This is a genomic window from Paenibacillus alvei DSM 29 (assembly GCF_000293805.1).
Classification (GTDB): domain Bacteria; phylum Bacillota; class Bacilli; order Paenibacillales; family Paenibacillaceae; genus Paenibacillus_B; species Paenibacillus_B alvei.
Genome location: NZ_AMBZ01000013.1, coordinates 1 through 52,539 on the forward strand (window position 1 = coordinate 1; position 52,539 = coordinate 52,539).

A 52,539-nucleotide genomic window follows, 5' to 3' on the forward strand; every position below is an offset into this window, starting at 1 on the left:
CTGATCCGAATGAGTGATAAGAAAGCTGTAGTGTATTGCCGTACAGCAACGACTGAACAAGATATTAAAGCTCAACTGGAACTCTGTAAAAAGTATGCCACTGAACACGGCTACAAAGTCGAAGAAGTTTTCTTAGACCATGGATTCAGTGCTAATTCTGAGCGACCGGAATTTGAGAATGTAAGAAAATTCATGGATGAAAATCCAAATGGGACGCTGATCGTTAGCTCATACGATAGATTGGAACGGGACTCGATGAAAATGTATGAGTTCTGTCAATACATCAAAGAAGTAAATTATAACGTGGTATCGGCTAGTGACAATGATAGGAGCTTGATGGAGTTAGAACTTAACTACGGCATTGACAAAATAAGCAAAGAACAGAAAGCCTCGGAATAATTCGGGGCTTCCGTTTTGCAAACCAATTCTCTTGACAGTTCCTCTTTGCAACTGACTTACCTAAATTCCTCGATTTCTGCAACCATATCTGTTTGTCAAAATCATTGTAAAATATTCCGCAAACTATTCCATGGACGGGTATCTCCGAGTGCATTTGTTATGTAATAATGTATCTATTACATATACGAGGTGATAACTTGACAACTGTAGAAGCAATTACACAAAAGATGAGAGAAAACTATAAGGACAACCCAGTCTTATTAATGGTTCACACTCTGGGTTTGATTGATGGGATTGTAGCGGGTTCAGAAGAAGGAAAAGAAGCAAAAGCGATTGAAACGATTAAAGCGGTTTATGATGCGTATCATATTGTTGCTTCTGAGTTCTCGTCTGGAGCAGATAAGATATTGAATTAATCTATATGCGAAAAGCCTCGGTGCTCACGCTCACGCCGGGGCTTTTTTTGTTTGTATAACCGCATTAATAAAAGGGAATACAGCATCTATAGGGGGGTGTTGTATGAAGTTCCTGGTAACAATAGATCCGGTCGGTGATAAGGGGATTACATCGGTATCAGTAAAGAACGGTTTGTTCCTTGAATACGATAAGAGTGTGAATAAAGTGGTAGTTCATACCAAATATAATCACTATTACATGCTTCCACCAACGAAGTATTGGGTCAATGGATTAAATAATGGTGGTTTTTTTATCGTTTTGTCGAAAGAAGCAATGCCGTAAATATACAAAATATATCATCTATCGACAAAAAGCAGAGAATAATTGAATTTAAAGGAACAACGAAAACATGCACTATATCAAGGCGTTTGCTCAAAAAAATACTAGATGAGTTTCCCTACTTAAAATAAATGTAAAAACATGTCGAAAAATGCATATGAAAATGACCGTTCGGCTGTCAAACGGTTGTTTACTTTTTAGAGCAAGCGTTGTTTAATGAGGTTTAGCAGCGCTGTGAGTACAAAAAACAAACCAGAGCACAACCCAGTTATGAATAAATGATCAGACATTCATAATTAAAATAGATCACGTAGTCGGATACTTGGATATTAAATAAAGAGGGATCGTAGATGTAAACATTAGAATAGGAATGGGATGATGAGTGGATTAGGACATGGGTGTTTACCTGAGCTAAACAACAACTGTGAGGGTAGCAGCGTAGCTGCTAGTCAACTCGGAATTTATAAATGTCTTCAGGTCGGCATTTTAGGATATGGCAAGCGAGGAAAAGCTTATCAACTGACATGAGATTTTTCCCTGAGATCCAGTGGGTTACTGAAGAACGACTAACGCCCATTCTTTCTGAAAAAACGATTTTTGACATGCCGCGTGACTTCAAGACATATTCGAGATGACACCCCTCATAGATGAGTTGCATAGCAACCTCCATCATACTGGGTGGTGATGTGATTTTATCATATATATTACGCTTGGGCTACATAGATAACTTTATGAGGGAGACGAAACACATGGGCAGGGAAACTCAAATGTATTTCCAAGTAGAAGATAATAGCTTGGCTCTCGAAGGCATCATGAAAGGTGATGTAATAGTTGTGGATCGAACAATCAAATACCCTAAAGAAGGTGATTTAGTACTGGCTTATACTGATTCGATTACTTTATTAGCTCATACCAAGATTGCAGAAAAACAATACATACTTAATAACCCTGAACACGGAGTATTTAATGATGCAATCATTTTAGGTGTAGCTATCAAGAATATCATAATGTACAACTAAAGAAGCGCTCACATCAGCTGATGCAAGCGCAACTAATTTTGTGTCTAAGTATACAATTGGTGATCCGATCGCAGATTTGTACGAGGATATTGCAGCGGAAGAGAAGGCGCGCGCCACATACCAATGGCTGATCGACATGACGGACGATGTTGACTTGCAGGATGGACTGAAGTTTTTGCGCGAGCGTGAAGTCGTGCATTCTTTGCGTTTCAGGGAAGCTGTTGAAATACTAAAGGAAGAGCGGAGTATGAGAAAAGTGTTTTGATGACCAGGTCGGAAAAGACGATAACATGCGAAAGGGACACCCTTGCAGAGTGCAAGAAGTGTCCCTTCTGTTATGGAGGCGGTTAAGCCTCTAAGGATCCTGCCGGTCCAAAGTATTCATAGTGGATGTGGTCAGGCGAAGCTCCAAGCTGTTTTGTTGCGCGATATACCGCCTTCATGAAAGGCTCAGGGCCGCAGAAGTAAACGTCGGCTTTCTTCCAAACGGAGGACGGTATGATGGAGCTAAGCCACTGCGCATCGACGAAGCCGATGTGATCACAGGACTCTGTCCCGCTGCTTTTCTCATAGCATAGGAAGGTGTGAAGATGGCTGTTGCTGTGCTGAGCAGCTAATTCATTCACTTCCTGGCTGAAGGCGTGTGCTGCGTGATTGCGTGAGGCATGAATGTAATAGACATCTCGCTTGGAGTCCTCGGCCGCTAGTGAATGCAGCATGCTTAGAAGCGGTGTTTGCCCAACGCCGCCGCCAATCAGCACCACCGGTGCAGCGCTTGGCTTTAAGGTAAAGTCGCCTGCAGGTGCTGTCGCTTCGATAACATCCCCTTCTTGCACCATATCGTGCATGTAGCAGGAGACAACACCAGCAGGAGAGTTCGCATCGCCGCCTTCGCGCTTCACACTGATGCGGTATACATCGGAATGAGGAGCCTGAGACAGGCTGTAATGGCGATAATGCGTATTGACTTGGCCTTCCGGCTGAACCCGAATCGTAATATATTGACCGGGCAGGAAGGAGGCAAGCGGCTGATCGTCTTCTGGCTTCAAGTAGAAGGAGGTGATTACGTCGCTTTCTTTTACTTTACGGGCAATGATGAAGCGGCGCACATCTGACCAGCCGCCGTCCTGCTGCTCGGCTTCTTTATACATATCCGCCTCAACCTGAATGAATACATCAGCAATAACGCCATAGGCTTCTGCCCAAGCTTGAATGATGTCATCGGTAGCGGCGTCGCCGAGTACATCCTTGATTGCGAGCAGCAGATGCTCGCCGACAATCGGATAATGTTCAGGCTTAACATTGAGTGCCCGGTGCTTCTGGGCAATTTGCTGTACGACAGGCAAGATGGTCTCTAATTGATCAATGTTCGCTGCAGCCGCGTAGACCGCGTTTGCAAGGGCCATGGACTGTTTGCCTTGACGCTGATTGGCGTGGTTGAATACATTGAGCAGCTCGGGATGATTGCTGAACATGAGCTGGTAGAATCGTGCTGTAATTTGTGGGCCGTGCTCTGCCAGCACAGGAACTGTAGATTTCACAATTTCAATCGTACGAGGTTGTAACATAAGGGATTCCTCCTTTAGCGTAACGATCATATAAGGATGCGCAGCAGAGAAAGAGCGAGAGTAATCACGTGCGGCATCCGAATGCTTCTGCTGCTATTGTATAGTTGTGATATTAGTCACAATGTGATCCTGCGCACACAAAATATGATAGCTTTATGAACATCAACTGAAGAAAGCAAATGAAAAGCTAACTGCACAACGAAAGATGGATCTGAAATTCAAACATAAATGTAAAAGTGTCCAAATTGTGAGGATTTCAGAGGAAAATAGGGAGGATATCGACTTTATCTGGGGCTGTACCAAGCTTGGAGCGATTCATTGCAGATAAATCCGAACGACAGCGTTATTTACAGAATGAGACGTGTTTAGAGGGCATATACATTGTGGTATAATACAATTACTAAAGGCAATACAAAAGACAAAACAAGAAAGGATCAGGATACCAATGCGTCCCCGAAGGATGAAACCCCAAAGGACAGTCTGGAAACGTTATGATCTTTCTTACATCTAGCTTCTTCTCGTAGATTTGTCAATGGTCGCTAAGACGGAGACTAATACGAGAAGGATGAGTGAATTATGATGGTTCGAAGGATAAGGATCCCTATCCGTCTCTTCTCGGTTAGTCGAAGGGCTACATTACGAAACGAGAGGTTACGAAGATGGGGAACGAACAATTACGTAAGATTTTTTGGATGATGGTAGGATCGATGTTGTTGGCTTTCAGTTATTATCACATTAATTTTCAGAATCATCTGGCTGAAGGCGGATTTGTTGGTTTAGCGCTGATTGGTAAGTACACATTTAATTGGTCGCCGGCGCTGACCGTGTTGTGCATGGATGTTCCCGTATTTATCGCTGCTTGGTTTTTCAAAGGGCGGACATTCATTATGAATACGGCAATTGCAACAGGAGTGTTCTCGTTAACGTACGAGATGTGCGAGCGCTTTTCGCCATGGAATATGAATCTTGGCGGCAATATGGTGCTTGCGGCTGTTCTATCAGGATTGTTGACAGGGCTTGGAGCCGGCCTCGTGCTGCGCCATGGAGGCGCATCAGGCGGTGATGACATTCTGGCATTATTTTTAAGCCGTATTACGAAATTAAGCATAGGTACAGTATTTATTATATTTGATATAGTGGTATTGCTGCTGTCCTTGTTTTTCCTGCCGCTTGTCGACACGCTGTACACGATACTGGCGGTCAGCATAGCAGGTAAGGTCATTACATGGACGGTACAGGTTGGCACGACACGCGATCGTTCCATTCCAGTACGGCCTGCAGTTCAGCATCAACACGGATAATTGAAGATACGACAATAAGAAGAACCGTTCAATTGCTTCTCGATAGGAAGCAATTGAACGGTTCTTTGTCATTTGCAGAGTATGCTTCTTGTTATGGCTGACCAAGCAACAGGACTCCAAAGAGGATATAATTCCATAGCTCCGGGTACTGTTCCCCGTATAGAGGCACTTCGATCGCGCAAACGTGTTCCAGCGGCCAATGACATTCAACGATGCCATAGTTAGGGGTATGATTCACAAGAAGAATATGAAATTGATGTTTCACAATTGCCCGTAGCTCGGTCTGGAGTTCAAGAGCTTCCTCGTATGTTCCACCTAAGCGTAGAAAGAAGATGCGCTGACTGGTCTCCATTTTTTCGAAAAAGCGTTTGATGCGTCGGTCAAGCGTCTCCTTAAAAGCAGGGTAGCTTGGCCAATTATCGATTTGGTTGCTCGCAACGGGGAAATCGTGAGCCGACATAATGTCGTACTCGTTATCTCGGATTAGAGCCAGTTGAGTCCGCCTGCGTGAGTGCCTAAGACGGACATGTTGGAAAGTTCCATGAATCCGGCGCCTCGGTTGCAAAGCGAATCAACTTGTTAACCCAGACAATGAAGGAGATACCATCCAATCCATGATTCCGCTATATGCCTTAGCTGATAAGTACAAGCTTAAAGGCAGAATAGCAGGAGTGTCCAAGACTGAATCCCAGCATCGTAAGTGACTCGTATGTGTGATAGTTCCATTTTCTAAAAAGTAACTTGTAATATCGTATGCATATTCGACGAGGAGAGCTGGTTTAAAGACACCTGGAATATATGCAATTTTATCATGAAAAAAGAAAAATAAAAGAAGTGCAGAATGCATGTTCGCTCATTCTCAGTCATATTCTTAATCCAAGGACAGGGAAGAGAGGCGAGGGTGAGATGGAAGCAATTATTAAGGCGATGCTTGACAAGCTGCCGGCATGGTCATACCAGCTCTTTGCGGTTGTGATTGCAGCAGGATTAATATTTTATTTTATAAAGACACTCTACATTAATAAAAAATTTACCGAGGTCATACATGAGGTGCTCAATCGGGAAGATCGCATGCAGCGGCTGCAGGACAAAGTGGATGATCTGCAAGTGACAGGAGTCCTCACGGAGCATGCGTCTCAGCAAATGCTGTCCGCGCTGCGCAATATGAAGCCTTTTGCAGATGCGCTCAATGGACTGAGGGGGATGGCAGACCCATATGCTGTTCTGCATGAATCGAACTTCCTGCTACAGCGGATGTTGGATATGCTGGCCGTGGATATGAAATGCGCCCCAGGCGGGCATCACCGCTGCGGCATTTGGAAGTATGAGGAGCCGATACTAACGCTGCAGCTTGCCTCGGTAGGCTTTCCAAACCACTATGTTGGGCAGCGCTATCTTCATATTGATCGCTCAGTAGCAGGTCGCTCTTTCCGGAAGCAGGTAACGATTCAGTGCGCCGATGTGCTGAAGGACGAGGATTGGGAACGCAATCAGGAATCGAAGAGCCCCTACCGATCGCTGATTTGCATTTCACTTGGCTCCTACGGTGTATTAACGATGGATGGCTTAGAGCCATTTAATGAATCGAGCGCTGTGATTGGGGAATTGTATGCAGCGATTATGACCGGTGTTCTTGCAGAGCAGCGTGCAGTGTTAGAGCTGGGTGAACCGATTCAGCTTGCGGCAGATGAGGCAGGAATATATAAGGCGTGATAGAGCTACAGACTATGGAGTTGCTCCCAATGTCGGGATGAGGCAACTACAGGCCTATGGTATAATCGAAGAAAGAGCTAAAAGCAAGTCGGAAACACGCTTCAAGTTAGTCAGAAAGGGATATGCGCATGAAAAAATGGATGTGGATCACCATAACTGTACTCGCACTTGTTTTCGGAACCGCTGCATTTACGATCGGCTTCGTAAATTCCACGATGATGAATCCGGGCAGGGCCGCTGTAGTAGAACGGGAATATGAAGGCAGCGTCAAGCAGTTGGAGGCAGAGCGGATTGTTATTCAGACAGGTGATGGCATGGAGGAGGCCTTCCGATTGACAGGCTCTACCGATCTTCAAGGCGAGGAATTTCGAAATGTGAAGACGGGAGTAACTGTGCGAGTCGGAGTAAATGCAGACCGGAACATTGTATGGCTGCGAATCGTGCCGTAAGGCGGAATCAGGAAAACGGAAAAATAACACGCTTTTAAAAAGGAAGCGTTCGTACAGGACTTCCTAAGACCGAAATTCCCAATGGGACGCCAGAGGATGCAGCTCGTTTAGTGTAACTGGCGAGTGAAGAAGCGGAATGGATTACAGGACAAATTATTCACTCAGATGGCGGTTTCCGCAATTAGTGAAGTGAATAAAAATGGGAAAAGTGAAACGTTTCCATGGAAGCTACGTAGTACCTAGTAACCGTCAACTATGCATTTGGGGAGGATGCCATGCTTTATTTCGCCGTCATGATCGGCATGTTTAGTCTATTTCTGATGATGATCGTGGGATTAGTTGGTTACAAGCGTTTTGTAAAGCGGGAGCATGTCGAGGTTCATTATACGCTCTTCGATTATATTACAGCACAAACGGGTGTAGAATTTCATGATGAGAAAGAAGCGGACGATGAACAGGATGATCGTAGGAATAATAAGGATGGCGACAATCATCCGATGCGATCGTGTCTGCAACGTGAAGATTAACGGCCGAGCATAGCGGGATCGCAAGCATCCAGAGAATGGATGTTCGTTTTTTCTTGATTGATGCGGATCTGCATGATAATCTTATTTTAAATTTAAGAAAATTTACAATTAACTAATAAACTACAGGAGGTGCGATATGACAAGATTAGGTGTGCCATGCAAGAGAAACAGCATACTTGGTGTTGTATGTATTGCCTTCCTGATTTTATGTACGGTATTTTCCCCGTTTATCGTTGAAGAAGAGCGCGTCATTTGGAACAATCCATCCAAGCTGACGAAGTCTTTTCATGAGCAGCAATTTACTGCCGTTTCACGGCATACCTCTACCATGAAGCATCTTCTCGTGAAGAAGATCGTATTCATGTTTATTCTTTTTTCCAGCATTTCATCTTTAGCATGCCACTTGTTATAAAGTATCTCCACAGTAGTTTCTTCGTAATGCGGAAACGTTTATTTCTGATGCCTATCAAATTCACCTCTACGTTCGTAGTGTAATTCTCTACATTCATTCACACGGTTGTGCTTGAAAAATGGAATAAGGAACAGCGGGGACGACGCATAATTGCTGATGGATATGTGTTCTCTGATCGTGTAGGGAATCGTCCAATCATAGTAGATGTCTGCTTGCGTGCATAGTTTTGTCTATGGCATTTAACTGTAATCGACATAGATTGTTTGTGCTGGACGAAAAGTATGGTCGACACTCCTATAAAGTTCTTTATTTCACAATGTGAGAAAAATAAACCTATATGTACGGTTGGAGGGATTTCCATTGAATATAAAGGAAACAGAATTGCCAGGAATCGGTCGTAAGTATCAGCTGGAAGCGCGTAATGGTGATCAATTGGTCATCATTGTACATGATGATGGACGCCGTGAAATGTACCACTTTGATCAGCAAGATCAAGAAGAGAGCATTTCGATGGTTACATTGGATGATGATGAGGCGCGAGCGGTTGCTGCTATCGTTGGTGGGCTTATTTACAAGCCTAAGGCGCTGGAGACAGTCAATGTTGCCTTAGATGACCTCATGATTGAATGGTACAAAGTAGAGCCTCATGCGGCCTGCGTTGGCAAGAGCATCGGCGAGATTAAAGTACGTGAGACGACAGGAGCAACAATTATAGCGATCCTTGAGAAGGATAAGAAAATAATTAATCCAGGACCTGATGTCGTGTTATCTGCTCATACAACGCTTGTCGTTGCAGGAGAAAGACAACATATTAAGCTGCTTAAGCCGTGGTTGTTAAGTGGAAGCGAATAAGCAGGAAACGGGGTGAACTATGGATACAATTATTTTTGAGGTTGGTTTGGCTATTGCGTTGATTGGTCTAGTGGGCGTCATTGCAACGAAGCTTCGCTTCTCTGTCATACCATTTTATATTCTTGTAGGGATGGCAGTAGGGCCGCATGCGCCGCACTTTTGGATATTTGATTTCCGCTTTATTGAAAGTTCTGTATTTATTGATTTTATGGGCCGTATTGGGGTACTGTTCCTATTGTTCTATTTAGGACTGGAGTTTTCCGTCGGTCGCTTGCTTAAATCAGGGAAATCCATCGTTGTGGGGGGGATTTCCTATATTGCGATTAACTTTGTCTCCGGCCTGCTAATCGGTTGGCTGATGGGATTGCCTGTTGCGGAGACACTCGTTATTTGCGGTATTATGACAAGTTCATCTACTGCGATTGTAGCTAAGGTGTTAGTTGATTTAAAGCGGACGGCAAATCCGGAAACCGAAGTGATTATGGGCATGATTATGTTTGACGATTTGTTCATCGCCATTCATATGTCCATTCTGTCAGGACTTGTACTTAGTGGAGGCGCATCTCTCGGGGCTGTATTGCTGACGACAGGATCTGCGCTTGCTTTCATCTTGTTATTCATTATTTTGGGCCGCAAGGCGATGCCGTTCATTGACCGGGTCTTGAACGGAAAATCCTCGGAGCTGTTCCTCATACTTGTGATGGCAACCTTATTCCTCGTAGCAGGATTTTCGGAAACACTGCACGTGGCGGAAGCGATTGGGGCTCTATTGGTGGGACTTGTACTTGCAGACTCCCAACATGTAAAGCGGATTGAACACTATGTGATAAACTTTCGGGATTTCTTTGGAGCCGTGTTCTTCTTCAGCTTCGGCTTAACGATTGATCCGATGACATTAGGCGGGGCAGTTGGAATGGCGCTTGCAGCTGTCGTGTTGACCATTATCGGCAATGTCGTCGCAGGGATGTTGGCAGGACGCGCAGCAGGCTTATCGAACCGCTCTTCTATCAATATCGGCTTCACCTTGGCCTCGAGAGGAGAGTTCTCCATAATTATGGCGAATATCGGCAAGGCTGGAGGTCTGCTTCCGGTTGTCCAATCCTTTGCTGTATTATATGTATTGCTGCTTGCCATATTAGGACCGCTCTTAACGAAGGAGTCGAAGCGAATATACAACCTGATCGATAAAGGAATTCTAGCGAGTAGAGCGCTTTTTGGAAAGAAACGGGTTGGCAGCAAGGAGCAAAATGCGAATTCGGAGTAAGTTTAATAGTGGCAGAAAAAAGGCAATTTTTAGAAAATGCGTACGTTTTGAAAAAAATAGGTTATATTATATATTGTAAGGCATACCCATTCAAGGGAGGGATAGCGTAATGAATATCACTATCGATCTCGCGCAGATTGGGAGCGCTTATGAGCACAAGGATTGGAAAAGGGTGGATTCTATTTATAGACACGCAAGGGAACGCATGATGGCGGGGGATACCGTAATCTTGCAGCGAGACGTGCCCAATCGGGCTCCAATTGCGATACGAACCTTCGAACAGCTGGATGAGCTGGAGGAATGGATTCGCAACATGGAGGACGAGTATTGTCTAGCTGAACCCTATGCGTAATGGAGCATTCATCCAGTGATGGTTACGAATTTGAGCCGCTGAGGATTCAGCGGCTTTTTTGTTGCTCCTGTGCAGGGAAACATGTGAATCCTTGGGGGGTCCGCTTTTTGTGTTGTAATGGTCAGCCAATAGAAAGGAACGAGCACGAATAGCGCCATTCTTGTATTCTAGCAATTGATTTTTATTATTTCCATCTATCATCTAAGGCAAAAGAAGCAGCAGGGAGGCTTGCCTTTGTCGGGCTGAGTGCAAGCTGCATAAAATATATCAAGCTTCTGAGAGTGCTTCGTCCACATTCTAGCAGAAGCGAGGCAGAGTAATAGATAACTTGACCGAAATGTGTGCGACAGCAGAGGAGGGCGAACATGGAGCGATTCGATCTTCTACTCAAAACGGGAGTTGCAGCTATTGGAGGGACGTTTTCGTTTGTATTTGGAGGATGGCCTGCGCTAGTGCAGGTGCTGCTGACGATGGTCATAATAGATTATGTAACAGGTGTAATCGCTTCGGGTGCGGAAGGCAAATTGTTGAGTCGTGTAGGACTTGTGGGGATCGCACGCAAAGTGTTTATTTTTCTAATTATTGCGCTTGCCCATCAGATCGATATCGCCTTTGAAGTAAAAATCTAATAAGAGACGCGACAACTTATTTTTATATGGCGAATGAGGTATTGTCGATTGTAGAAAATGGAGGCCGACTCGGTGTGCCAGTCCCGAATGTGCTCAGAAAAGCAATTATGGTGCTGAAGGATAAAGGTAGCGATGGAGATGACAGTCAGAAGAGGGATAAGCGAGACAATCAGCAAGAGAAAGACGACAATTCCCCTCAGAACTAAGCCGTTGTTCGAAGAGGACGAGCCTTGACATGATGTCACGGTGGAAGGAAGGAGTGGCCCGGATAGCTAGTATGCTTGATACTGGGATGATAGGCACTCCTTTTTCTGTCCGTGAACGGGAGCAATCTTGAAGGAAGGCCGTCTTTATAGAAAACATGTTGTTTATACATAAAATTTCAGGCAAGGCTAGTCAACGACCGATGATGTTTATAAAGTTGCTTGATTTCCGGCCATATATTGCGAGGGATACGATGGTAAAGGACTATTCCTTAAGCGTGTCAGCCGAATTTGATTATTGAATGTACGTATGCCCTGAACAGATTAGAAGTACATGAATATCATAAATATTATGAATAGGAGCACAATATTTTTGGTTAAGGGGCAGGTGGTTATGATGAACGGAGATAATATGTTTCGCATAACGTCCAAACCGTGGAGTAATAAGCAGAAATTCGAATATGCCCAGGGGAGTGGGCTAATGTCCAGAAGCATATGTCCTCCCCCCGGATGCGCGCTTATATTTCCTGCTCCGCCGATACCGCCAACTCCTCCGGAGACGGGCAAGGTGCTAAAGGTTGAAACATTCCAATTCATTACAAGAAGCGACGGGATGAAATCAACATATATGAACGAGGATGCGCTGCCGCAATACGGAAGTTCGAACATATTGGATCCGGCAAATGTATCCTACACCAACTTGTTCATCAACGGCATTCTTCAGCCGCTTATTGCATACAAGGTGTCGGCTGGGGCATTAACTATTGATGAAGTACCAGCAGATGGCGTTCCTATTACACTTCAGTTCATTCGAATTTTTCATGCGGAAATTGGGTGACCCGGAGGCGGAGCTAATAGGATACATAGATTGTGCCCTTGAGTCGGAAAAGCTCCTTAACCAAAGAAGGCACCCTTTCTTCAAGATTGTTAGCAGGAGGGGGGCTTTTTGCTATTTCATTTCGCCACAGTACGTTCTCTATATGACCTGTACAAAAAAACAGGAATTTTGCGCTGATTAGATGCAGCGTGACATTTGCACAATCAGTTCTGGGGAAGGTTAGCATTAAATAAAGCATCCTAAAATTGGGAGTGACATGAATGGCCATTATTAAACCGTTTCTGGCAGGCAGGAAATTTAGTTCAACTATTGGGGCAGGCACGGGAACCGGTGCCGCGTTTACGATTGCAGTAACCTCATTTACAAATGATACTGGTGCTGCAGCTACGTCATTTCCAGCCTCATTCGCCTACTATGACCTTCATATCAATGGGGTTCTCCAAATGGGAGATACGTCTACAGTTACCACAACAGCAATAACGATTCCTGGCGGTGATGCTCTTGATCCTGCCACGCCGCTTGTGATTGAGTTTGTTGTGACTTAATTAAGACATATGCTCATAATGGACTGTTCTGGTTATATTCCAGAACAGTCTTTTTAATGGGCTTTTTAAAATGTATCTTTTCTTTATGTCAATTGTAGGGTTCATTACTTGTCCAACTTGCATCTAATAAAGTATTCCTTAAGAAAAGGAGGAGAAAAATGCCTATTTCTCAACCATTTATAGCAAGTCGGAAATTTGCAGCTACGACTGGCGCCGGGACTGGTACAGGCGCTACATTTGCGGTTGCTGCAACAGCCTTTACTAATGACGCTGGTGCTGCAGCAACAGCATTCCCAAGTTTATTCGCTTATTATGTTCTCTATATTAATGGCGTCATCCAAACGGCAGATACGTCGACAGTAACGACAACAACAATAACGATCCCTGGAGGAGATGCTCTCGATCCTGCTACTCCAATCGTTGTCGAATTTGTTGTAACGTAATGACAATATATAGATAATATATTTAAAAAGTTGATCCAAGGCGCCTTGGATCAACTTTTTTATTTTCCCGGACGTATAATGATTTTGGTTTTAAGGGGGGCAAATTAAAACGGGCGCCCTATTGCTAGGACGCCCTCATGGGAGAGGTGGAAATTAATAATCGATATTAAACGGTTATGATTGATAAACCTATATGGAAAGCGGATTATGGACGCTTGATAGTATATTAAAAAAGGTGAAAAAATGTGAAGATTAATGTAATTAGTCCCCAAGTAGTCCCCAATTTACGAACTTAGTCCCCATGATCTGTGAATAATACGTTATCAAAAATAGATGCTGTCTTCCGATCAACTGATTCGATGATGTGCCCATAGACGTCCATAGTAGTTCCAATTTTAGAATGACCTAACCGATTAGATATCGTTTTGGCATGGGCTCCCTCTCCAATCAGTATGGAAGCCGATGTATGGCGAAAATCGTGAAATCGTATGAATTTCAAATCAGGTATTGTATTGTTGAAATCACGCCATTTTTCGGTAAGTGTTTTAGGGTGAAAGGGGAAGCCCATATTATTGCAAAATAAAAGGTCACCATAAGTACCTTCCCATATGTCAGCGTTATCGTTTTTCATATTGTTCCATTCGTTTTTATATATCTCTAATTGTTGTACAACATAACTACTAATCGCAATATTTCTTTTGGATCCTTTAGTCTTAGGATCTTTAATCACTGGCTGCCCATCTTTGAATGCAGGAATAGACTGTCTAATGCTAATAATTCCTTCTTTTAAGTTAATGTATTTCCAGTCTAAACCAAGTATCTCAGCTCTACGCATTCCTGTTGTTACAGCAAGTAATATAACGATTTGAAACCACATTTCTGTATTTTTAAGAGCGGCAAAAAGAAGCATTAATTCTTTATCGTCGTATACATTCAAATCAATATTACGTTCAGGTTCTTTGGGTTTAGTGACTCCATCCATAGGATTTATTGAAATCACTTTCCATTCAGTCGCCTTTGAAAAAATACTGTTTAAAACTCGGTATACATATGCCTGCGTAGCACTTCCGACAGGTTTGCTTTGATCGTTAAGTTTTTTGAGATTATGCAAGAAGTCAATAATCTGCATAGTTTTTATTGTAGATATTTTCTTGCTTCCGAAGTGAGGGAGAATGCGTTTTTCTAAATGGTGAAGGTAATTTTCTTGTGATTTATATTCTAAATGCTTTAAGACAAATTTCTCTTTCCATTCATCAGTAAATTGGGTGAAGTTCATTTTCTCTGGAGCAATATATGTCCCACATTCCACTTCTGCTTGGAATTTAGCAATCTCCATATATAAGTATTCTTTCAGTTTTCGGGGAGCTTTTTGTAATGACTCATCTACCTTGATTGATTTTCTGAATCTTTCCCTTGTTCCATCAGGGAGGTAACCACCTTCAATGGTCAGCCTGTACGAGTTTTTGCCACGTTTCTCGTATGTCGCCACAGAATAAACCTCCTTCAGTTTTTCTTATTCTGTTTTTTGGCATCCCAAAATAAAACATCTAATACTTGTTTTACTTTTTCTTTGTCTTCTGCTGTCATTGGAACGCCGTCAAATAAAATTTCATTTTCCTCAGTGAGCATTTTTTTATGTCTGGGGCGCATTGCTTTGTCATCCAATAAGGAGCTTCATTTGACTCCTCGGATTCTTCTCTTCCCAATAAGTAATCCGTGGTCGTCCCTAAAATATCAGCAATTTTATCTATGTCATCGCTCGAGGGGTTTTACTCTGTCATTTTCTATATGACCGAAATTTGATCGGCCCATTCCAAGGTATTGGGCCATATCGTATTGTGTCTTGCCTTTCTTCATTCTTAATTCTCTGATTCGTTGCCCTAAACTCATTATCATAACTCCTGACATAAAAATATTTCGAGGGAATGGTAATTAAAATACTTCAAAGTGCTTGACGGTAATTACAATACCCTTTATAATGAACCTAAATCGACGGAGGGTGGTGAAAGAAAGTGGTGCAAAATGTAATGTCAAAAAAACGAATCACATTAACACAGAAACGCAATCATTACGGCTATACCAGGGAAACATTCGCTAATGAAATTCAAATGTCAAAGGAATCCGTTAAAAGTCTTGAATATGGCAGAATGAATCCTAGTGCGAAGACCATGCTTATAATCTGCAAAGTATTGGACTCAACACCAGAAGAACTTTTTCCAGACATAAGCAATACCTAGTTTTACCATAAAGGGTATTATTAATACCTATAGATAATATAATTCAATAAAAAGGTAATGTCAATACCTTTATTTAGTGTTGCCTTTTTTTAAAGGTTGGAGGGTATTTAAATTACCATACGAGAGGAAGGGCAGTATGAGTACAGATGATTTCTTGGAAGAGATTAAAGAGCGGGTCTACAAAGAAATGGTTGATAAGTTCAAAAAAGATGTTGAAGAACTCTACACGATACGCATACAGCGGGCTACTCTAAATTCAGATCAAGCGGCGGATTACTTGGGAATTTGTAAAGAGACTCTATATACGTTGTTGAAAGAAAAACAAATTGCGGCAATCCCAATGGGATCAGCGAAGTCAAGAAAACCAAATTATAGATTCAGGCTATCTTCATTAGATAAATACTTGGACGAGCAAGAGCGGAAATTCATTAATGGTGAATCAGCCTGAAGAAATATGGGAGGCAAACCATGAGTCAAAGCAAGATTACGAAAACAGCGCTTGTTAACGTTGCGGAACGAGTTGGAGCATCAATAGAGTTCAACTCAAACAATGCAGTTTGGGCAAGAGAATGTGGCGATTTGAAATGGTGTAAATGGCGAACATTGTATCAAAGATTAAATTCAAGATTACGTTACAAAAGAAAGAAAGGAGATAAAACAGCATGAACCAGATGATTACGATTCAAGGGGTACGAGGATTTATTGATGAAGATGGTACTGCTCGATTGAATTTGGAGGATGTTGCACGAGGGCTTGGATTTACAGACAACTCCAAAGGATCTGAATATGTCAGATGGAACACAGTGAGAGCTTATTTACAGAGTTTCGGGTTTTCGCAGGAAGTTGCGAAAGATACGTGCATTCCTGAAAACATGTTCTATCGACTGGCGATGAAAGCTAAAAACGAAGCTGCTGAATTCTTTCAGACGAAAGTAGCGGATGAAATTCTGCCGGCTATTCGTAAAACAGGAACATACAGTGTTCCAACACTCACTCCTAATGAAGCGATCGCATTATCGTTGAAGCAAACTGCCGAGATGATGACAAAGGTACCGGTGTTGGAAAGTCGTATCGATCAAGTGGAGCAAAAGGTTGATGAACAGATCACGCTTGCAAGCGGTGAGCAACGGAGATTGCAGAAGGCAATCAATTCGAAGGTCTACAGTCTTACACAAGACAAAGAAGAACGAAGTGAGTATTTCAGGCAGCTCCACCGAGAAATTAAGAACCGCTGCCAAGTAACAAGTTACAAAGATGTACTGCGTACCGATTTGCAAAAGGTATTGAAATACGTAGAAGGTTGGGTACCAATGCCAACCAAATAAAGGGAGGACGTAACAATGAAAAGCACAGGTATTGTTCGTAAGATCGATGAATTAGGACGTGTAGTTATTCCAGCGGAGCTTCGCCGCACGATGGGAATCGAAGAAAAGGCCTCGTTGGAGATATTCACGGACGGCAGCCGCATTGTTTTTCAAAAGTATGAACCAGGCTGTACGTTCTGTGGTTGTTCCGATGCCTTGGAAGCATTTAGGGACAAGCATGTTTGCAAGCGGTGCATTCAAGAGTTAGCCAATTAAGAAAGGGGATATGAACATGGAACAACGGATTGCAGACCTTGAAAAGAAAGTGGAAGAGCTTGAAGCAGCATTGAACGAATCGAAGGAAGCTACGGTTCAAGCCCTAACACTTATCAGCAATCAGATGGAACAACAATTGAACAGTCTTATTGATGACTACAAGAATGGGTTCAAAGAAGCGGCGTTGCAATTGTTAAATGAGAACCTTAAAAACAACAATTAATAAAAGATTTACCGTATTCTGTTACATCCCATACACCCTCTTTAAGTACTATCTCGTAAGGATATATTTCTTTACAGTACTCAGTAAGTGAATGTTCATGTAACGATTGATACAACAGTTTATTTAGATAATTCCTTTGAAAATCAATATTAATAAGTCCTAATCGCATTAGGTTAGTTATTGATGATGCATACAGTTCTGAATTTGTTCTGTTTAATTCTGGGAAAGGGAAAAAGTTAGGGTAAATTTGTTGCTCTGATTTCTTTTCATCCAAGATCATGCAAATAGTGGCTACGCCAACTTTTGTATCATGAGCATAATGCTCAGATAAATATTTGAAATTATTGGCGTCCAAAGGCGATAGCTGCTTGATAATTTCAACAAATGATGGATGCGAAGAAGATATCCTCGAAGTGTCCATTGAAGAAGCTATAAGTCTTGCGAACATCAAACGGAGCACTTCATTCTCAATGTAATACTTAGAGGCTTCAAGGGCAGGGCCAACAATGTTTAAAGGTGGTTCAGTTAACTGATCACTAGGTATCTTTGAAATTTCTCTCCCTATCTCTTCCTTGAACTTTTCAATTCTAGGCTCTAAGTAATTTCGTGCGAAGTGAACAGGCGCAAAAGCTAACCAGAATAGATTACCAACGCCTTCACCTAATTCTTTTGTTGGTTTTTCTAAAAGGTTGGTAGACAACTGATCTACTGGAATTTTTAGCGCAGTAGCGAACTCTTTTAATGATTTGAAATCCAACATGTTCAACTCCCTTCATAGTGTCTGGACAACTCTATTGTATAGGGGATTGGAACCATATTAAAGGAATAAATAGGAAGGATGGTCGGCGAATGAAAAACGAAGCGTAGGCACGAAGACAGTCGTTAACCTGCTTGGGATGCCGCTGACGGAGCTTGTAAGTTGCTCGGTATATCTGGTGCAGGTAAAGGAATCTGCTGCCGATCAATGGCACAAAGTCACTGGAAGAATGGACAAGCTGCTGACAGTAGGACATAGAAAACGCGGAGATGTGGGGGTGCTGGCATGACAGAGATTGCAATGAAAAGAGTCGAATCAATCCGTCATTTGAATCAATTGAAAATGATGCGGAACGCGCCAGGACTCCTTGAAGCAGCATACGATTGGCTGTCGATGGAGATTGCACAGATGGAACGTGAAATCTTCGGGAGAGAGTTGTCATGAGGCCAACTTGTGGATGCGGGAAGCCGGCAGAATACCTTTGCTACGAAGATGAACAGCCGCATTGCGAGGCATGCATGAAAGAAGCAATAGAATGTTCGGTTTATATCATGGTTCGTAAACCAATGGATTGGGGGCGAGAGCTTGGAAGAAATCAGGAAGGCACTAGACAAGCTAGAGAAGTTACAAGATGAAACCACAGGTGTTTCAACACCTGCAGCATTGGCAGATATCGCTGTGTTCTTACGACATGACTTACCGGATATCATTGCTCTTTTGCAGCAGATAGAAAGCGAAATGGCCGCGGTGGGGGCCGCGACCAATTCAACACAGTAATAAAAATAGTTACGTGCATTATATCACAAATTCGGGAGGTTGCAACATGGGTTTGAAAAGAAGCGAAAGCATTACTAACTTGGCAGCGGCCTTGGTCAAATTCCAAAAGGAAGTTGTTAGCCCTAAGAACAACGCTAATAACCCTTACTTTTCATCGAAGTATGCACCGTTACATGAGGTAATTAACGTAATCAGAGAGCCGCTGGCTAAGTATGGACTGTCGTACATCCAATCAACATCTACAGACGAACAAAACGTAACTGTAACAACGTTGCTCATGCATGAATCCGGCGAATTTGTAGAGTCAGAGCCGTTGAGTTTGCCAGGTCTGCAGGTGTTGAAAGGTGGCGGCAAAGATTTCACTCCACAAGGGATTGGTTCAGCAATCACTTACGGGCGCAGATATAGCCTTACAGCTATTTTGGGCATCGCTTCAGAGGATGACACAGATGGGAACGAAGGTACACCGGATCCAAGGAATAATCCGAGTAAGGGAAAGAACCAAGGAACAGGCGCACAAACTGGCACAGGCGGAGTGAAGAAAACGATAGAGGCCAAATACAAGCTTCTACATGATAACAGTTTAGATGGGCTTACAGACTTCATAAAAGAGCATGGAGCCAACGCTGAACAGGTATTGACTCAAATGCTTATGGATCGATAGGGGGCGTAACAATTGCTAAACCGAGTGATTTTGATAGGACGACTTACAAGGGATCCGGAATTACGTTACACACCAGGCGGAGCTGCAACAACTCAATTTACACTTGCGGTAGATAGACCATTTACCAACCAAAGCGGTGAACGCGAGGCGGACTTCATTCCAGTCGTTACTTGGCGGCAGCTGGCGGAGACATGCGCCAACTACCTACGCAAAGGACGTCTCACAGCGGTGGAAGGCCGTATGCAAGTGCGCAGCTATGATAACAACGAAGGAAAGCGCGTCTACGTGACTGAGATAATCGCGGACAATGTTAGATTTCTAGAGCGGTCTACTAATGACGGGGAAGCTCCTTCCTACGGTGAACATCCGCCAACTGGTTACGAAGATAAAGACTTGCCATTCTAGGAGGGCTAATGGAACTTACACGTATCACAGGCGAAATACATGGCGCCTCTCAGCGCCTTAGTAGGTCAGCTGACGCGCTGTTCGACTTGGGTAGGGAAAAGGCTGAGAGCGAAAGAGATTACCGCTCAGCACTTGCTCAAGAGATTCTAAGGCTTAAAGCCGATGGGATGCCTGTATCAATCATTACGGACATAGCAAAAGGCAATGTATCTAAACAGCTTTTTCAGCGCGATTTAGCCGAGGCGAGGTTTAAAGCAGGCATAGAAGCAGCGGACGCGATAAAGGTACAAGTTTCGGCCTTACAAACGATTCTAAAATATCAAACGGATGTGTGATTCATGACACTACCATTTAATCCGGTACCGAAACCGGGCAAGAGTAAGCGAATGAAGCTAACGCAAAAGCAGATGGGCGATATAAGCCCGTCTGTGGATGCGGAGCTAAAGGAACGGAGCAATGGCATATGTGAGATGTGTGGCAAGGCGCGGGCGGTTGAAAGAGCACACCTTACTGGCCGCAAGCAATTAGACTGGAAGACAAAAGTCACGGATCTATTACATCTTTGCATGAAATGTCACGACTGGTTGGATGAAACACCAGAGGGGATAAGATTCCGAAAATTGATAGCACGAGTGATAAATACAGCGCTTTCCACCGAATACCGTAACATTCCGGGAAATTCCGGGAACATCTCAGAAACTACTAGAAGTGAAAGGAGTGTTGACGATGGCTGAAAAGCGCATGCTTTCGAAAGTCATATCTATTTCGGAAAAAGTGAATGAGCTGCCCGACGTATTCGACATGCTGCTTTTCACATGGATGATTCCTCATACAGATGACTTTGGGCGTATGGTTGGTTCTCCAGCCAAGGTGAAAGCACTTGTAGTTCCTTTACAAAGCAAGGATATCAGTGAAATAAAGGCGTCATTAAGCCGTTTACACGATGCCGAATTGATTGCGTGGTATGAGGTTGACGGGGAAAGATTCATTCAGATTTTGAACTTTGATAAGCATCAACAAGGTCTTCATAAGCGAACAAAATCAAAATTTCCTGAGTACATTCCAGACAATTCCGGGAAATTCCCAGGGATTCCCTCTGAACAGAACAGAACTGAACAGAAGAGAACTGAAGAGAACAGAACTGAAGAGAACAGAACTGAACTAGAACAGATTTTTGATAGTCGTAGTCCTGAAAATATTCAAGACAACCCATTCAGATTATTTGAGTCTGAAGGATTCGGTATGTTGAGTTCATTCCTTTCAGAACGAATCAAAGATATGGAGGATGTATACGGCAGCCGTTGGGTATGTGAGGCCATGAAGAAAGCAGTTGTGAAGGGAAAGCGGAATCTTGGATACGTGGAAGGCATTTTAAAGAACTGGAAAGCAAACGGAATAGATGAACCTTGGAAGGAGGAGCATCATGCAGAAGGCAATCAAAGCGCTGGATCTGGAAGAGCTAAAACGACGAGCAGCAGCAGCGAGAGCGAATTCGCGTTCCTCGATAAGCCGGGTAGAAGCTAAATATGAATGCCCTAAGTGTAAAGACTTACGAGGATTTTTCAAAAAGGTACCTCAACGGCACGGCGATATAGAATACTTTGTTGATCTTTGGGTTGATTGTGAATGCGAGAAGAGGCGAAACCTTGAACGGCTATTCAAAGCCTCTGCTATTACCGAGGAGTTCCGTAAGAAGACATTTGATAGCTTTGATCTGAACGTATCGGAAATCGTAAGAGAGGCATATGCAGTTGCTTGTGAGTATGTAAGGGACTTCGACAACATCAAAGACCAACGGCAAAACAGCATAGCACTCCTAGGGCGTCCGGGCAGTGGCAAGACGACACTTCTTATGGCAGCAGCGAACGAGCTCCTACAACGAGGTATAGAGGTTCTCTACTTCCCGTGGGTGGAAGGGTTCAACGAGTTAAAGAACGATTTAGGGGCACTAGATGAGCGTATAGGGCGACTTCAGCGAGCAAAGGTGTTATTCCTTGACGATGTTTTCAAGGGACGAACTGAGCCTACACCGTTTCAACTGGAACAGCTTTTCGCCATTGTGAACTATAGGTATCTTGAAAATCTGCCACTCATGATTAGCTCAGAACGTAGCTTTGCACAGATGTGCGGAATTGATGAGGCAATCGGCAGCCGACTACGAGAAATGGCAAAGGGACATACGGTGACACTGGCAGGAGGAATGGAACTCAACTACAGATTGAGGGGATAGCGATGTGTGAAGTATGCGAAGGAACCGGAGTAATGTATTGGTTAGTTAAAGGCGGTATAAAAACTGGTCCATGTCCATGCTGCAACAATCCAGAAGTGGACGACCATCCGGGGGCGAGATAAATGGAAGACGCAGTTCGAAAGCCTAGTGAAGTTACAAAACGGCAGATGACCGATGAAGAACGGGCAAGGATGGAAAAGATCGGGCCCTATCGGAACTACTTCGGAAAAACAAGTAAATTCGTCATTCCAGGAGCAAGGGAGATGAGGGGATGAACTTTACAGCAGCTACAACATTGCAATTATGTGGAGTTGTAATGGACGAGAATGCGGGCGAGGAAGATAAACAGCAAGCAGTACAAGAGTTATGGAACCGCATCGGAAAAGAAAAGAACGGACAAGAGCAGCATGGGTAAAGAAACACAGCTTCAGGAGATTTGGGAGAGCTGGGACTATCACCTTCGAGAAGCGTTCGAAAGGACCGACAGCATAGCGCGCAAGATGTTTGCGGAAGCTTCCCTGTTCAGCGTTCCAAGGGAAAAAGCAAGAAGCTTTCTTCAAAGCGAAGACGGCGGAACTGTTGGCAGATATAGCGCGTCAGACGAACGGAACATAGGTAGATTTCGATCAGCAGGAATTATTAGGGTGTTTGGTCGTCTGAAAAAATAGAACCTCTTAAAATCAAAAATAGAAGGGGATAGCCAAAATGAGAATTGTAGGAATTGACCCGTCCACTAAGACAGGTATTTGCATCATGGATCAGTTCGGAAACTTGATTGACGCTTTCGAAGTCACTGGGGAAGGTAAAGACCCTAAACGCATGTCTGACATCATTGGGACAACGTCAGAAACACTCGAAGACGGCGATCTGGTAGGTATAGAGGGATTCGGATTCTCATCACAATCAGGATTCATACTGGGGGGTATTGGCTGGGGAATCCGAATGGAAATGTACTTGAGGGGGATTAAGTACATGGAGATAGCCCCTTCTCAACTCAAGAAATTCGCTACAGGCAAAGGAAACGCGAAAAAGGATGAGCTTGCAGTTCACATATTCAAGCATTGGGGATTTGAACACCATAGCGACAACGTAAGAGATGCGTATGTGTTAGCTCAAGTAATGCGAGCCATACGGATGGGAAGTGCAACTACGAAATATCAACGAGAAGTCATAGACGCAATCTTAGCACCGAAACCGGAGAAAAAGAAAAAACGGGCATAAACCAGTATGAGCATTACTGGCGCGGAACTTCGTATGCCATAAACCGAACATATGTACGTGAAAAGGTGGTTTTATGACCAATAAAGAGGTCAAAACAGCAATAGAACAAGTCTTTATCAGATACCGAAAATTCAACATTTTAAACAAGCTCAATCTACCAGAAGTACCAGCAGAAGCACTGATATGCCTCTCGATAGATGACATTGTTTCTGGATTGGATCCAATTGAAAAACAAATCATTCAAGAACGGTACATGAAGCAAGACAGGATATCAGATATGCAAGTTTACACATTCAAGCTTGATCCGCCAGTTAGTGCGGTGACATATGCAAAGATTCGGAGTTCAGCATTTGAAAAACTACTTCTAGCCTTTTCAGAGCTAGGACTATACCAGGGAGGAACTAACCAATGAAAACAATTAACGAATTAGTCAAGGAATCACACATGAACGCAGTATCAAAGGGCTGGTGGGAAGAAGAACGGAGCTTCGGTGAAATTATCGCATTGATTCATTCGGAAGCGTCTGAGGCGCTGGAGGATTACCGGAACAGAAAGAAACCAACTGAGGCATGGTACGAGAAGGAAGTAGACGGCGAAAAGATCGTTGCGGATCGCCAAAGAACACCAGAGTGGAAGCCTTGCGGTATACCATCGGAATTCGCGGACGTTGTTATTAGGGTCTTTGATGCTTGCGGACGGTACGGCATCGACTTGGAACGAGCAATAGCAGAAAAGATGGCATACAACGCAACACGGCCACAGCGTCACGGCGGGAAAGTACTGTGAGGGAGGGAACGGACATGTCAATAAATACAAAGAAGCTATGTCAATTAATCAAATATGCAGCAAGTAGAACCTTGATATGGAGCAAGATTGAAGAAGGTCACACGATAACCGATCGGCATTTCATGGTTACGTTCACAGAAGTCCCTCGGGATGTGATGTCTGTGTTACTCGGGATATTTTTGAGGATACCAGAAGACGGGCAATCGTTGAAAATAATGGGCGGAGAACTACAAGATGATTTCTCGCTACTGAATCATGAAGGTTTAGCAAAGTACAAGGATGCAAATGTTGAGGGGCAAGTAACTCCTTACTTAAAAGACATTGATGGTGTGAAGGCAAGGGTACTGCAAATTGGCGATAGATTTGCATTAGTAAACGACCGATTCATGGGGCTTACGACAGATAAAGTCGTGAGAGGATATGAGTCACCTTTCATGCCAATTTATCTGTCTGGCGGCGCTATTCTCGTCCTTCCGTTCAGATTTTCCACAGGGGAAGCAACGCAAAGCGAATTACTTAAAATCACTACTCATTTTGAATACAGCATCCTAAGGGAGGGAATAGAGTGAACAAGCTGAGCCTATTCTCAGGTATTGGAGGAATAGACCTTGCGGCGGAATGGGCAGGCATGAACACAGTCGCATTTTGCGAAAGGGAGCCGTTCCCGCAGCGAGTGTTACGCAAACACTGGCCTAATGTCCCAATATATGACGATGTGTGTGAACTCACTAGGGAGGTTTTAGAACGGGATGGAATCATCACAAACGATAGAGCAATTGACATTATTTCAGCCGGATACCCTTGCCAGCCTTTCAGTAATGCCGGGAAGCGAAGAGGCACGGAAGATGACCGCCACCTCTGGCCAGAAGTTGCTAGACTCCTATCGGAGATCAGACCCCGTTGGTTCCTTGGTGAAAATGTTGCTGGGCACATCACTTTGGGGCTCGACGATGTGCTTTCTGACTTGGAAAGCCTCGGTTACGCAGCGCAAGCAATTGTTATTCCGGCTTGTGCCGTCGGCGCCCCGCACAGAAGAGATAGAGTCTTCATTCTGGGCTACACCGACAGCATCGGAGACTACAGCAAGGGAAAATATCGAACTGACCGAAACGGGAAGAAGAAAGTGTTCGAACGGAAGCAGTCACAGTTTGAATCTAGCAACAATGGTGAAGATGTGGCCAACTCCACAAGCGAGAGATTTTCGAAGCGGAGACAACCCGGATTCACCTCGTCAAGAACGGAAACAGAATCAAGGATGGAGTCAGAACCTCAACGATGCAGTGAAACTTTGGCCGACACCGACTGCAAGCCAAGACTGGAAACCGATCAGACCTCTAGCTCCATCCGAAGCGAACGGGACACATGGAACAATGTTAGTCGGAGCTGTGGGGAATCAACACCCGGAAAAAGTAGGTGGTCAACTGAACCCGGACTGGGTGGAATGCCTTATGAATTTTCCAATTGGTTGGACGGACGTGGATTTAACCCATTAGATGCACTGGTGAAATGGATGGAAGAGTATCCACAGCCTGCGCCTATGGGACAGCCGCAACACGACTGGGAGCCGCCCCGAGTAGCAACCGGTGTCAAGGATCGAGTAGGGCGGTTGAAGGCGCTGGGGAATGCGGTTGATCCGGCACAGATATTCCCTGTTTTGTACGCAATCAAAGCAATAGATGACTATATGGGCAAAGCCCAAGGGGAGAGAACATGAACCAAATAACGTTACTGGAAAGAAGGTTGGCAGCGGCAGAACGGAAAACGGAACAGGCAGCGGAAGCACGGCGGAATCTTGGGCTAGGTGCTTCCCGTGCAAGGGTAACAACGGCTAACGCTAGATGGTCAGCGGCTGCCGAGGAACGGGATAGAGTTATGGAGCAGTTACAAAAGGCGAGGGAGAGTGTAGAACGATGATCAAACAAGCTTTGCAAGAGTGGAGAGAGGAAGCAAAACAACGCTTCGGTGAAGATGGGAGCAAGTGGAGGTTTAAATGCTCATCGTGCGGACATGTACAGTGCGGACAAGACTTTATAGACAAGTGTGGGATGGAACTAGCAAAAGCAAAAAGCTCAGTTTACCAGGAGTGTATTGGACGGCATGCAGATGGTGCTGGTTGTAATTGGGCAGCATACGGATTCTTGGGGACGGCTGGAAAAGGACGTGTTGTCATTACGCCAAATGGTGATGAAGTAGAAGTTTTCGACTTTGCAGATTAAGGGCCTTCGGGCCCTCTATGGGAGGTAAAGGGATGAATACAGGGTTGATAAACATAACGGCGATGATAAAAGACGGAGGCCACCGGAACCTAATGATTAAACCGGACATGCTCGGAAAGTTGGCAGAATCTATTCACAACAAAGGATTCGAATATGTTCAACTCCTTGCTGAAGATATTGTGGTGGTCGGATTCATGGTGACCGGTTCACAGACAGGCGAACGGATAATCATACTTGGGGATGGTGAACAGAATGAATAAGCTAACGGATGAAGCCAGAAGAGAATGGGGAAAGAATCTCATTTTGCTGCAATCTACTTGTGGAAATGTTGAAGTTTCCGTTGATTCAGATGATTTATGTGATCTTATTGAATCCGAAAAGGCAGGATGGGAGGAAGCCGACAAATGGCTCGCGGAAGCTATAGCAATGCCCAACACCAGATGCATATGACGCAGCGTGTAAGGCGCTACGGAAGCATAGAGAGGACAATGTAAAGCTTCGGGAAGAAGTAGAACGGCTGAAAGAAGAGTACGCAGCAGAAAGAGCTTCGCATAACGAACATGTGGCGGAGTTACTAAAAGTCGAAGGGCAGCTCCAAGACGCTCTCACTGTCATATCTAATGCTCTTACGGACGTTATGGATATATTAGCTGTCTCAGAAATGGAACGCCGAAACATGGAGTTGTGCCCACAATGCAATATGTTGAGCTTGCACGATGAGTTGCAAGCAGCTATTGACCGCATACAGGAGGGGAGAACGGAATGAGTGACTATTATTTGAGTGGAGAAGTTGAAAAATGTTCGTCATGCAATGGAAGAGGATACACATCTTCGGAGAACCATCCTGATTGTCCAGTGTGCAGCGGCGCAGGTTATGTTGAGGTCAAGGAGGGGAAGCAATCATGAGAATAGATGAACATGGAACGGTTTGTACAAGTGGAGACGAGATGGAAGAGTTCATGGAATGGGCTAATGAACAACCGGATTTTGGTGAAATGACCTTCAAGGAAGCAGTTAAACGGTACATTTCTTACCAATCAGAGGAGGAAAAAACGGTGGTCAACCTTAGATTTTGTTTCTGGATAAGTCCGGAAGCTGAAATGGCTCATGATGAAGACGGGAATCCAGCAGAATGTTATTCACAGATAAAGCTTGGAGGTTGCAAAAATCCTCCTGATGACATGAGAGCAGAACATAAACGGCTTGCAGTATCATTGGCAAAACAGCTTCGCATCGATCCTGAATGGGTGATTCCGATCACTGAAGAAGAATACGATCATGAGAATGGGGAGGAAACAGAGTCATGACATATCAGGTGGGTGACAGCATCGATTTAATCAGAGCCTTAATACAATTCGAAGGTAATTACACGTTTGCTATGACCACAAGAAACTATGACCGATTAGGGGGAGTTTGCTTTAGTGGCAATCATAACGTAACTCGAAACAGTGTGAATTTTGTATTGGATAAAGAAATGGTCGAATCGTTAAAAGCGGCAAAATCCATCGAAGAAGTGATTGAAATTTACAGGGAGATAGGTTTCTTCGCTGAGTCAGGAGGTACAGGGGATGAGTAGACAATGGTATGACAATGAATTTACGAGAAACTTCGTTGACTTGGTATTCAAAAAGTCCCCGGAGGCATTCATCAATAGCAGCCATGAATTAATTATCGAGCCAGAATACAACATTTACTTGGGATTAAATCGGATTGAATCTGAGCTTGATTTGAAGATGAAGGTTTTATCATGGTTATCAAGACCAAGCTGCAAAGGCGTAAGTAAGAAGGTTAAGTTGCTAATACGTGGAGTGGTAAATGACTCTTTGTGTACTGACTTTTCAGAGGATGAGATGAGAGAAATATACACGTATCTAGGTAATGACTGTAATCGAAACATGAGTATCAAGTTCATCGAATCAGGCTTTGACATTTCAGTTCTGGGGAGGGCATAGGGGATGAGTAGACCAACTAAGTTCCAAGCATATGACACTGAATTGAATGTAATGATCACATGGGAAGAAATCATTGAATTAGATGACTTAGGTCACAAGCCGTTTGTGGCAATGTTAAGTGAACCAGATAAATACAAGGTACGCCAATTCACAGGCCTCCACGACCGCAACGGGCAGGAGATATATGAAGGTGACATAATAGAGTATTATTACGTTCTGCCGAAATATAAGGAATACTTTATAGATAACAAACGTCACCGCGAATTTATAGGAAGAGAATTGAAGCGTATTGCCAAAGTAGTGATCTATAAATTAGGAATGTTTTGTGTTGATAGCGGAGATTCTTTTTTACATCCTACACCTTTGGATCTACTCGTTAATAAGCATTTTTATGATAGTGATGAAGCTAGGGATTACATCTTCGATTGTGTTCAAGATGGAGTTTCGTCGCGATCTGAATTGGAGTGGATATTAAAGGGTGTAAAAATATAGGTAACAAATACGAGAATCCAGAGCTGCTGAAAGGAGATAGTAAGGATGCCTGAAACAACACAGCAGCCGACAAGAGACTGGGAAGATGATTGGAATATATGCAAGCAAGCTTCAGAAGGGCCGTGGAAATGGGAAGACGGGAACAAAGAGTATAGCGAGTATGGAAAGATAACAGATTCTGATGGGTTCAGTGTGTGCTGGTTTGGAAACTACACGACTTATTATCCTATTGCGGGAGAAGAACCGGAAGAAAAAGATATACAATTCATGACCAACTCCCGTGTAGCACTCCCTTATTGGCTACAGCAGTACCAGAAGAAAGATGAAATGTACAAAGAGCTGGCGAGGTTCATAGCAAAGAAAAATTGTGATTACTATTCACTCAAGTTCAAATTTCTGCGGATGCGCAAAGAGTGTGAGGCTGAAAAGCAAAGAGCAGATGAAGCCTAAAAGCGCTTATCCGTACTCAAGAAATCAATTAGTTCTTGGCGAGAGACATATATTGCTGACGGACACAAAGCAGAATTAGAACTTACAAATGACATTCTGAAGATCATCGAGATGCTAGAAGTAATCGGGGTGGAGTGATGAAAGTAACCGCTAAGACACATTGGGTATGGACAGAACGGGCGGCAGAAACATGGGACAACCGGTATAAAGGGCAGCAGCGAATTGCAGGGAAACCGATCAAAGGCGAGGCGGAAGAGTCCACAGAAGTAGAACCTGCTTGGCTGCTACGTGGTTATGTCATAGATGCATCGGAATATGTACAGGAAGGCCAACTATCTCTATTTGAGATTTGTGGTGATCACCAATGGAGGATTTGATACCAGAATACAAGGATACACGCAAGGCGCTGCAGCGGAAACGCGAGGAATTGAAACGGCTGCGGGATTCCAAGAAGGAAGAACGGACAAAGCTCATGGCAAAAGTGACTTTGCCGACTACCTTCCAAGCAGAACGGGATGACTTAGAGGCAGCTATCGTGGCTCTTGAATCTGAAATGAAGACATATGGAGAAATGATATCAGATTCCGAGTTCATTCTAGAATGGCTGGAGACGGGACGCAGACCTGGTAATAAGCGAGGTATTGAGCGCAGGGCAGCATATCAACGCGAGAAACCCATTGATCCTGTTCATCTCCAAGCATATATAGCTAAGACATCATCTGGAGGAGCCGTGCAAGTAGATCGGTTAAGCGAAAGGGAAAGAGAACGAATAGAATTTGCTTTAGGCGAGCTTTCTCTGAGGGAAAGGGAATGTTATGAGATGGTCATTGGTGGAGGCTTATCCTACGGTGAAACGGCGGAGATTACTGGATTAAGCAAGAGTTCTATTCAGTGGTTTGTGGACGAGGCTAAAAAGAAACTCCATCATCATAGTAGGCAGGTAGATTTATTTGATCTTATCACTTAAGACGGGGATGCCCGTCTTTTTTTGTATGCCATTCGAACTAGATATTGTGTATAATTATGGATATTCATATAATAAAACGGGGGTACTGACATGGATTGGAGACACAGAGACTGGCTGTGGGTGATGGTATGTATTTCATTAACATTTGGAGCTGCACATGCTAATGATATTCAAGTAATGAATTTAATATCCTATGGCGCAACCTTCGTATCGATATCACTAGCATTTGTAGCGATATACATATCAGTCAGAGAAGCGACGAAGGCAGATAATTTGAAAGGCGATCTAAGTATGATATTAGGCGAACTTAAAGAAAAAGTTGGACAAGTTGACAACAAACTTAGTTTCATAGATCCTGACACGGTTGCCGCAACCATAGTAAAGAGGCCTCTTGACGAGTTCCATGAAGATCTGATAGAAAAAATAGAATCTGTAACATCAGTCTCGCGTGAAGAAACTGTAAGAATAGCTGAAGAAGAGACCAAAAAGTTATACAAAAAACTAAAAGACGATTTAGTGCAAGAAATAATCAAAGCTAATAACAAACCGCTATTCAAAAGCACGGAAGCGCCTTTTAACAGGATTATTAGCGACCGCGATCCGTTGCAAATAGCGTATCGAAATTCTGCATTAGATGCATTAGATGATATACGGATAGATCGTAGGGAAGATCGTAGAATAATTGTTTCAAGTAGTGAAAAAAATAACCCCATACGAAAGCCACCTATATATAAGACGATAAAAAGCGCGGTTAACAACTCCGGGTACGGACGCAAATAAGCGATATACCGTACACTTCCGGTGGAAACCGCGCAGCGTCTACTTAACTTGTTATTTATAACCTTCCTCCATAGCCGCTCCTTAGGGGGCGGTACTTTTATTAAGATTAATAGAAAAAGAGATACATCTTAAGTTAAATAATGGTATTATATAGGAGAGAGTTGGAAAATAACTCTACTACATATGAAGGTGGGATACTATGAAAAAGTTTGTATCAACGCTTCTAGTATTCGCATTAATGTCGGTGTTCTCGATGAGTGCATTTGCTATGCCGGGTATGGGGGATACAATGGAAAAGGCTATTAAAATTGAGCCTGGTATCAAATTTAATGGTGTAATCCAAGATTCTACGGATTATGATTGGTTCGAATGGGAAAATAATACATCAAAGAATAGATTCTTCTCTTTTGAAATTAAGTCACCATCAGCAGAAAATAATCTGCAGTTAGGAGTGCAATTTTATCACCGATCCGGACACGGACGACTATCTAGTCCGTTGTTTGCAGAAAAGGTGGGACGTCTCCATCGGATAGTTAATATTTTCGTTCCTGCATATTATGGGAAGATATACCTATTTGTAAAATCGACTGGAAATAAACCTGAACCTTACGAAATAAACCAATTTGCAATAGGATATGAAAGACCAGGTGATGAAAAATAGAATCGAAATGAGTCGCTGAAAGTCAGCGGCTTTTTTTCATAGGAGGAAATACCTTCATTAGAGTCGAAGTATGACAACAATAGATTATAATCGAATTATAAGTCTATAGGAGGTGGGTGTATGGGTAAGTTAACGGATCTAGATAAAGCAATATTTAATTACAAGCGCGAATACAGAAGAGAACCGGAAAAAGTTAATGTAAGTATTAAATGCTTCAATGAAATGATGAGAGAACCGGAAGCACGCCAAGCAGTGAAATTATCACATGATGGAAGCTTAACAATAATGGGTATACCAAGTGAAAAGAAACCAAAACAAACAGAAGATTACATATTCGAATAGTCGCCCACATGGGTGGCTTTTTTATTTTATATAAAGGAGATGATACACATGGCATTGACACCGAAACAAGAAACATTTGTGGCAGAATATCTAATCGATCTCAATGCCACACAAGCAGCGATTAGGGCAGGATACAGCGCCCGTACAGCTCGTAAGATAGGACAAGAGAACCTAACAAAACCAGACATACAGAAGGCCATACAGGATGCTATGGACGCGCGTTCCCAACGGACTAAGATAACAGCCGACCGTGTGTTAGAAGAGTATGCAAAGATAGGTTTCGCGGACATTAAGGATTATCTATCATTCAGGACAGAAAAGACGGTTGTAGGATATCATGAAGGACAACCAGTGATCGATTACGCGGATGTCATAGAAATGAAGCCCAGTGACGAAATAGATGGAGCTGCAGTGGCTGAGATAAGGCACACAAAGGAAGGCATAGCATTCAAGTTACATGACAAAAAAATCGCGTTAGACTCAATAGCTCGCCACCTTGGCATGTTTAATAAGGATGCATTGACCGTAAATGGGACAATGAGCCATGAGCATAAGCACGACTTGAAGAAACTCAGCAAAGAGGAGTTGGCGAACCTTGAGCACATCATTACAAAAGCTGCCGACACTGACTGAGGTAAGACAAGCGCGGGCATATGTTGATTTCTCATATTTTATCGATTATGACAGTGAGTTCAGAGATCGAGAAGGAAAGCATCTGGACGTGTTGGACGATGCATTAATGAAAGTGTCATCTGGAGAGCTAAAACGCCTTATAGTTACAATGCCGCCACGACACGGGAAATCGGAGCGTGTATCAAAGAAGTTTCCATCCTGGCATGTAGGAAGAAATCCAAATGATGAAATCATAGTAGCCTCTTACTCTTTAGACCTGAGTAGGGGCTTTTCTCGTATTGCAAGGGATACGCTTTCTAGCCATGAAGAAGTGTTTGGCGTTCAAATAGATCCTAAGAATCAATCATCTGAATCGTGGACAATTGACGGCTGCCGTGGCGGTGTAAATGCCGCTGGTGTCGGCGGTGCGATTACAGGTAAGGGCGCTAGAATAGCAATAATCGATGACCCTGTTAAAAATGCGGAGGAAGCAAATTCAGAGGTTATCAGGGCTAAGATATGGGACTGGTATACATCCACTCTCTATACCCGGTTAACGCCAGATGGCCGTATTATTGTCGTTATGACACGTTGGCATGAGGATGACTTGGTTGGGCGGCTGCTCAAGAAAGAGGCGGAAGAGATAAAGGCAGGTACCCATGAAGGTGAGACGTGGACGGTAATCAACTTTCCTGCTATTGCCGAGGATAACGACTATTTGGGTAGAAAGGTAGGAGAGCCATTGTGGCCAGAATACGGATTTGATTTAAAACGGATGATGCAGATTAAATCAGATGTAGGCTCATATGTGTTCAATGCCTTGTACCAGCAAAGACCGAGCGCAGCTAAAGGTACTATCTTTAAACGTGAACACTTCAACTATTACCGTGAAGAGATTATCCATAATGCCCAATACTTCGTGCTTGGTAATGGCAAGAGATACGCAAAGCAAGATTGTTGGTGCTTCCAAACGGTGGATACAGCGAATAGTGTTAAAACGATTAATGACTATTTTGTTGTAACAACAATATGGGTTACGCCTGAACATGATTTGCTTGTTGATGACGTATTCCGGACACATATTGAAGGTCCAGAGCAAAAGAAATTGCTCAAACAAATGGAACAGCGCTATAGAGTTAAGTTCCAAGCAATAGAGGACAAGACATTCGGTACCAACCTTATACAAGAGTGTAAGCGCGACGGCATGACAATCCTTCCTGTGAAGGTAGACAAGGATAAGGTAACGAGGGCATTGCCGATGGCTGCGCGGTATGAAGTGGGAAAGGTATTCCATCGAGAAGGCACGCTATGGTTGGATGATTTCGAAGCAGAGTTAATGTCATTCCCGCGTGGTAGTAATGACGACCAAGTAGATACCTTGAGTATGGCAGGTGAGATTGTCCACACAATCAGCTTAGGACAAGAAGAAGCATGGTCAGCTACGCCAGAAGCATTGCCTGATAGACGGCGTGACTTTGAAGACGATGACGATGACGATATACCAAGTGTACAAGGATTCTGGTGAGGTGAGATATGGGAACGCTCGTAAGGTTTAAAACAGATCAGGATCATGTTGTAGAGGCATTGGAAGACTTATTGCAGCGTGCAAGAGATGGGCAGATAAAAGGATTTGTATTTGCTGCCGATCTTGATGATGGGAACGTAGCGACAGCGTGGTCAAACAGGGAATTAATGCAGCGCGCTTATCTAGTGACACATTTGCAGGCTGACATAACATATGGAGTCATAGAAGCAAATATAGACCGCTTGATTGAATACGTGTGAGGTGAGGACAATGGAATATGCACTAATAGCGGTGATCGCATTATTGATGGTCATCGTTTTTTTGTGTCTTCGTATAAAGGCGCAGGATGCAATGATAAATGATTTGACCAATAAGCTTATGGCGCGAAACTATACAGATTACGTGACAGGTACAAGTGCTCGCGATGCTCCTACAGAGGAAATACACGTTAGGAAGCCATTAAGCTGGTACGATGATCCGAATATGCCGGACGGTGATAAAACGTGAAGTTGATAGACAAGTTTAAGGGTATATTCTCGGATGGGTCTGGTGAGAAGCAAGACAGCACCAATCCCAATACACCGGAACAGCAGAAGCTATGGGAAATGGTTAATCAGGATTACCAGGTGTTCAAGTCCGCGCGTCAACCAATGGAGAGCATATGGCAGCAAGAACAACGCTTCTATATGGGTGACCATTGGCGCGGATTGAGAACAGAAGCTGTATCAAAGTTACGGCCTGACGCGGTGGAGAATGTAGCCTTCTCGCAGATAGAATCTATCGTTGGTAAGCTGACGGGGTGGATGCCATACCCTGATTATACCGCGATAGAGCCAAGCGACGAGGAAAAGGCTCGTGACCTGAATGACTTCATGCCATATGAGCTGCGCCAAATTAAATTCAGGCACAAGCATACACGGGCAGTACGGCGCTGTGTTATTCACGGGCCACTTATCTACAAGACAATATTTGATCCAACCATAGAGGGCGGACGTGGCATGCACCGGTGGCAGGGTAGGAACGATATCCTTCCAGTTGATTTGGGGAGCTTCTTCCCTGATCCGCGTGTTACGGACTTCATACACCTTCAAGACATGTCAGCTATCGTAATCCATACACGGCGACCGCTGGAATACTTCAAGAAACGTTGGTCAAAGCAAGGTGGTAAGGTACTGCCTGATAACGTATCAACTGATGTCGAGATATTCAACACGGACGATTATGACGCAACCGGTGGAGAATCATCGACAAATACAACAGTAGGTGATAAGACATCGGGCCTTATCGAATACTGGTATCGCGGACTACCTAAGTTGGTGAGTGATGAGGACAAAGAGTTGTTCAAAGAACAAGCCGAGGAGAAGCTTGCACAAGGCATTGATCCATCTGAGATGATGGCAAAGGCTTCAGGAAGCATGGAAGGTGTACATTGCATCTACATTTCCACGTCCGGTGTGTTCCTTGAGCATAAGGCGTATGTATACGATCATGGGCAATATCCATTCACGGCACGCACACTCTACCCCGAAGAAGGAAACATCTGGGGTAAGGGCTTCATGCGTGACATGATAAAGCCTCAGATATTCAAGAACAAGTACGCTGAAATTGCCATTGAAACGATGGCGAAGATGGGTAATGGCAGTATCATGTACGAGGAAGGTGCTATTGCCAAGCCGAGAGTATGGCAAGAACATCGCGCCATACCGGGTGCTATGCTTCCAGTTGCCCATGGACGTATGAATGGCGTAAAAGAGTTGGATGGTGTAAACGTCCCGAGTACCGTTTTCAATATGCTCAACTACTATGATGAGATGATGCAAAAGATCCCTGGACAGTTTGATAGCTCCAACGGTCAAGCCGATTCCCGCATTACGTCAGGCGAACAGGCAAAGGCGCTTATGGCTGCTGCTGGAACGAGGTTGAATACTGTATCCGATCTAATTAGCGAGGCGCTTGCGGATGTATTTACCCAGTACGTCGAATTGATTGCCCAGTTTTACACAAATGAGCGCATAGCGCGTGTAACAGGGCGCAACGTGTCTATCAGTCGTGACTCTCTCGTTAGTACAGTTGATGCTGAGTTTGACACAGGAGAGCAGTTGCAAGATCCTGAAACGGGTGAAATGATGTCTGATGTACGTCCGGTACAAGAGGAATTTGTCCCAGAATTCGACATCAACGTGCACATTGGCGTAGATAAGCCGCAGGATAGAGAGTATTGGCTACAGTTGGCTATGAATTTGCTCAATGCCAAAGACCCTATTTCAGGCTTACCGATGATTGACGCTGAGGCAGTTCGATTTGTTATCCAGACAGGCCGTATGGAGCCTATGGACGTGATCCAGCGGCGTATTGAGGAGCAGGCAGGCATACAACAACAGTTTGTGCAGGCACAGCAGCAGGCGCAGCAGTTGGCGCAAGAGAACGCATCTTTACAACAGGCTTTAGGTCAGTTTACAGATCAGCGTATGCAGCAAGAACAGGCTGACAAACAATTCAACCAATCAATGCAGCAACAGAAGATGGATATGGAAAAGATCAAACTGATTAATGACATGTCCAACCAAATGAATACAGGGCAGCAACCTATGTTGCCTTAGTAGGGCTATCACAGTGCAGTGGTAGCCCTTTTTATATCAGCTCCCACCCATAGGAGATTAGGAGGTATACGAATGTCAGAAGTAGACCACGGCGCCACCCATAGCGCAGGAGTCGAAGAGCAAGGCCAGACAGTCCACCCACAGGCAGACGAGCACCAACAGTCCATGAAAGAAGCATTCGCATCGTTTGGACTGGACTATCAGCAAGAAGAACTGGCAGCAGAGTCAGAAGGTGAACATCCTCCCATAGATCGTGAACCAGAAGATGAGCAGCCAGAACGTAAGGGGATCACGGTCAAGCACAACAAGGAAGAAGTGTTTATTGACGAGGACAAGATCCCGGAATATGCCCGGAAAGGACTCAATTACGAAAAGATTGAGGGAAGGGCAAAACAGTATGAAAGCGCGCTTGATCGAATTGCAAGACAGCAGGGATTCAAAGACCATTCAGAATTGGTTGCGAACCTTGACCGCATTGAGCAAGAAGCTATCCAGCGCCAACATGATCAATTTGAGCAGTACAAGAAGCAGATGCGTGAAGAGGCCGAGAATGCCGGTCTTGATCCTGAAGCAGTTGAACAGTATCTCGAAAATCATCCGATGCTTAACCAAGCAAAAGAGGTATTGGAACGCGAGTCACAGGCACAGGCTATCCGCAAGCAAGAGGAAGAACAACAACGGCTTTTGCAGGGGTGGGAAGATCTATTCCGCAAATATCCGCAGCTAGCAGAGCAAACGGGTGAAGATGGTAAGGCTGATTGGATGACACCAGAAATGGAACGACGTATCAAACGTGGATATGATCCGATCGACGCGTATGAGCTGGTACATCGAGATAGCATCATAGCAGACGAGCGGAAACGCGCTGAACAGTCGACGTTAAAGCAGCAACGGCTTAACAAGCGAGTGCAGGTTGAAGGAGCAGGTGGTACTGATTTAGAACCACAAGCACCGCCTGAATTGGCTGCGGCATTCGCAATGTTTGATATCGATCCAAAGAAAGCGCAGAAGTATGCAAAGAATTTTGAATAGGAGGAAATTTCATTATGGCTAAAGGGTTTGTTTATGTTTACAACGATTACGGGAAAGATCCTACACGCATAACACAACATTTAATGACTGACGATGAAGCAGGGTTTGCAGGTGAAGCAATCAAGATTTCAAATGGTAGAGTAACAAAGGCCGGGCCAACAGATGCTGTTGCAGGATTCCTCACGGCGAATGTGAAGCCGGGCAAGAATGTACAGACGGAATATATACTTGCCCGTGAAGGTGATTGGTATGATGCACCATTCACTGGTACACCTGCTGCTGGGTTTGTATCAGGTGCTGCTGCTGTGGCTGTGGCAGTAGACGGGTTGGCTGCTGATGCTGCTGTTGTTGCGGATGGATCACTGTCTATTTTTGAAGTTAACAATAATAACAAGACGTGCCGCGTGAAGGTTAAAAAGCGGCAGTTCTCGTAAGGGGGATAAAAATATATGCAAACAGCACTACGATGGGATCCACGAGTTTTAGAGCCAATTTTCAAAGAACTTTATTCGATGGAGACAAAAACAAAAAGGACTTCATTCCATTACTCTACAATGCAACAACATCTACAAAAGCAATGGAGAGTTACGAAGGTGTCGGCGGTGAAGGCTTGATGGAAGAATGGAAACATTCGAATAACCAAGTTTTCTATGAAGACATCGACGAATTATGGCAGAAAATCATCAAGAACCGCAAGTTCTCTGATGGTCGCGTTATCGAACGCGACTTTGTTGACGATCTTGAACTTACCGAAATTAAACGCCGCATAACATCTCTGGCAGACGCAGTATACAAAACACAACAGTTGCAATGCGTAGAGTTCTTGAACAACGCTTTTGTTGGTACAGGGCCAAACTGGCGTGGCCGAAACGACAATTACTTGGGGCCTGATGGCAAACCGTTGTGCGCGGCCGATCATCCTTATAGCCCGACTAATGACAAAGACGTTCAGTCCAATCTTGGCAATAAGGCACTTACTATTGACTCTTGGGATGAAACAGCAGTTGCTATGCAGGAATGGAAAGACGACCGCGGTAATCCGTTGGCAGTAATCCCGGATACGCTCATTGTTGCGCCATATAACGCACGAGCAGCGTTTAAAATCGCAGGATTGCCGGATTCTGAATTGCCCAAGTATGAGCCTGGTTCCAATAACTTTGACGCGAATATGTACATGGGTAATATCAAAGTCATCGTTAATCCATTTATCAATCCTACTCAACGTAAAAACTGGTGGGCTGCCGATTCTGCACGTTTGAAGCAATTTAACATCTGGCAGTGGAGACGTAAGGTGGAGAACGGAACGATGACTGACTTCGACACCGAGGCTGCCAAATATAAAGCAATCGGTCGTTGGGCATACGGTTTCACTAACTATTCCTTCATTTTCGGTCACAAAGTACAATAGGGGGCTTCGGCTCCCTTATTTCTTTATGGAGGTGCTTTATGTATCGGGATGAATTAGACGCCTTAAATGGAATCTATGAGCAGCAGAAACGAATAATTGAGCTTCTGGATCAACTGGTGAAGAAGGGCGGTGAGCCAGAGGATGCTTCTAAAGGACGTAGTGGAAGAAATACAGGAAAAGGCACCAAACAACTTCCTGTCACCCAAGTCGATAGTAAGGAAGGTAACTCAGGTACGTGATAGGCTCATACGCACGTATGGTTCCGCGCAACAGCAATCGGAAGTAGTAACCACTGCAATTGATTTGTGGAAGGGACAAAGCCTGTATATCCCTCCTTGCCCACCGGGAAATGTGACAGACGTAGATATCTATGACACTGCATATGGCGGCGCAGGACGATGGCGGCGAATACAACAGAAGCAATTCAATCTGCCAAGTCCAAAAGAGCCATACTACTATTTCGTGGCTGGAAAGATAGGGATCTACCCTGTGCCAACGACGAACGCTGAACAAGGTATCAAGATACACCATGTACCAGTGATACCGCCTTTGACGCTCAATGACATGGATAAACCAACGGGATTTGACCCCGATTTTGATATGGTTCTGGTATATGGTGTGCTACGGGAAATCACAGATAACAATGACTATGACATTCGCTATCAGCAATTATTGATCGAGTATCAAACGGCAAATAGCGGATATGAAGTACATGTAATACAGGAAAGGTGGTAATGCCATGAGCCGTTATCCATGGCGGAATACAAGCGAGGACATATCTAGCCAAACGCCGTCACAGTGGGAAACTCCAGGAGGGGCACAGAAAAAGGCAGACCAAGCTGAACAAAACGCCAAAACGTACACAGATCAGCAGATGGACGCTCATGTTGGCAAGGGCGGAACGGCTCATGCCAATGCTGTACCTAACGGATTAGCTGGCTTTATGACGGGGGAGGACAAAGCGAAGTTGGACGGGGTGCAGGTGGGGGCAAACAACTATGTTCACCCTACAACGCATCCGCCTTCAATTATCGCACAGGACGCAAATAATCGGTTTGTTTCGGATGCGGAGAAGGCAACATGGAATGCGAAAGCAACAACCGATGAAGCAACACAGGCATCAAAAGGACTAATGTCGGCTGCGGACAAAACTAAATTGGATGGTGTACAGACGGGGGCAGAAGTAAACCAAAACACATTTTCCAAAGTGAATGATGTGGCTGCTAAAAATAAAACAGACTCACTCAAAATTAAAGGTGGTATTGGAATCACTATAACCACATCCCCTGCTAACAATGAAGTCACAGTGACAGCTACTGGGAATGCTACTCCAGGTCCACACGCAGAAACACATTTACCAGGTGGGACAGATGTAATCCCTTTTGCTACAGATACAACAGGCGGATTAATGAGTGATAAGGATAAGAAAGATCTAACTGCTACTGTGACTCAGCTTGGGCAAACTACATCAACTCTTAACGCTCATGTTGACGATACTACTAAACATATTACTGCGAGTGAACGAAACACATGGAATGCGAAAGAAACACCGGACGGCGCACAGGCTAAAGCAAACCAAGCTGAGACGAATGCAAAGAATTACGCAGCGCCAAAGGAACATGCTCATGATGCGTCTGCTATCATATCTGGAACTTTTGTAGCTGCGAGATTACCAATATTGGATTCTGTTAATAGCACTTCAACACAACACGCAGCTACAGCGAACGCAGTAAAAGCTGCATATGATCGAGCTGAACAGGCTTTTACGTCAGCCAGTGACGGGAAAAACCAAGTCGCTGCCGCTATCACTGGCAAGGGCGTGCCCGCATCAGGCAGCGATACATTTCCGGTATTGGCACAGAAAATATGGCAGATCACGACTGGTGTGCCAAGCGCCAAAATTACAGTACCGGCATCAACGTCTACAATCACATTTAAAGAGGCTGGCGCAGCAGGAGGAAGATCCGAATACTATGTTGTGGTGACAGGGCTTGGGTTCCGAGCCAGATACATCATGATCCAACAGTGGCCCGGAACATATGCTCCGAGGTTTAGATCAGAGTACGTCGCCGATAAAGGTAGCCTTGTATACACCGATACGTCAGATTACACCCATTTCGAGGCTGTTCAAGCAGATTCAATACCTAGTATTGGGTCGTGGAATAATCCTACAATAACACCGGATGGATTTCTGATGCCTGTGGGACAGGATTCATCACATGCTGGACAAGACGTGTTTATAGTAGCTATGGGATAGGAGGTCAGTAGTATGGAAATAGGACGTAGAATCTATTACGATTTAGCATCCGGTGAGGTAATTGTAGATACTGGCGAGCGTTCAGGGGGCTTAGTAATTAAAAAACTATAGAAGATGACATCAAAGTTTTTAAATCATTGTTCGAGCGAAACCGGGAGTCGTTTGATTACATTGAACTTGATTACGGGCAATATGCTGAGGACTTTGCTACACGCTCGGGGTACAAAGTCAATGTCAAGACGAAAAAATTAGAGTTCACATATCCTAATCAACCGGAGCCAGAGCAGCCGAGCAGGAAGCCTCTGACGGAAGAAGTGGATGAGTTGAAGAGTAACCATGAGAACTTAGTCAAACAACTATCGGATAAGGGTGTAATATGAACCTGCAGCAAATAATAACTGAAGCTGACATCCTAGTTCCAAATGAGGTGTCGACAGCGGACAAGGTTGTATGGCTGAATGCTATCAATCAAGACTTTTTCAATGTGGTTAAGATACCAAAGATGGCATGGTTCGATTCTATCGCTGGGCAGAATGTGTATGAACTGGCTGCCGATGTTCGAATGAAGAATACAGATATGTGCATGGTAGGAATGATCCAATATCGTAGTATACAAAACGATAACGTTTCACCATTGCAAAACAGCTACATGATTGACGACGAGACACATACTCTTGTACTCACCCCTGCACCGTACCAGTCGGACATGCAGGGGCTTGTTCGTTATCGGCGTATTGCTATAACAACATTCACTACAAGCAACTTGAATGCCACACCGGACGCACCGGAGGAATACCACTGGACGTTCATTCCTGCACTGGCCGCGTATATCGCGAATACGCAGGATGACGGCGTGAAGGCAGGAAACTATGAGAGCCAATATAAAGCAGCTTGGAATGTGGCTGCACAAAACTATCAAGTGGGTGATTCCATTTGAAGCCTATTCAATATACATCACCAAAATATCAACCATTACCCGGTATATTGCCGCCGATACCAATCAGAGAATGGCGCGGCGTGAGCACGTATGATGCCTTATCTCTCGACGATGGATTTTTCACAGACATGCAGAATATGACCACTGATGATTACCCGGCTGTATCTACGAGGCCGGGTTATTCCGTTATCGGTCAAGCTGGCTGCAAGGTTCTTGGTTTGGGTGTCTGGAAAAACCGCGAACTGCATGCAGTGTTCAATGATGGTACATGGAGACGTTGGAACGGGAACGAATGGAGTCAACTTGCTAGTGGCCTTAATACCTCTGCTGATTGGTCATTTACAAGTTTCGAAGGGAACCTAGATGACATTAATCTTATCGGAAGTAATGGTGCCGATCCTATTAAACGATATGACGGCTCTAGCGTTCGAGATTTGAGCGGAGCGCCTGCCAAGGGGAATTACATTACCACTTATCAGAATCGCTTGTGGTGTGGCGTAGGGAAGGAATTGCATTCATGTGCTCTGGATAGACCAACAGAGTGGCAGAAGTTCCAAGGGCTTGAAGATGACAGCTATGGGAAGGACATGGAATCTACCCGTGGTGAAGACATTAACATGCTTACTGGCAGCTTAACTAAGCTGACCATAGGAATGCCAAACAGTCTTCATGAGTTGTATGGGAACGTTCCTTCTAATTTCAACACAAGATTGATCACAGAAGACACCGGTCTTATCAATAATAAGTCTGCTATCACGCAAGAAGGTTATTTGAGGTTCATGCACAAGAACGGGATATTCGAGTATGCTGGCGGCGTACTTCCGAATAAAGGCTTCTCGGATGTGATTGAAAAGCTAATATACGGAATTACGCCTGAAAGTGTGGCTGGTTCTGATGGCACAAAGTTGTACTTTCAACTTCCGGACAAACTCCTAGTATTTGATCCGCGTGCAGGTGTCCAAGCGTGGAGTATATGGCGCGGCATCCAAGCCACTCATTTTGTTACGATGCAGAATCAATTCTATATCGGAGATGCACAGGGTCGTGTATTGCGTTTAGAAGGATCTACTGATGCAGGTAATCCTATTCCATGGTCAGTCACGACAAAGCCATTTAACGGCTCATCAGCAGCAATGAAACAGCGATGGTATAAGATGTGGCTTGTGGTTGAGTTAACCGGCACCATGGAAGTTCATCTCTCACCATCAATATCAGGGGATGATTGGGTTCATGTGCAATCTATTTCTGGCGGATCGTCACCACAGGTTAAACGCGTAATCATTCCTGTAAATAAATTCGCTCTAGAAAACTGGATTCGCGTTCGCTTCTCGGGAACCGGTTGGGCACGTATTCATGAATTCACACGACAAACTCGCCAGTTACCGCTTTATTAAGGAGGAATACACATGTCAATGTGGAGCGATACACCAAGAATCTCAGCGCCGCCGAATACAAAAGATGTGGATGTTATCTTGGGATATGTAAAGGATCTCGCAAATACGGTCGCGAAGATGGCGAAGGACTTGGAGTTCATAGTCAATGGAAACGTTGACGCAAAGAATATCAGGTCAGAAAGTATTGAGACCAGAAACTTGAAGGCCAATTCTATTACTACAGATAAGATTCAAGCAGGCTCAGTCATTGCGGAAAAGATCAACGTGGGGGAACTGTCTGCTATATCTGCAAACCTTGGTCATATTGTAGCTGGGCTGATTGAGTCTATACAGATATATGGTTCTTTGATAGCTACCAGACGCGATGGTTACCCTCGTTGCGAAATGTCCAACACAGAGAATATGTTTGCAGCATATGGCGGGAATGGCCGTGCCATAAAGATGCAGGCCTATGGATCGCTTGGAGTGCCGTTGTTAACTTTTACCTTCAATCAGGATATGACAATATTGAGTCATAGAGAAGGTGGATTTTATATATCTGCAGGATCAGCCGATGTAAATATAACAGGAGAAAATATATTTTTAATGCCTAGAGGACAAGTGCGCGTTCAAAACTGGGACTCTATATATAGCGAAGATGATCAACAAACTTTAAAAAAGCATTAGGCAGATAAAAATTAATTCCTTTTTACCTTCAGGGCGAACATGATATAATTACCAAAAACAATGATTGCGAGGGGAAGACAGTGAAAAAGTTTATTACTGGTGTCATTGTTGGTGCGTTAATCATGGTTTCGCCTCAAGTATATGGTGCAGCATCTTCGATTATCGGGAAAAAAGTAGATGGTGAATTGGTTGTTAAAATAGACGGCAAACAGGCAGGGAAAGCGGCTGTCGTGGATGGGAAAAGCTATCTACCAGTTCGAGATGTTGTCAACGAATTGGGGTTGAAGATTAAGGTGGAAAATAAAGAAGTAATAATCACATCTACGTCTGAAGATAAGATTGCAGAAGAAGTAAAGAAACAAGTAGATGCAATGAAGAAAGAAGAAGAGATTGAGAAATTAAAACAAGATAAGCAAAAGGTAAGCAAAAAATTAGAAGAAGATAAATCAAATATTGAAATTTCAATTGCTAATATGCAAAAAGCTAAAGAAAAATATGATGACACTGTTTCTAGAACTAATGATCCTTTCCATGTTGACCCGCTTAAGACATTTTATGAAAGCTCAAAAACAGGTCATGAGAACTTGCTGAAACGAATCGAAGACAACGAAAAAGAACTTGAACGAATCAATAACAGACTTAAGGAATTAGGGGCCGAATAAGGCTCCTTTTTTATGCAAGAAAGGAGGAAGTCCATGGCTATCCAAGGAACAGTGGTATCATCACGACCGCTTGAAGAAGATAAAAATAAAGTAATAGCGCAGGCTGCTCAGAATGTCCGTAATGGTTCAACGGCGACAGCGAATGCACCACAACCTTTCACACAGCCGGGCGGGCGCGTCAATAACACACTGAGCCAGATACAGGACTTTATAAATGGCCCGAGCTTTCAATTTACCGGGCCGCAACAGTGGAGTTATGATGCTGACTCAGATCCGGCATATCAAGCAGCGCTATCAACGGCAAAACGTAATATAGCAGATCAGCAAGCGAATACGAACGCCTTCCTTCGCGCTGGCGGGCAGGGGAAGTCGTCATACTCCGAATCGGTAGCAAACCAAATTGGCTCGCGTGAAATGGCTCGAGTTTCGGATACTGTGTTGCCGCAGCTAATGCAGCAGGCTTATCAGCGATATTCAGATCAAGCAAACCGTGATATGCAACTACAGCAGCTTAACTATGGTGTTCAGCGCGATAAGATAGGCGACCTTGCTAACCTTTACGCACAGCAGTATCAATACGACGTAACACGTCCAATGGACGAGGCTCAGCTTACAGGTACGTACTTACCGGGTGAGGCAAGAGAAGCCATTCAAAACCTGCTTGGCTTGAAACAACAGGCCGAGGTGAAGGGGATTACCAAGGAAGCACGTAACGATTTGAGCAAACAGGCAGATGGCATTCGAGCGCAATTATCTGCTATGGGCATAGATCCTACTCTTTACGGGGCCGACGTACAGTACAACAAGGCGAAGCTACAGAATCCAGGATTCCGCACACTTGCAGGGCAGCAATTAGACCTTGCAGGCAAGCAAGCCAACAATGCTGCAGCAATGGGATGGAGCGAGTTGACCGGACATATGCTGTATCCTCAGAACGACTGGTCAGGGTACCAGCGTCAAGTGCAGCGCGGAGATTCTCCGACGACGCTACCGGGGCAGCAAATGGACTTGAGCAAGCAGAAGATGAACATGGACAGACAGCAAATGCAATGGGATCAGCAGCAACGGATGTTCTCGAACACCATGCAGGAAAGACAATTTAACGAAAACGTTCGCCAGTTTGGTTTGGAGTATGCTATGAGAGAATTACAAAATCAGCAGCAATACGGGTTGGGTCTTGACCGTCAGGCATTGGACGAGGCTCGCTTTGGTTTGGATATGGAGGCGGCCGCTAACCGTGGGGAAAAGGCAAACTATACAATGAATCCAAAGACGCTAATGGATATTATATCGCAGCAATATGGAGTTCAGGACTTGGCTACTGGTCAGACGAAAGTGCCAGACGGAATGAAGCAACAGATAGCTGGTATCATAGGATCGGCTAATATGTCGCTGGAAGATAAGATACTGACCGCAAAAATGTATGGAATAGAGCTCCCAAAAAACTGAGTAGCCCCGCTGGTAGTAGTGCTGGTGGGGCCTCTTTGAATAACACTCTTGGTGGCGTATTAAAAAGGCACGGGTGACCTGTTCGTTAAATATGGTAACAAATACGGTATTGATCCTGCGTTGTTGGCAGCGATTAGCATCCATGAGACAGGGAACGGTTCATCTCCAGCAGCTCGAAATAAGTTTAACCTTGGCGGTATGATGGATCCAGCAACTAACTGGTCAAAACTCATGTCATTTGACAGCATTGAATCCGGTATTGATGCGATGGCACGAAACTTGAAAAAGAACTACCTAGATCAAGGGATTACATCAATCCAAGGCATCGGAGGAAAATATGCGCCGTTAGGTGCTAAGAACGACCCAAGGGGATTAAATCAGCATTGGGTTCCTAGTGTAACGAAGTATTACAACCAATTGAGGGGGTGAGGGCGTGTCTAGCAAAGAAGATTGGAAAAGATATTTTGACCAAGCTGCACAGAAGGAAAATATCCAAAAGTATCAGAATATCTACCGTTCGAACGCTGGCGACATTGGCGGATATGTAGCGAGTAAAAAACAGCAACCGAAACAAATGGATACTGAAACACAGCGGTGGGCACAGTTTTTTGACGAGGCTGGTATTGATCATAATTCGTTATATATGGAACAAAGTATGGCCGCTCTCCCTCCAGAGTTGACAAATATTAATAAGTTGGAAGGTTCACCTATTCTAAAAAGTGCGATTGCTGCAGAAGCGAAAGCTGTTAGTGAGAAGCCACTGACACAAGCAGATATCAACCGTGCCCGTCGAGCGGAGATAAAGCCGCGCAACGGTTTTGAGGCAGCATTGAAAACCGTTGCTGACCCAATTGCCGAAGGAATCGATTGGTTAATGTATGGTAACTCAGTCGGCGAGTTTGCTACCCGTGCCGGTCACACTGCGGCAAGCATGACAGGGCCAACAGTGACGATAAAACCAGAGACAGGAAGCAAGGTTGCGGACGTTGCGGCTGATATTGTAGGTGGGTTGGCTGGATTCACGGCCAACCCTGCTACGGGGAACATGCCTGGCACAAACTTGTTAGATGGGCCGTACAAGGCGGCAGATGCACTGATGCTTAATAAGTTAGGGCAGACAGCGCAAAAAGGTGTTTCTAAGGCCGTGGAAGCAGCAACACATTTGCCGACTACTGCTCAACGAGTCGCTGAACAAGCTATACGCGGCGGTGCTGCTGGTGCTATGCAATCTGCTGCCCAGTCTCTAATGCGTGGTGAATCAGACGCTGATGAATTGGCTATTTCTACTGCACTCGGTGCTGGATTAGGTTCTGTTGGCGATGTTGCTTTCGGAGCGTTAGGCGCAGGAATAAGAAAGCTATTTAAGAAAAATGGAATCCCGGAAAAAGAAATCGAAGAGATCCTTGCTTTACCTCCATCTAGGCTAGAAACACGATTGAACGCAGCAGCGGAACGCTCGCAACTGGCATATGGCGATAATCCTATTATGGCTCCATACCAACACAAATTGCCTGAAGCAAGTGCATCGACTCGTGCTATTGCAGAAAATGTAGGTTCTGGGCGTTCGGAGATGAGCCGAATTGACGAAGCAATTAACGATCTGTCAACGAAGTATGAACAGCGTGTCATAGACGAGTACAAATATTTGAAAGGGTCTATGGACAATCGTGGCGGTGTCCAACAAGGTGCTATCTATAAAGATGCTGCTGGTGACGTTATTGGACGATCTGGAAGACAATCACAGAATCCATATTGGTACCGTGAATTCTATAAGCAATATAATCGAAAGCCAACCAATAGAGAGTTGTATAGTCTTGCGCGTGAACGGGTAGACAAAGGATTCTCAGATGAGTTTGGCAACGTTCCCTCATGGCGACAAGAAAGTGGATTTGATGAAATGATGGGCGGGTATCAGTCAGTTCGTAATCAACTTGAGCAGAGTATCAAAGAAATAGATCCTGCGATTAAGATGACTGATCAACCATTAGTAAGCGAGGCTATTCGAGATTTGAGGAAGCCAAAAGAACCGGTGGCACCATTGGACTTTCCTAAACCAGAACCAATAGCAGCGCCGGGGAAGACAATGAAAGAACAGATAGCGGCATCTATTGAGGAATTAAGCGAGCCCTTAGGAATAGCGTCATTGGGAGCGAAAAAGACACCATATGAAAAATCTTCATTAAATTCAACATTGTCGCAATTACGTTCACGCTCACAAAAGGAGATGTCGCTAGAGGGCTTGAAAGAAAAGGCCCATAGCTTTTACCAGAATGTTGTGGACGATGTACATGCTCTGAACCGGTTCGATAAAGTAGTCGCCAAAGTCCTAGGGCGTGAGCTAAAGGCATCTGAAAAGGTACACATGGCAGCGCTGAATGCGCGGGGTGCTGACATGATCGCCAGTCAAATCGTAAAAGAAGGCATTGTAAATAAGAACGGTCAGGTAATTGGCCAGTCATTGAGAGATCGCCTAACGGCCTTGCCCCTTAACAGGTATGCTGAATTTGAAGATTATCTTATTAACCGGCATGCCATTACTCGATATGACCGCGGGGAAAATGTATTTCACGAACGCTTGGAATGGACACCGGAGAAAGGCGAAAAAATATTAGCCGATTACGACAGCAAATATCCGATGTTTGCGCAAGTAGCAGATCAACTGTATGACTATCAACGTACTATGGCGCAGGAATGGTTAGTCAACACGGGGATGATTTCGCAGAAGCAAGCAAACGCGTGGTTCGAGGCAAATCCATACTATGTTCCGAACAAACGACACTTTTTCAGAGATGGAGAAGGGTGGCAAGGGATTCGGTTCAAAGCGCGGGTATGCTAACCAGTCTGTGCCTGTGAAGAAATATCAGAAGACAGGATCACGCCGTCAGATAATTAGCCCGATCGAAAGCATCATTGAAAATACAGATGCTTTCGTTAAGGCAGCGAAGCGGAATGAGGTTATGCAGAAGTTCGTAACTAACTTACGCAAGTCAGATGAATTGAACGATTGGGCGGAAATCGTCCAAAATCACAAGGACAATCGGGATCTAAATAGCTTACTTGATGATGGGCTGGAGCAGGCTCTGAATGAAATCGGTAAAGACTATGACAAAGCATTTACCCGCACATCATTGGATACGGACGATGTTGTTCGTGTCCTCGTCAACGGCGAGCCCGTGCATATAAAGATCAAAGATCCAGATCTAATGAAAGCAGCTCTTGCACTCGGGCCCGAACGCTCTGGATGGTTACTTGACCAGGTTGGTAAGTTGACGAATATGTTCAAGACATTTACAACTGGTATCAACCCATACTTTGTCGCACGTAACATCACAAGAGATTTAGGGGATGCATGGATCAATACAAAGTCGACAGGTAATCCTTTGAATTTCGTGAATGACTTCCTAAAAGCTTCATTTGACATTATGCGAGGCAGCAAGAGCAAGGCATGGCAAGAGTACAAGAATATCGGCGGCGGGCACACAAGCCAAGTAGCTAGTCGAAACATGTTGCAACGGAGTAAGCAGGCTGTGCTCCCTCAAACGCCGGTACAAAAGCTGAAAGGGCTGCCACGTAATCTTTGGCGCGTTCTTGAAGACATTCTATCCGCAACTGAATCTATGGGTCGGTTGGCGGAGTTCAAACGCATACAAGGCAACAGAACGCCTGACGAACTTGCAAAAGCTTTGTTTGAATCGCAGGAAGTTGCGATAAATTTTAAACGGCGCGGAACTGTTACCAAAGAAATTGACAAAGTGTTCCCGTATTTTAACGCCGCGGTACAAGGCTTGGATCGGTTTGTTCGGACATTCAAGGACAATCCCGTTAAAGCATCAGTAAAGGCCGTCTTGGCTATGACCGTGCCAACAGCAGTGCTGTATTCGATGAACCGTGACAATCCAAAGTACAAGGAATTGCCGGAGAATACGCGGGATAATTTCTTCCTGATTCCTACAGATGGCGGTGAGAAATTTATCAAGATAGCAAAGCCACGTGAATTAGGAATGTTGTTTTCGAGTCTGCCTGAAAGATTGATGCGACAATTCGCAGACGATGATCCTGAAGCTTGGTCAGAGTTCGCAGAAACAATGATTAAGACGTTCTCTCTTCCGGGAATTGAGGGGGCATTGACGGCGAAGGGTGGAGTTCCGCAAAAGGCGCTCGGCGCATTACGTAGCACCATCGGTGGACCATTCGTAGATATCGCTATGAATCAGAACTTCGCTGGTTCGCCGATTGTTCCGGGGCACCTTGAACGTTTATCACCAGACTTACAGTATGACGAAAAAACGAGTCAACTGGCACGGAAACTCGCTGGTATGGGTGGGGGATCCCCAAAGCAGTATGATTATATACTTCAGCAGTATCTTGGCGGTTTGGGTAAAGCTATACTTCCAGGAGCAACACCATCGGGTGACCCAGTTAAGGAACTTGGTAATCAATTTATTGCCGATCCGACATACAGCAACCAACTTGCTACACAGTTCTACGACATCAAGGATAAACTGGATCAAGCATATGCGGACAGAAATGTTCGCGGTGAGTTGCCGAAATGGTATAACGATGGGGCACGTAAACGACTTAATAAGTTAAGTGAGAGTATGTCAGACACTCGTAAGCAGATGAAGACGATAGAAGCAGATAACACACTTTCACGGAAAGAGAAAGAATCTCAAATGCGTGAGCTCCGCGAACAGGTAAACGAGCTGGCGCGGAAGGGGCTCGACTTAGTAAAGGAATTGAATATAAAACCTGATTAAAACGCCATGTAAAGCATGAGCGTTATTTTTATGCCCTCGGGATACCGGGGGCTATTTTAATTCGAGGGGGAAATAACGTGGAAAAATATTGGGCTTTTCTAACCGGGGCAATAATTACACCGGCCTTTAACTTTTTGTATGGAAGTGGTGAAACGAGTATGGCAATGCTGGCTGCGCTTGTCTTCTTTCTTGTTATGGATTGGGTAACTGGGATTCGTGCAGCTAAGAAAGACAACACATACGCAAGCTCATACGGAATTGATGGCATTTTCCGTTCATTCTTCATTCTGCTGCTGCCTGCAGGTGGGAACTTGTTGGACAAGGCTTTCCAACTTCCAGGTGTACTTTTTTGGGGCGCTATGCATCGGCGTTCTGTACCACATTCTACAAAGCATGACGGCGAATGCCATCAGAGCCGGTTGGGGGAACTGGTTCCCTGAAAAGATTTTAGATTGGATCTCCAACTGGGTTAAGTCCGAGTTAGAGAAGAAAACGGAGCGAGCTGCGTCGAGAATGACAGGAAAGGGCGGGGATATCGATGGAAATTAAGCAACGACTGTTACCGGACGGCCGTCCGAACAAGCCAGATAAGCCGATGACACCTGGGTGGCTGACTATTCACAATACGGACAATGAATCAGCAGGTGCAACGGCAGAAGCGCATTCCCGGTTTATTTTGAATGGCAGCGGTGGAGCACAGAAGAGCTGGCACTATACCGTTGACGATAAGGAAATATATCAACATCTTCGCGATAACGAGCAGGGCTGGCATGCAGGGGATGGCAGCGGACCAGGGAATGCATCGTCTATTGGGATCGAAATATGTATGAATGCTGGATTGGACGAGCAGGCCGCTTGGCGGAATGCTGCTTGGTTGGTTGCAAAACTTGCGAAGAAATACGGCATTCCACTAATTAAGGTGGTGCCGCATAAACATTGGACAGGGAAGAACTGCCCGAGCCGTATTCTACCCCATTGGAGCGAGTTCATGAATATGGTCGACCGTGAAATGATTAGCCTGGACAAGCCGCCGCAGCCTGCACCAAAGCCCGAGCCGACCAAAGACTCGGTAATAATCGAAGTTGACGGCAAACAAGTGAAAGATGGAATCCTAGTCAACGGCATTTCCTATGCTCCTGTTCGCGCCATTGCTGAAGCATTAGACTTAAAAGTAGGGTGGGATCAGTCAGCTAAGAAAGCAACCCTCACGAAGGGGGCGACACAGTGAGCAAAGCGGTGTACAGCAAATGC

General features: G+C 44.4%; 84 protein-coding genes and 3 pseudogenes (1 of these 87 only partly in view). 80 read left to right on the forward strand and 7 right to left on the reverse strand.

The window, feature by feature from the left end:
• Positions 1-9: 9 nt before the first annotated feature.
• The 4 genes from PAV_RS28270 to PAV_RS37795 all read left to right on the forward strand — a co-directional run bounded on the left by PAV_RS28270 (position 10) and on the right by PAV_RS37795 (position 1,265).
• Positions 10-399: a recombinase family protein gene (locus tag PAV_RS28270; protein WP_081505856.1), complete on the forward strand. Its 390-nt coding sequence runs from the start codon at positions 10-12 to the stop codon at positions 397-399.
• A 197-nt stretch (positions 400-596) separates the two neighbouring features.
• Positions 597-815 (forward strand): hypothetical protein, encoded by a 219-nt coding sequence (locus tag PAV_RS28275; protein ID WP_005551737.1) that lies wholly within the window; start codon positions 597-599, stop codon positions 813-815.
• A 103-nt stretch (positions 816-918) separates the two neighbouring features.
• Entirely contained in the window at positions 919-1,137 is a 219-nt protein-coding gene (locus tag PAV_RS28280) for a hypothetical protein (RefSeq protein ID WP_005551738.1), read from the forward strand.
• Positions 1,138-1,157: 20 nt separating this feature from the next.
• Entirely contained in the window at positions 1,158-1,265 is a 108-nt protein-coding gene (locus tag PAV_RS37795) for a hypothetical protein (protein WP_420798674.1), read from the forward strand.
• 314 nt (positions 1,266-1,579) lie between these two features.
• Here the strand turns inward: PAV_RS37795 and PAV_RS37800 are convergent, their stop codons facing one another.
• On the reverse strand, positions 1,580-1,807 hold the full coding sequence (locus tag PAV_RS37800; protein ID WP_081505852.1) for a helix-turn-helix domain-containing protein: 228 nt from the start codon (positions 1,805-1,807) through the stop codon (positions 1,580-1,582).
• 76 nt (positions 1,808-1,883) lie between these two features.
• Between PAV_RS37800 and PAV_RS28290 the strand changes: the two genes are divergently transcribed.
• Positions 1,884-2,153: a S24 family peptidase gene (locus PAV_RS28290; RefSeq protein ID WP_005551740.1), complete on the forward strand. Its 270-nt coding sequence runs from the start codon at positions 1,884-1,886 to the stop codon at positions 2,151-2,153.
• Positions 2,154-2,166: 13 nt separating this feature from the next.
• Positions 2,167-2,418: pseudogene (locus tag PAV_RS28295) on the forward strand (manganese catalase family protein); the annotation flags it as partial.
• Positions 2,419-2,500: 82 nt separating this feature from the next.
• Here the strand turns inward: PAV_RS28295 and hmpA are convergent.
• Positions 2,501-3,721 carry an NO-inducible flavohemoprotein gene (gene hmpA / locus PAV_RS28300; protein WP_005551743.1) on the reverse strand — a complete coding sequence of 407 codons (1,221 nt, stop codon included), beginning with the start codon at positions 3,719-3,721 and terminating at the stop codon, positions 2,501-2,503.
• A gap of 659 nt (positions 3,722-4,380) precedes the next feature.
• Here hmpA and PAV_RS28305 point away from each other — a divergent pair.
• Positions 4,381-5,022 carry a YitT family protein gene (locus PAV_RS28305; protein ID WP_005551746.1) on the forward strand — a complete coding sequence of 214 codons (642 nt, stop codon included), beginning with the start codon at positions 4,381-4,383 and terminating at the stop codon, positions 5,020-5,022.
• A 91-nt stretch (positions 5,023-5,113) separates the two neighbouring features.
• Here the strand turns inward: PAV_RS28305 and PAV_RS28310 are convergent, their stop codons facing one another.
• Entirely contained in the window at positions 5,114-5,482 is a 369-nt protein-coding gene (locus PAV_RS28310; protein WP_005551748.1) for a DUF1796 family putative cysteine peptidase, read from the reverse strand.
• A 446-nt stretch (positions 5,483-5,928) separates the two neighbouring features.
• Here PAV_RS28310 and PAV_RS28315 point away from each other — a divergent pair, with 446 nt between their 5' ends.
• From PAV_RS28315 to PAV_RS28370, 13 genes and pseudogenes are all read left to right on the forward strand, one after another.
• Positions 5,929-6,735: a hypothetical protein gene (locus PAV_RS28315; RefSeq protein ID WP_005551752.1), complete on the forward strand. Its 807-nt coding sequence runs from the start codon at positions 5,929-5,931 to the stop codon at positions 6,733-6,735.
• A gap of 128 nt (positions 6,736-6,863) precedes the next feature.
• Positions 6,864-7,184, forward strand: a complete 321-nt coding sequence (locus PAV_RS28320; RefSeq protein ID WP_005551753.1) for an OmpH/Skp family outer membrane protein — start codon at positions 6,864-6,866, stop codon at positions 7,182-7,184.
• Positions 7,185-7,267: 83 nt separating this feature from the next.
• Positions 7,268-7,369: pseudogene (locus tag PAV_RS35020) on the forward strand (SDR family oxidoreductase); the annotation flags it as partial.
• A gap of 90 nt (positions 7,370-7,459) precedes the next feature.
• Positions 7,460-7,711 (forward strand): DUF3951 domain-containing protein, encoded by a 252-nt coding sequence (locus PAV_RS28325; protein WP_005551754.1) that lies wholly within the window; start codon positions 7,460-7,462, stop codon positions 7,709-7,711.
• Positions 7,712-7,847: 136 nt separating this feature from the next.
• Complete coding sequence (locus PAV_RS28330; RefSeq protein WP_005551755.1) at positions 7,848-8,123, forward strand: hypothetical protein; 276 nt, start codon at positions 7,848-7,850, stop codon at positions 8,121-8,123.
• A 360-nt stretch (positions 8,124-8,483) separates the two neighbouring features.
• Positions 8,484-8,975 carry a cation:proton antiporter regulatory subunit gene (locus tag PAV_RS28335; RefSeq protein WP_005551756.1) on the forward strand — a complete coding sequence of 164 codons (492 nt, stop codon included), beginning with the start codon at positions 8,484-8,486 and terminating at the stop codon, positions 8,973-8,975.
• Between the two features lie 19 nt (positions 8,976-8,994).
• The gene (locus PAV_RS28340; protein ID WP_005551757.1) at positions 8,995-10,239 is read left to right on the forward strand and encodes a cation:proton antiporter; all 1,245 of its coding nucleotides are present in this window, start codon (positions 8,995-8,997) and stop codon (positions 10,237-10,239) included.
• 109 nt (positions 10,240-10,348) lie between these two features.
• A complete protein-coding gene (locus PAV_RS28345; protein ID WP_005551758.1) occupies positions 10,349-10,591 on the forward strand; it encodes a hypothetical protein in 243 nt (80 codons plus the stop codon).
• Positions 10,592-10,956: 365 nt separating this feature from the next.
• Positions 10,957-11,220 (forward strand): phage holin family protein, encoded by a 264-nt coding sequence (locus PAV_RS37435; protein ID WP_005551759.1) that lies wholly within the window; start codon positions 10,957-10,959, stop codon positions 11,218-11,220.
• Positions 11,221-11,261: 41 nt separating this feature from the next.
• Positions 11,262-11,426 (forward strand): phage holin family protein, encoded by a 165-nt coding sequence (locus tag PAV_RS37440; protein ID WP_338010921.1) that lies wholly within the window; start codon positions 11,262-11,264, stop codon positions 11,424-11,426.
• A 478-nt stretch (positions 11,427-11,904) separates the two neighbouring features.
• Entirely contained in the window at positions 11,905-12,261 is a 357-nt protein-coding gene (locus PAV_RS28355; protein WP_238555942.1) for a DUF4183 domain-containing protein, read from the forward strand.
• Positions 12,262-12,521: 260 nt separating this feature from the next.
• Positions 12,522-12,806, forward strand: a complete 285-nt coding sequence (locus PAV_RS28365) for a DUF4183 domain-containing protein (protein WP_005551763.1) — start codon at positions 12,522-12,524, stop codon at positions 12,804-12,806.
• Positions 12,807-12,964: 158 nt separating this feature from the next.
• Entirely contained in the window at positions 12,965-13,249 is a 285-nt protein-coding gene (locus PAV_RS28370) for a DUF4183 domain-containing protein (protein ID WP_005551764.1), read from the forward strand.
• Positions 13,250-13,541: 292 nt separating this feature from the next.
• On the opposite strand, the gene PAV_RS28375 is transcribed toward PAV_RS28370, so the two are convergent.
• The 3 genes from PAV_RS28375 to PAV_RS37805 all read right to left on the reverse strand — a co-directional run bounded on the left by PAV_RS28375 (position 13,542) and on the right by PAV_RS37805 (position 15,157).
• On the reverse strand, positions 13,542-14,738 hold the full coding sequence (locus PAV_RS28375; RefSeq protein WP_005551765.1) for a tyrosine-type recombinase/integrase: 1,197 nt from the start codon (positions 14,736-14,738) through the stop codon (positions 13,542-13,544).
• A 14-nt stretch (positions 14,739-14,752) separates the two neighbouring features.
• Positions 14,753-14,914: a hypothetical protein gene (locus PAV_RS35025; RefSeq protein ID WP_157267347.1), complete on the reverse strand. Its 162-nt coding sequence runs from the start codon at positions 14,912-14,914 to the stop codon at positions 14,753-14,755.
• Positions 14,915-15,001: 87 nt separating this feature from the next.
• Entirely contained in the window at positions 15,002-15,157 is a 156-nt protein-coding gene (locus PAV_RS37805; RefSeq protein WP_420798673.1) for a helix-turn-helix domain-containing protein, read from the reverse strand.
• A 119-nt stretch (positions 15,158-15,276) separates the two neighbouring features.
• On the opposite strand from PAV_RS37805, the gene PAV_RS37075 reads away from it, so the two are divergent.
• The 6 genes from PAV_RS37075 to PAV_RS28410 all read left to right on the forward strand — a co-directional run bounded on the left by PAV_RS37075 (position 15,277) and on the right by PAV_RS28410 (position 17,289).
• Complete coding sequence (locus PAV_RS37075; protein WP_157267357.1) at positions 15,277-15,486, forward strand: helix-turn-helix transcriptional regulator; 210 nt, start codon at positions 15,277-15,279, stop codon at positions 15,484-15,486.
• Between the two features lie 136 nt (positions 15,487-15,622).
• Positions 15,623-15,934, forward strand: a complete 312-nt coding sequence (locus tag PAV_RS28390; RefSeq protein ID WP_005551771.1) for a helix-turn-helix domain-containing protein — start codon at positions 15,623-15,625, stop codon at positions 15,932-15,934.
• A gap of 20 nt (positions 15,935-15,954) precedes the next feature.
• A complete protein-coding gene (locus PAV_RS28395; RefSeq protein WP_005551772.1) occupies positions 15,955-16,152 on the forward strand; it encodes a hypothetical protein in 198 nt (65 codons plus the stop codon).
• Positions 16,149-16,811, forward strand: a complete 663-nt coding sequence (locus PAV_RS28400; protein WP_005551773.1) for an ORF6C domain-containing protein — start codon at positions 16,149-16,151, stop codon at positions 16,809-16,811. Before PAV_RS28395 ends, PAV_RS28400 begins: the two co-directional genes overlap by 4 nt.
• A gap of 15 nt (positions 16,812-16,826) precedes the next feature.
• Positions 16,827-17,066, forward strand: coding sequence for an AbrB/MazE/SpoVT family DNA-binding domain-containing protein (locus PAV_RS28405; protein ID WP_005551774.1), 240 nt, complete (start codon positions 16,827-16,829; stop codon positions 17,064-17,066).
• A gap of 16 nt (positions 17,067-17,082) precedes the next feature.
• Positions 17,083-17,289, forward strand: a complete 207-nt coding sequence (locus tag PAV_RS28410) for a hypothetical protein (RefSeq protein WP_005551776.1) — start codon at positions 17,083-17,085, stop codon at positions 17,287-17,289.
• On the opposite strand, the gene PAV_RS32855 is transcribed toward PAV_RS28410, so the two are convergent.
• Positions 17,273-18,049, reverse strand: a complete 777-nt coding sequence (locus tag PAV_RS32855) for a DUF4393 domain-containing protein (RefSeq protein ID WP_005551777.1) — start codon at positions 18,047-18,049, stop codon at positions 17,273-17,275. The genes PAV_RS28410 and PAV_RS32855 overlap by 17 nt on opposite strands.
• A gap of 282 nt (positions 18,050-18,331) precedes the next feature.
• On the opposite strand from PAV_RS32855, the gene PAV_RS35400 reads away from it, so the two are divergent.
• From PAV_RS35400 to PAV_RS28665, 54 genes and pseudogenes are all read left to right on the forward strand, one after another.
• The gene (locus PAV_RS35400; protein ID WP_005551778.1) at positions 18,332-18,490 is read left to right on the forward strand and encodes a hypothetical protein; all 159 of its coding nucleotides are present in this window, start codon (positions 18,332-18,334) and stop codon (positions 18,488-18,490) included.
• Between the two features lie 141 nt (positions 18,491-18,631).
• Complete coding sequence (locus PAV_RS28420) at positions 18,632-18,823, forward strand: hypothetical protein (RefSeq protein ID WP_005551780.1); 192 nt, start codon at positions 18,632-18,634, stop codon at positions 18,821-18,823.
• Positions 18,824-18,869: 46 nt separating this feature from the next.
• Positions 18,870-19,487, forward strand: coding sequence for an ERF family protein (locus tag PAV_RS28425; RefSeq protein ID WP_005551782.1), 618 nt, complete (start codon positions 18,870-18,872; stop codon positions 19,485-19,487).
• Between the two features lie 12 nt (positions 19,488-19,499).
• Positions 19,500-19,892 carry a single-stranded DNA-binding protein gene (gene ssb, locus PAV_RS28430; RefSeq protein ID WP_005551784.1) on the forward strand — a complete coding sequence of 131 codons (393 nt, stop codon included), beginning with the start codon at positions 19,500-19,502 and terminating at the stop codon, positions 19,890-19,892.
• An 8-nt stretch (positions 19,893-19,900) separates the two neighbouring features.
• On the forward strand, positions 19,901-20,227 hold the full coding sequence (locus PAV_RS28435) for a hypothetical protein (protein ID WP_005551786.1): 327 nt from the start codon (positions 19,901-19,903) through the stop codon (positions 20,225-20,227).
• A gap of 3 nt (positions 20,228-20,230) precedes the next feature.
• Positions 20,231-20,626 carry a hypothetical protein gene (locus PAV_RS28440; RefSeq protein ID WP_005551790.1) on the forward strand — a complete coding sequence of 132 codons (396 nt, stop codon included), beginning with the start codon at positions 20,231-20,233 and terminating at the stop codon, positions 20,624-20,626.
• Entirely contained in the window at positions 20,619-21,416 is a 798-nt protein-coding gene (locus tag PAV_RS33935; protein WP_005551792.1) for a DnaD domain-containing protein, read from the forward strand. The genes PAV_RS28440 and PAV_RS33935 overlap by 8 nt, the downstream gene beginning before the upstream one ends.
• A complete protein-coding gene (locus PAV_RS28450; RefSeq protein WP_081505853.1) occupies positions 21,316-22,122 on the forward strand; it encodes an ATP-binding protein in 807 nt (268 codons plus the stop codon). Before PAV_RS33935 ends, PAV_RS28450 begins: the two co-directional genes overlap by 101 nt.
• Before the next feature lie 122 nt (positions 22,123-22,244).
• Positions 22,245-22,397 carry a hypothetical protein gene (locus PAV_RS35405; RefSeq protein ID WP_005551793.1) on the forward strand — a complete coding sequence of 51 codons (153 nt, stop codon included), beginning with the start codon at positions 22,245-22,247 and terminating at the stop codon, positions 22,395-22,397.
• On the forward strand, positions 22,394-22,537 hold the full coding sequence (locus PAV_RS35410) for a hypothetical protein (RefSeq protein ID WP_005551794.1): 144 nt from the start codon (positions 22,394-22,396) through the stop codon (positions 22,535-22,537). The genes PAV_RS35405 and PAV_RS35410 overlap by 4 nt, the downstream gene beginning before the upstream one ends.
• 290 nt (positions 22,538-22,827) lie before the next feature.
• The gene (locus PAV_RS28460; protein WP_005551796.1) at positions 22,828-23,343 is read left to right on the forward strand and encodes a crossover junction endodeoxyribonuclease RuvC; all 516 of its coding nucleotides are present in this window, start codon (positions 22,828-22,830) and stop codon (positions 23,341-23,343) included.
• Positions 23,344-23,416: 73 nt separating this feature from the next.
• The gene (locus tag PAV_RS28465; protein WP_005551798.1) at positions 23,417-23,755 is read left to right on the forward strand and encodes an ArpU family phage packaging/lysis transcriptional regulator; all 339 of its coding nucleotides are present in this window, start codon (positions 23,417-23,419) and stop codon (positions 23,753-23,755) included.
• Positions 23,752-24,129, forward strand: a complete 378-nt coding sequence (locus PAV_RS28470; protein WP_005551800.1) for a nucleoside triphosphate pyrophosphohydrolase family protein — start codon at positions 23,752-23,754, stop codon at positions 24,127-24,129. Before PAV_RS28465 ends, PAV_RS28470 begins: the two co-directional genes overlap by 4 nt.
• A gap of 14 nt (positions 24,130-24,143) precedes the next feature.
• Entirely contained in the window at positions 24,144-24,698 is a 555-nt protein-coding gene (locus PAV_RS28475; RefSeq protein WP_005551802.1) for a hypothetical protein, read from the forward strand.
• A 59-nt stretch (positions 24,699-24,757) separates the two neighbouring features.
• Positions 24,758-25,363, forward strand: a pseudogene (locus PAV_RS36640) (DNA cytosine methyltransferase); the annotation flags it as partial.
• 276 nt (positions 25,364-25,639) lie between these two features.
• Positions 25,640-25,843, forward strand: coding sequence for a hypothetical protein (locus PAV_RS36645; protein WP_238555948.1), 204 nt, complete (start codon positions 25,640-25,642; stop codon positions 25,841-25,843).
• On the forward strand, positions 25,840-26,043 hold the full coding sequence (locus PAV_RS28485) for a hypothetical protein (RefSeq protein WP_005551805.1): 204 nt from the start codon (positions 25,840-25,842) through the stop codon (positions 26,041-26,043). Before PAV_RS36645 ends, PAV_RS28485 begins: the two co-directional genes overlap by 4 nt.
• On the forward strand, positions 26,040-26,345 hold the full coding sequence (locus PAV_RS28490) for a VVA0879 family protein (protein ID WP_005551383.1): 306 nt from the start codon (positions 26,040-26,042) through the stop codon (positions 26,343-26,345). Before PAV_RS28485 ends, PAV_RS28490 begins: the two co-directional genes overlap by 4 nt.
• Before the next feature lie 32 nt (positions 26,346-26,377).
• Entirely contained in the window at positions 26,378-26,605 is a 228-nt protein-coding gene (locus tag PAV_RS28495; protein WP_005551808.1) for a hypothetical protein, read from the forward strand.
• Entirely contained in the window at positions 26,598-26,795 is a 198-nt protein-coding gene (locus PAV_RS28500; RefSeq protein WP_005551809.1) for a hypothetical protein, read from the forward strand. Before PAV_RS28495 ends, PAV_RS28500 begins: the two co-directional genes overlap by 8 nt.
• 312 nt (positions 26,796-27,107) lie before the next feature.
• The gene (locus tag PAV_RS35415; RefSeq protein ID WP_005551811.1) at positions 27,108-27,251 is read left to right on the forward strand and encodes a hypothetical protein; all 144 of its coding nucleotides are present in this window, start codon (positions 27,108-27,110) and stop codon (positions 27,249-27,251) included.
• Positions 27,248-27,652: a hypothetical protein gene (locus PAV_RS28510; protein ID WP_005551813.1), complete on the forward strand. Its 405-nt coding sequence runs from the start codon at positions 27,248-27,250 to the stop codon at positions 27,650-27,652. Before PAV_RS35415 ends, PAV_RS28510 begins: the two co-directional genes overlap by 4 nt.
• The gene (locus PAV_RS28515; protein WP_005551815.1) at positions 27,649-27,921 is read left to right on the forward strand and encodes a hypothetical protein; all 273 of its coding nucleotides are present in this window, start codon (positions 27,649-27,651) and stop codon (positions 27,919-27,921) included. The genes PAV_RS28510 and PAV_RS28515 overlap by 4 nt, the downstream gene beginning before the upstream one ends.
• Positions 27,914-28,297 carry a hypothetical protein gene (locus tag PAV_RS28520; RefSeq protein WP_005551817.1) on the forward strand — a complete coding sequence of 128 codons (384 nt, stop codon included), beginning with the start codon at positions 27,914-27,916 and terminating at the stop codon, positions 28,295-28,297. Before PAV_RS28515 ends, PAV_RS28520 begins: the two co-directional genes overlap by 8 nt.
• Before the next feature lie 3 nt (positions 28,298-28,300).
• Positions 28,301-28,789 carry a YopX family protein gene (locus PAV_RS32865; protein WP_005551819.1) on the forward strand — a complete coding sequence of 163 codons (489 nt, stop codon included), beginning with the start codon at positions 28,301-28,303 and terminating at the stop codon, positions 28,787-28,789.
• Positions 28,790-28,834: 45 nt separating this feature from the next.
• Positions 28,835-29,239 (forward strand): hypothetical protein, encoded by a 405-nt coding sequence (locus tag PAV_RS28530; RefSeq protein WP_005551820.1) that lies wholly within the window; start codon positions 28,835-28,837, stop codon positions 29,237-29,239.
• Positions 29,240-29,376: 137 nt separating this feature from the next.
• Positions 29,377-29,616 carry a hypothetical protein gene (locus PAV_RS28535; RefSeq protein WP_005551821.1) on the forward strand — a complete coding sequence of 80 codons (240 nt, stop codon included), beginning with the start codon at positions 29,377-29,379 and terminating at the stop codon, positions 29,614-29,616.
• Positions 29,604-30,206 (forward strand): sigma factor-like helix-turn-helix DNA-binding protein, encoded by a 603-nt coding sequence (locus PAV_RS28540; protein ID WP_005551822.1) that lies wholly within the window; start codon positions 29,604-29,606, stop codon positions 30,204-30,206. Before PAV_RS28535 ends, PAV_RS28540 begins: the two co-directional genes overlap by 13 nt.
• Before the next feature lie 90 nt (positions 30,207-30,296).
• Positions 30,297-30,986, forward strand: coding sequence for a hypothetical protein (locus PAV_RS28545; RefSeq protein WP_005551823.1), 690 nt, complete (start codon positions 30,297-30,299; stop codon positions 30,984-30,986).
• Positions 30,987-31,185: 199 nt separating this feature from the next.
• Complete coding sequence (locus tag PAV_RS28550; RefSeq protein ID WP_005551824.1) at positions 31,186-31,647, forward strand: hypothetical protein; 462 nt, start codon at positions 31,186-31,188, stop codon at positions 31,645-31,647.
• A 120-nt stretch (positions 31,648-31,767) separates the two neighbouring features.
• Complete coding sequence (locus PAV_RS28555) at positions 31,768-31,989, forward strand: hypothetical protein (protein ID WP_005551827.1); 222 nt, start codon at positions 31,768-31,770, stop codon at positions 31,987-31,989.
• A 48-nt stretch (positions 31,990-32,037) separates the two neighbouring features.
• A complete protein-coding gene (locus PAV_RS28560) occupies positions 32,038-32,622 on the forward strand; it encodes a terminase small subunit (RefSeq protein WP_005551828.1) in 585 nt (194 codons plus the stop codon).
• On the forward strand, positions 32,585-34,126 hold the full coding sequence (gene terL, locus PAV_RS28565) for a phage terminase large subunit (RefSeq protein WP_005551830.1): 1,542 nt from the start codon (positions 32,585-32,587) through the stop codon (positions 34,124-34,126). The genes PAV_RS28560 and terL overlap by 38 nt, the downstream gene beginning before the upstream one ends.
• A gap of 8 nt (positions 34,127-34,134) precedes the next feature.
• The gene (locus PAV_RS28570) at positions 34,135-34,386 is read left to right on the forward strand and encodes a hypothetical protein (protein WP_005551832.1); all 252 of its coding nucleotides are present in this window, start codon (positions 34,135-34,137) and stop codon (positions 34,384-34,386) included.
• A gap of 10 nt (positions 34,387-34,396) precedes the next feature.
• Positions 34,397-34,633, forward strand: a complete 237-nt coding sequence (locus tag PAV_RS28575) for a hypothetical protein (protein WP_005551833.1) — start codon at positions 34,397-34,399, stop codon at positions 34,631-34,633.
• Positions 34,630-36,726 carry a portal protein gene (locus tag PAV_RS28580; RefSeq protein WP_005551834.1) on the forward strand — a complete coding sequence of 699 codons (2,097 nt, stop codon included), beginning with the start codon at positions 34,630-34,632 and terminating at the stop codon, positions 36,724-36,726. Before PAV_RS28575 ends, PAV_RS28580 begins: the two co-directional genes overlap by 4 nt.
• A 72-nt stretch (positions 36,727-36,798) precedes the next feature.
• On the forward strand, positions 36,799-37,758 hold the full coding sequence (locus PAV_RS28585) for a hypothetical protein (protein WP_005551835.1): 960 nt from the start codon (positions 36,799-36,801) through the stop codon (positions 37,756-37,758).
• 14 nt (positions 37,759-37,772) lie between these two features.
• Positions 37,773-38,192, forward strand: a complete 420-nt coding sequence (locus tag PAV_RS28590) for a hypothetical protein (RefSeq protein ID WP_005551836.1) — start codon at positions 37,773-37,775, stop codon at positions 38,190-38,192.
• Between the two features lie 32 nt (positions 38,193-38,224).
• Positions 38,225-39,166, forward strand: a complete 942-nt coding sequence (locus tag PAV_RS28595) for a Mu-like prophage major head subunit gpT family protein (RefSeq protein ID WP_005551837.1) — start codon at positions 38,225-38,227, stop codon at positions 39,164-39,166.
• 38 nt (positions 39,167-39,204) lie between these two features.
• A complete protein-coding gene (locus PAV_RS35420) occupies positions 39,205-39,405 on the forward strand; it encodes a hypothetical protein (RefSeq protein WP_167549051.1) in 201 nt (66 codons plus the stop codon).
• On the forward strand, positions 39,308-39,901 hold the full coding sequence (locus PAV_RS37930; protein ID WP_005551838.1) for a phage adaptor protein: 594 nt from the start codon (positions 39,308-39,310) through the stop codon (positions 39,899-39,901). Before PAV_RS35420 ends, PAV_RS37930 begins: the two co-directional genes overlap by 98 nt.
• A gap of 4 nt (positions 39,902-39,905) precedes the next feature.
• The gene (locus PAV_RS35595) at positions 39,906-41,423 is read left to right on the forward strand and encodes a tail fiber protein (protein WP_005551839.1); all 1,518 of its coding nucleotides are present in this window, start codon (positions 39,906-39,908) and stop codon (positions 41,421-41,423) included.
• A gap of 137 nt (positions 41,424-41,560) precedes the next feature.
• On the forward strand, positions 41,561-41,803 hold the full coding sequence (locus PAV_RS28610; protein ID WP_005551843.1) for a hypothetical protein: 243 nt from the start codon (positions 41,561-41,563) through the stop codon (positions 41,801-41,803).
• Positions 41,800-42,360 (forward strand): phage adaptor protein, encoded by a 561-nt coding sequence (locus PAV_RS28615; protein ID WP_005551846.1) that lies wholly within the window; start codon positions 41,800-41,802, stop codon positions 42,358-42,360. The genes PAV_RS28610 and PAV_RS28615 overlap by 4 nt, the downstream gene beginning before the upstream one ends.
• Positions 42,357-43,754, forward strand: coding sequence for a hypothetical protein (locus tag PAV_RS28620; RefSeq protein WP_005551848.1), 1,398 nt, complete (start codon positions 42,357-42,359; stop codon positions 43,752-43,754). The genes PAV_RS28615 and PAV_RS28620 overlap by 4 nt, the downstream gene beginning before the upstream one ends.
• A gap of 12 nt (positions 43,755-43,766) precedes the next feature.
• On the forward strand, positions 43,767-44,420 hold the full coding sequence (locus tag PAV_RS28625) for a hypothetical protein (protein ID WP_005551850.1): 654 nt from the start codon (positions 43,767-43,769) through the stop codon (positions 44,418-44,420).
• 80 nt (positions 44,421-44,500) lie between these two features.
• On the forward strand, positions 44,501-45,082 hold the full coding sequence (locus tag PAV_RS32875) for a hypothetical protein (protein ID WP_005551852.1): 582 nt from the start codon (positions 44,501-44,503) through the stop codon (positions 45,080-45,082).
• Between the two features lie 33 nt (positions 45,083-45,115).
• Positions 45,116-46,531, forward strand: coding sequence for a hypothetical protein (locus PAV_RS28635; RefSeq protein ID WP_005551853.1), 1,416 nt, complete (start codon positions 45,116-45,118; stop codon positions 46,529-46,531).
• Between the two features lie 78 nt (positions 46,532-46,609).
• On the forward strand, positions 46,610-46,960 hold the full coding sequence (locus PAV_RS33945; RefSeq protein WP_081505854.1) for a glucosaminidase domain-containing protein: 351 nt from the start codon (positions 46,610-46,612) through the stop codon (positions 46,958-46,960).
• A gap of 4 nt (positions 46,961-46,964) precedes the next feature.
• Positions 46,965-49,367: a hypothetical protein gene (locus PAV_RS28645; RefSeq protein WP_005551855.1), complete on the forward strand. Its 2,403-nt coding sequence runs from the start codon at positions 46,965-46,967 to the stop codon at positions 49,365-49,367.
• Complete coding sequence (locus tag PAV_RS28650; protein WP_040737177.1) at positions 49,291-51,288, forward strand: LPD38 domain-containing protein; 1,998 nt, start codon at positions 49,291-49,293, stop codon at positions 51,286-51,288. Before PAV_RS28645 ends, PAV_RS28650 begins: the two co-directional genes overlap by 77 nt.
• Positions 51,289-51,365: 77 nt before the next feature.
• Positions 51,366-51,728 (forward strand): phage holin family protein, encoded by a 363-nt coding sequence (locus PAV_RS28655; protein WP_005551857.1) that lies wholly within the window; start codon positions 51,366-51,368, stop codon positions 51,726-51,728.
• Positions 51,729-51,826: 98 nt separating this feature from the next.
• Positions 51,827-52,516, forward strand: a complete 690-nt coding sequence (locus PAV_RS28660; RefSeq protein ID WP_005551858.1) for an N-acetylmuramoyl-L-alanine amidase — start codon at positions 51,827-51,829, stop codon at positions 52,514-52,516.
• Positions 52,513-52,539: the 5' portion of a phosphodiester glycosidase family protein gene (locus tag PAV_RS28665; protein WP_005551859.1), read on the forward strand. It continues 645 nt past the right edge of the window; only the first 27 of its 672 coding nucleotides appear in the window; it begins with the start codon at positions 52,513-52,515; its stop codon lies off the right edge, out of view. Before PAV_RS28660 ends, PAV_RS28665 begins: the two co-directional genes overlap by 4 nt.

Excerpts from the sequence above, each read along its gene's own strand:
- PAV_RS28270 (WP_081505856.1), top strand. The coding sequence starts at position 10 with ATGAGTGATAAGAAAGCTGTAGTGTATTGCCGTACAGCAACGACTGAA.
- PAV_RS28280 (WP_005551738.1), top strand. The coding sequence starts at position 919 with ATGAAGTTCCTGGTAACAATAGATCCGGTCGGTGATAAGGGGATTACA.
- PAV_RS37800 (WP_081505852.1), bottom strand. The coding sequence starts at position 1,807 with ATGATGGAGGTTGCTATGCAACTCATCTATGAGGGGTGTCATCTCGAA.
- PAV_RS28290 (WP_005551740.1), top strand. The coding sequence starts at position 1,884 with ATGGGCAGGGAAACTCAAATGTATTTCCAAGTAGAAGATAATAGCTTG.
- hmpA (WP_005551743.1), bottom strand. The coding sequence starts at position 3,721 with ATGTTACAACCTCGTACGATTGAAATTGTGAAATCTACAGTTCCTGTG.
- PAV_RS28305 (WP_005551746.1), top strand. The coding sequence starts at position 4,381 with ATGGGGAACGAACAATTACGTAAGATTTTTTGGATGATGGTAGGATCG.
- PAV_RS28310 (WP_005551748.1), bottom strand. The coding sequence starts at position 5,482 with ATGTCGGCTCACGATTTCCCCGTTGCGAGCAACCAAATCGATAATTGG.
- PAV_RS28315 (WP_005551752.1), top strand. The coding sequence starts at position 5,929 with ATGGAAGCAATTATTAAGGCGATGCTTGACAAGCTGCCGGCATGGTCA.
- PAV_RS28320 (WP_005551753.1), top strand. The coding sequence starts at position 6,864 with ATGAAAAAATGGATGTGGATCACCATAACTGTACTCGCACTTGTTTTC.
- PAV_RS28325 (WP_005551754.1), top strand. The coding sequence starts at position 7,460 with ATGCTTTATTTCGCCGTCATGATCGGCATGTTTAGTCTATTTCTGATG.
- PAV_RS28330 (WP_005551755.1), top strand. The coding sequence starts at position 7,848 with ATGACAAGATTAGGTGTGCCATGCAAGAGAAACAGCATACTTGGTGTT.
- PAV_RS28340 (WP_005551757.1), top strand. The coding sequence starts at position 8,995 with ATGGATACAATTATTTTTGAGGTTGGTTTGGCTATTGCGTTGATTGGT.
- PAV_RS28345 (WP_005551758.1), top strand. The coding sequence starts at position 10,349 with ATGAATATCACTATCGATCTCGCGCAGATTGGGAGCGCTTATGAGCAC.
- PAV_RS37435 (WP_005551759.1), top strand. The coding sequence starts at position 10,957 with ATGGAGCGATTCGATCTTCTACTCAAAACGGGAGTTGCAGCTATTGGA.
- PAV_RS28355 (WP_238555942.1), top strand. The coding sequence starts at position 11,905 with ATGTCCAGAAGCATATGTCCTCCCCCCGGATGCGCGCTTATATTTCCT.
- PAV_RS28365 (WP_005551763.1), top strand. The coding sequence starts at position 12,522 with ATGGCCATTATTAAACCGTTTCTGGCAGGCAGGAAATTTAGTTCAACT.
- PAV_RS28370 (WP_005551764.1), top strand. The coding sequence starts at position 12,965 with ATGCCTATTTCTCAACCATTTATAGCAAGTCGGAAATTTGCAGCTACG.
- PAV_RS37805 (WP_420798673.1), bottom strand. The coding sequence starts at position 15,157 with ATGTCAGGAGTTATGATAATGAGTTTAGGGCAACGAATCAGAGAATTA.
- PAV_RS37075 (WP_157267357.1), top strand. The coding sequence starts at position 15,277 with ATGTCAAAAAAACGAATCACATTAACACAGAAACGCAATCATTACGGC.
- PAV_RS28390 (WP_005551771.1), top strand. The coding sequence starts at position 15,623 with ATGAGTACAGATGATTTCTTGGAAGAGATTAAAGAGCGGGTCTACAAA.
- PAV_RS28395 (WP_005551772.1), top strand. The coding sequence starts at position 15,955 with ATGAGTCAAAGCAAGATTACGAAAACAGCGCTTGTTAACGTTGCGGAA.
- PAV_RS28400 (WP_005551773.1), top strand. The coding sequence starts at position 16,149 with ATGAACCAGATGATTACGATTCAAGGGGTACGAGGATTTATTGATGAA.
- PAV_RS28405 (WP_005551774.1), top strand. The coding sequence starts at position 16,827 with ATGAAAAGCACAGGTATTGTTCGTAAGATCGATGAATTAGGACGTGTA.
- PAV_RS28410 (WP_005551776.1), top strand. The coding sequence starts at position 17,083 with ATGGAACAACGGATTGCAGACCTTGAAAAGAAAGTGGAAGAGCTTGAA.
- PAV_RS32855 (WP_005551777.1), bottom strand. The coding sequence starts at position 18,049 with ATGTTGGATTTCAAATCATTAAAAGAGTTCGCTACTGCGCTAAAAATT.
- PAV_RS35400 (WP_005551778.1), top strand. The coding sequence starts at position 18,332 with ATGACAGAGATTGCAATGAAAAGAGTCGAATCAATCCGTCATTTGAAT.
- PAV_RS28425 (WP_005551782.1), top strand. The coding sequence starts at position 18,870 with ATGGGTTTGAAAAGAAGCGAAAGCATTACTAACTTGGCAGCGGCCTTG.
- PAV_RS28435 (WP_005551786.1), top strand. The coding sequence starts at position 19,901 with ATGGAACTTACACGTATCACAGGCGAAATACATGGCGCCTCTCAGCGC.
- PAV_RS28440 (WP_005551790.1), top strand. The coding sequence starts at position 20,231 with ATGACACTACCATTTAATCCGGTACCGAAACCGGGCAAGAGTAAGCGA.
- PAV_RS33935 (WP_005551792.1), top strand. The coding sequence starts at position 20,619 with ATGGCTGAAAAGCGCATGCTTTCGAAAGTCATATCTATTTCGGAAAAA.
- PAV_RS28450 (WP_081505853.1), top strand. The coding sequence starts at position 21,316 with ATGCAGAAGGCAATCAAAGCGCTGGATCTGGAAGAGCTAAAACGACGA.
- PAV_RS35405 (WP_005551793.1), top strand. The coding sequence starts at position 22,245 with ATGGAAGACGCAGTTCGAAAGCCTAGTGAAGTTACAAAACGGCAGATG.
- PAV_RS35410 (WP_005551794.1), top strand. The coding sequence starts at position 22,394 with ATGAACTTTACAGCAGCTACAACATTGCAATTATGTGGAGTTGTAATG.
- PAV_RS28460 (WP_005551796.1), top strand. The coding sequence starts at position 22,828 with ATGAGAATTGTAGGAATTGACCCGTCCACTAAGACAGGTATTTGCATC.
- PAV_RS28465 (WP_005551798.1), top strand. The coding sequence starts at position 23,417 with ATGACCAATAAAGAGGTCAAAACAGCAATAGAACAAGTCTTTATCAGA.
- PAV_RS28470 (WP_005551800.1), top strand. The coding sequence starts at position 23,752 with ATGAAAACAATTAACGAATTAGTCAAGGAATCACACATGAACGCAGTA.
- PAV_RS28475 (WP_005551802.1), top strand. The coding sequence starts at position 24,144 with ATGTCAATAAATACAAAGAAGCTATGTCAATTAATCAAATATGCAGCA.
- PAV_RS36645 (WP_238555948.1), top strand. The coding sequence starts at position 25,640 with ATGGAAGAGTATCCACAGCCTGCGCCTATGGGACAGCCGCAACACGAC.
- PAV_RS28485 (WP_005551805.1), top strand. The coding sequence starts at position 25,840 with ATGAACCAAATAACGTTACTGGAAAGAAGGTTGGCAGCGGCAGAACGG.
- PAV_RS28490 (WP_005551383.1), top strand. The coding sequence starts at position 26,040 with ATGATCAAACAAGCTTTGCAAGAGTGGAGAGAGGAAGCAAAACAACGC.
- PAV_RS28495 (WP_005551808.1), top strand. The coding sequence starts at position 26,378 with ATGAATACAGGGTTGATAAACATAACGGCGATGATAAAAGACGGAGGC.
- PAV_RS28500 (WP_005551809.1), top strand. The coding sequence starts at position 26,598 with ATGAATAAGCTAACGGATGAAGCCAGAAGAGAATGGGGAAAGAATCTC.
- PAV_RS35415 (WP_005551811.1), top strand. The coding sequence starts at position 27,108 with ATGAGTGACTATTATTTGAGTGGAGAAGTTGAAAAATGTTCGTCATGC.
- PAV_RS28510 (WP_005551813.1), top strand. The coding sequence starts at position 27,248 with ATGAGAATAGATGAACATGGAACGGTTTGTACAAGTGGAGACGAGATG.
- PAV_RS28515 (WP_005551815.1), top strand. The coding sequence starts at position 27,649 with ATGACATATCAGGTGGGTGACAGCATCGATTTAATCAGAGCCTTAATA.
- PAV_RS28520 (WP_005551817.1), top strand. The coding sequence starts at position 27,914 with ATGAGTAGACAATGGTATGACAATGAATTTACGAGAAACTTCGTTGAC.
- PAV_RS32865 (WP_005551819.1), top strand. The coding sequence starts at position 28,301 with ATGAGTAGACCAACTAAGTTCCAAGCATATGACACTGAATTGAATGTA.
- PAV_RS28530 (WP_005551820.1), top strand. The coding sequence starts at position 28,835 with ATGCCTGAAACAACACAGCAGCCGACAAGAGACTGGGAAGATGATTGG.
- PAV_RS28535 (WP_005551821.1), top strand. The coding sequence starts at position 29,377 with ATGAAAGTAACCGCTAAGACACATTGGGTATGGACAGAACGGGCGGCA.
- PAV_RS28540 (WP_005551822.1), top strand. The coding sequence starts at position 29,604 with ATGGAGGATTTGATACCAGAATACAAGGATACACGCAAGGCGCTGCAG.
- PAV_RS28545 (WP_005551823.1), top strand. The coding sequence starts at position 30,297 with ATGGATTGGAGACACAGAGACTGGCTGTGGGTGATGGTATGTATTTCA.
- PAV_RS28550 (WP_005551824.1), top strand. The coding sequence starts at position 31,186 with ATGAAAAAGTTTGTATCAACGCTTCTAGTATTCGCATTAATGTCGGTG.
- PAV_RS28555 (WP_005551827.1), top strand. The coding sequence starts at position 31,768 with ATGGGTAAGTTAACGGATCTAGATAAAGCAATATTTAATTACAAGCGC.
- PAV_RS28560 (WP_005551828.1), top strand. The coding sequence starts at position 32,038 with ATGGCATTGACACCGAAACAAGAAACATTTGTGGCAGAATATCTAATC.
- PAV_RS28570 (WP_005551832.1), top strand. The coding sequence starts at position 34,135 with ATGGGAACGCTCGTAAGGTTTAAAACAGATCAGGATCATGTTGTAGAG.
- PAV_RS28575 (WP_005551833.1), top strand. The coding sequence starts at position 34,397 with ATGGAATATGCACTAATAGCGGTGATCGCATTATTGATGGTCATCGTT.
- PAV_RS28585 (WP_005551835.1), top strand. The coding sequence starts at position 36,799 with ATGTCAGAAGTAGACCACGGCGCCACCCATAGCGCAGGAGTCGAAGAG.
- PAV_RS28590 (WP_005551836.1), top strand. The coding sequence starts at position 37,773 with ATGGCTAAAGGGTTTGTTTATGTTTACAACGATTACGGGAAAGATCCT.
- PAV_RS28595 (WP_005551837.1), top strand. The coding sequence starts at position 38,225 with ATGGGATCCACGAGTTTTAGAGCCAATTTTCAAAGAACTTTATTCGAT.
- PAV_RS35420 (WP_167549051.1), top strand. The coding sequence starts at position 39,205 with ATGTATCGGGATGAATTAGACGCCTTAAATGGAATCTATGAGCAGCAG.
- PAV_RS37930 (WP_005551838.1), top strand. The coding sequence starts at position 39,308 with ATGCTTCTAAAGGACGTAGTGGAAGAAATACAGGAAAAGGCACCAAAC.
- PAV_RS35595 (WP_005551839.1), top strand. The coding sequence starts at position 39,906 with ATGAGCCGTTATCCATGGCGGAATACAAGCGAGGACATATCTAGCCAA.
- PAV_RS28615 (WP_005551846.1), top strand. The coding sequence starts at position 41,800 with ATGAACCTGCAGCAAATAATAACTGAAGCTGACATCCTAGTTCCAAAT.
- PAV_RS28625 (WP_005551850.1), top strand. The coding sequence starts at position 43,767 with ATGTCAATGTGGAGCGATACACCAAGAATCTCAGCGCCGCCGAATACA.
- PAV_RS28635 (WP_005551853.1), top strand. The coding sequence starts at position 45,116 with ATGGCTATCCAAGGAACAGTGGTATCATCACGACCGCTTGAAGAAGAT.
- PAV_RS28650 (WP_040737177.1), top strand. The coding sequence starts at position 49,291 with ATGTTCCGAACAAACGACACTTTTTCAGAGATGGAGAAGGGTGGCAAG.
- PAV_RS28660 (WP_005551858.1), top strand. The coding sequence starts at position 51,827 with ATGGAAATTAAGCAACGACTGTTACCGGACGGCCGTCCGAACAAGCCA.